The organism is Streptococcus sp. 2579, assembly GCF_013277195.1.
Lineage (GTDB): Bacteria > Bacillota > Bacilli > Lactobacillales > Streptococcaceae > Streptococcus.
Genome location: NZ_VMMM01000013.1, coordinates 56,219 through 97,862, shown reverse-complemented (window position 1 = coordinate 97,862; position 41,644 = coordinate 56,219). Strand labels below are relative to the sequence as shown.

34 protein-coding genes and 2 pseudogenes (1 of these 36 only partly in view) are annotated in these 41,644 nt (G+C 40.6%); 32 read left to right on the top strand and 4 right to left on the bottom strand.

All coding sequences use genetic code 11. The features are described 5' to 3' along the window. Positions 1–47: 47 nt before the first annotated feature. The 13 genes and pseudogenes from HT725_RS07515 (at position 48) to HT725_RS07455 (ending at position 18,270) form a co-directional block, all read left to right on the top strand. Positions 48–908, top strand: coding sequence for a YihY/virulence factor BrkB family protein (locus HT725_RS07515; protein ID WP_173253341.1), 861 nt, complete (start codon positions 48–50; stop codon positions 906–908). A gap of 198 nt (positions 909–1,106) precedes the next feature. Next, positions 1,107–1,817 carry a thiol-disulfide oxidoreductase-associated membrane protein CcdA2 gene (gene ccdA2 / locus HT725_RS07510; RefSeq protein WP_173253340.1) on the top strand — a complete coding sequence of 237 codons (711 nt, stop codon included), beginning with the start codon at positions 1,107–1,109 and terminating at the stop codon, positions 1,815–1,817. Between the two features lie 19 nt (positions 1,818–1,836). Then, a complete protein-coding gene (locus HT725_RS07505) occupies positions 1,837–2,403 on the top strand; it encodes a redoxin family protein (protein WP_173253339.1) in 567 nt (188 codons plus the stop codon). 10 nt (positions 2,404–2,413) lie between these two features. Then, positions 2,414–3,526, top strand: a complete 1,113-nt coding sequence (gene msrB, locus HT725_RS07500) for a peptide-methionine (R)-S-oxide reductase MsrB (protein WP_173253338.1) — start codon at positions 2,414–2,416, stop codon at positions 3,524–3,526. A gap of 70 nt (positions 3,527–3,596) precedes the next feature. Further along, complete coding sequence (locus HT725_RS07495; RefSeq protein WP_173217727.1) at positions 3,597–4,334, top strand: response regulator transcription factor; 738 nt, start codon at positions 3,597–3,599, stop codon at positions 4,332–4,334. Next, complete coding sequence (locus HT725_RS07490; protein WP_173253337.1) at positions 4,331–6,022, top strand: sensor histidine kinase; 1,692 nt, start codon at positions 4,331–4,333, stop codon at positions 6,020–6,022. The genes HT725_RS07495 and HT725_RS07490 overlap by 4 nt, the downstream gene beginning before the upstream one ends. A gap of 114 nt (positions 6,023–6,136) precedes the next feature. Beyond that, positions 6,137–6,700, top strand: coding sequence for a TIGR01440 family protein (locus HT725_RS07485; RefSeq protein ID WP_173253336.1), 564 nt, complete (start codon positions 6,137–6,139; stop codon positions 6,698–6,700). Positions 6,701–6,721: 21 nt separating this feature from the next. Continuing rightward, positions 6,722–13,621, top strand: a complete 6,900-nt coding sequence (locus HT725_RS07480) for a ZmpA/ZmpB/ZmpC family metallo-endopeptidase (RefSeq protein WP_173253335.1) — start codon at positions 6,722–6,724, stop codon at positions 13,619–13,621. A gap of 69 nt (positions 13,622–13,690) precedes the next feature. Next, positions 13,691–15,412 (top strand): aminodeoxychorismate synthase component I, encoded by a 1,722-nt coding sequence (gene pabB / locus HT725_RS07475; RefSeq protein WP_173253334.1) that lies wholly within the window; start codon positions 13,691–13,693, stop codon positions 15,410–15,412. Further along, positions 15,413–15,511, top strand: a pseudogene (locus HT725_RS07470) (alpha/beta hydrolase); the annotation flags it as partial. Between the two features lie 58 nt (positions 15,512–15,569). After that, positions 15,570–16,256, top strand: a pseudogene (locus HT725_RS10415) (N-acetylmuramoyl-L-alanine amidase family protein); the annotation flags it as partial. A gap of 116 nt (positions 16,257–16,372) precedes the next feature. Continuing rightward, complete coding sequence (locus HT725_RS07460; RefSeq protein ID WP_000078563.1) at positions 16,373–17,332, top strand: ROK family glucokinase; 960 nt, start codon at positions 16,373–16,375, stop codon at positions 17,330–17,332. A 98-nt stretch (positions 17,333–17,430) separates the two neighbouring features. Continuing rightward, positions 17,431–18,270 carry a thymidylate synthase gene (locus HT725_RS07455; RefSeq protein ID WP_173217716.1) on the top strand — a complete coding sequence of 280 codons (840 nt, stop codon included), beginning with the start codon at positions 17,431–17,433 and terminating at the stop codon, positions 18,268–18,270. 150 nt (positions 18,271–18,420) lie between these two features. Here HT725_RS07455 and HT725_RS07450 read toward each other — a convergent pair whose 3' ends face one another. Next, positions 18,421–18,591, bottom strand: coding sequence for a DUF3042 family protein (locus HT725_RS07450; protein ID WP_001051780.1), 171 nt, complete (start codon positions 18,589–18,591; stop codon positions 18,421–18,423). A gap of 120 nt (positions 18,592–18,711) precedes the next feature. Between HT725_RS07450 and miaA the strand changes: the two genes are divergently transcribed. Genes miaA through HT725_RS07425 form a run of 5 tightly spaced genes read left to right on the top strand, consistent with a single transcriptional unit; the run spans position 18,712 to position 23,163 of the window. Next, positions 18,712–19,596: a tRNA (adenosine(37)-N6)-dimethylallyltransferase MiaA gene (gene miaA / locus HT725_RS07445; protein WP_173217714.1), complete on the top strand. Its 885-nt coding sequence runs from the start codon at positions 18,712–18,714 to the stop codon at positions 19,594–19,596. Beyond that, entirely contained in the window at positions 19,589–20,827 is a 1,239-nt protein-coding gene (gene hflX, locus HT725_RS07440; protein WP_173217713.1) for a GTPase HflX, read from the top strand. Before miaA ends, hflX begins: the two co-directional genes overlap by 8 nt. Continuing rightward, positions 20,820–21,443 carry a cystathionine beta-lyase gene (locus HT725_RS07435; RefSeq protein ID WP_173217711.1) on the top strand — a complete coding sequence of 208 codons (624 nt, stop codon included), beginning with the start codon at positions 20,820–20,822 and terminating at the stop codon, positions 21,441–21,443. The genes hflX and HT725_RS07435 overlap by 8 nt, the downstream gene beginning before the upstream one ends. A 14-nt stretch (positions 21,444–21,457) precedes the next feature. Beyond that, entirely contained in the window at positions 21,458–22,387 is a 930-nt protein-coding gene (gene rnz, locus HT725_RS07430) for a ribonuclease Z (protein ID WP_000354331.1), read from the top strand. A gap of 20 nt (positions 22,388–22,407) precedes the next feature. Next, positions 22,408–23,163: an SDR family oxidoreductase gene (locus tag HT725_RS07425; RefSeq protein WP_173217709.1), complete on the top strand. Its 756-nt coding sequence runs from the start codon at positions 22,408–22,410 to the stop codon at positions 23,161–23,163. Between the two features lie 53 nt (positions 23,164–23,216). On the opposite strand, the gene HT725_RS07420 is transcribed toward HT725_RS07425, so the two are convergent. After that, entirely contained in the window at positions 23,217–24,125 is a 909-nt protein-coding gene (locus HT725_RS07420) for a LysR family transcriptional regulator (RefSeq protein ID WP_173217707.1), read from the bottom strand. Positions 24,126–24,227: 102 nt separating this feature from the next. Between HT725_RS07420 and HT725_RS07415 the strand changes: the two genes are divergently transcribed. The 3 genes from HT725_RS07415 (at position 24,228) to HT725_RS07405 (ending at position 25,137) form a co-directional block, all read left to right on the top strand. Then, positions 24,228–24,458, top strand: coding sequence for a YqgQ family protein (locus tag HT725_RS07415; RefSeq protein WP_001808324.1), 231 nt, complete (start codon positions 24,228–24,230; stop codon positions 24,456–24,458). Continuing rightward, entirely contained in the window at positions 24,458–24,838 is a 381-nt protein-coding gene (locus HT725_RS07410; RefSeq protein WP_173217705.1) for a rhodanese-like domain-containing protein, read from the top strand. The genes HT725_RS07415 and HT725_RS07410 overlap by 1 nt, the downstream gene beginning before the upstream one ends. A gap of 71 nt (positions 24,839–24,909) precedes the next feature. Next, a complete protein-coding gene (locus HT725_RS07405) occupies positions 24,910–25,137 on the top strand; it encodes a hypothetical protein (RefSeq protein WP_049524359.1) in 228 nt (75 codons plus the stop codon). Positions 25,138–25,176: 39 nt separating this feature from the next. On the opposite strand, the gene HT725_RS07400 is transcribed toward HT725_RS07405, so the two are convergent. Next, on the bottom strand, positions 25,177–25,902 hold the full coding sequence (locus tag HT725_RS07400; RefSeq protein WP_173217703.1) for a pseudouridine synthase: 726 nt from the start codon (positions 25,900–25,902) through the stop codon (positions 25,177–25,179). 161 nt (positions 25,903–26,063) lie between these two features. Here HT725_RS07400 and typA point away from each other — a divergent pair, with 161 nt between their 5' ends. The 10 genes from typA to lysS all read left to right on the top strand — a co-directional run bounded on the left by typA (position 26,064) and on the right by lysS (position 38,642). Beyond that, a complete protein-coding gene (gene typA / locus HT725_RS07395) occupies positions 26,064–27,905 on the top strand; it encodes a translational GTPase TypA (protein WP_000164111.1) in 1,842 nt (613 codons plus the stop codon). Between the two features lie 19 nt (positions 27,906–27,924). Further along, entirely contained in the window at positions 27,925–28,179 is a 255-nt protein-coding gene (locus tag HT725_RS07390; RefSeq protein ID WP_050253188.1) for a DUF3165 family protein, read from the top strand. Between the two features lie 453 nt (positions 28,180–28,632). Next, positions 28,633–30,654, top strand: coding sequence for a bacteriocin-associated integral membrane family protein (locus tag HT725_RS07385; RefSeq protein ID WP_173217701.1), 2,022 nt, complete (start codon positions 28,633–28,635; stop codon positions 30,652–30,654). Between the two features lies 1 nt (position 30,655). Next, positions 30,656–31,297, top strand: a complete 642-nt coding sequence (locus HT725_RS07380; protein ID WP_000571284.1) for an ABC transporter ATP-binding protein — start codon at positions 30,656–30,658, stop codon at positions 31,295–31,297. A gap of 239 nt (positions 31,298–31,536) precedes the next feature. Continuing rightward, positions 31,537–32,889 carry a UDP-N-acetylmuramoyl-L-alanine--D-glutamate ligase gene (gene murD / locus HT725_RS07375; protein WP_173217699.1) on the top strand — a complete coding sequence of 451 codons (1,353 nt, stop codon included), beginning with the start codon at positions 31,537–31,539 and terminating at the stop codon, positions 32,887–32,889. A gap of 1 nt (position 32,890) precedes the next feature. Beyond that, positions 32,891–33,949 carry a UDP-N-acetylglucosamine--N-acetylmuramyl-(pentapeptide) pyrophosphoryl-undecaprenol N-acetylglucosamine transferase gene (locus tag HT725_RS07370; protein ID WP_173217780.1) on the top strand — a complete coding sequence of 353 codons (1,059 nt, stop codon included), beginning with the start codon at positions 32,891–32,893 and terminating at the stop codon, positions 33,947–33,949. A 9-nt stretch (positions 33,950–33,958) separates the two neighbouring features. Continuing rightward, positions 33,959–35,179 (top strand): cell division protein FtsQ/DivIB, encoded by a 1,221-nt coding sequence (locus tag HT725_RS07365; RefSeq protein ID WP_173217697.1) that lies wholly within the window; start codon positions 33,959–33,961, stop codon positions 35,177–35,179. 232 nt (positions 35,180–35,411) lie between these two features. Beyond that, on the top strand, positions 35,412–36,113 hold the full coding sequence (gene pyrF, locus HT725_RS07360) for an orotidine-5'-phosphate decarboxylase (RefSeq protein WP_173217695.1): 702 nt from the start codon (positions 35,412–35,414) through the stop codon (positions 36,111–36,113). Between the two features lie 32 nt (positions 36,114–36,145). Continuing rightward, a complete protein-coding gene (gene pyrE, locus HT725_RS07355; RefSeq protein WP_173217693.1) occupies positions 36,146–36,778 on the top strand; it encodes an orotate phosphoribosyltransferase in 633 nt (210 codons plus the stop codon). Positions 36,779–37,151: 373 nt separating this feature from the next. Then, positions 37,152–38,642: a lysine--tRNA ligase gene (lysS, locus tag HT725_RS07350; RefSeq protein WP_088791010.1), complete on the top strand. Its 1,491-nt coding sequence runs from the start codon at positions 37,152–37,154 to the stop codon at positions 38,640–38,642. A 143-nt stretch (positions 38,643–38,785) separates the two neighbouring features. Here the strand turns inward: lysS and HT725_RS07345 are convergent, their stop codons facing one another. Beyond that, positions 38,786–40,042 (bottom strand): ISL3 family transposase, encoded by a 1,257-nt coding sequence (locus HT725_RS07345; protein ID WP_173253332.1) that lies wholly within the window; start codon positions 40,040–40,042, stop codon positions 38,786–38,788. A 718-nt stretch (positions 40,043–40,760) separates the two neighbouring features. Between HT725_RS07345 and lctO the strand changes: the two genes are divergently transcribed. Next, positions 40,761–41,644 carry the 5' portion of an L-lactate oxidase gene (lctO, locus tag HT725_RS07340; protein WP_088791092.1) on the top strand. It continues 253 nt past the right edge of the window, so the window shows 884 of its 1,137 coding nt (coding positions 1–884); the start codon lies at positions 40,761–40,763; its stop codon lies beyond the right edge, outside the window.

The window sequence follows — 41,644 nt, the reverse complement described above, 5'->3', positions numbered from 1 at the left end:
CTATTTGATTTTCATTGAGTATAAGATTATAAGTGAAGGAGTGTGACATGAAAAAGTGGTGGAAAGAGCTGATAGACAAGCCTTTATTAAAAGCTTTTTTACATTATTATCAAGCATCAGATAGTGAATTGACCAGTGTAGCAGTAGCCTACTATTGGTTGATTTCAATTTTCCCCCTGCTTTTGGTGGTGGTCAATATCCTGCCTTATTTTCAGATTCCTGTGGGAGAATTTCTGGACTTTATGAAAGACGTCCTGCCCCCAAGCCTCTATGAAGGTGTGGAAAAAATAGCCAGAGAAGTCTTGACCCAACCTTCAACAGGTTTATTGAGTTTTTCTGTTTTATCGGCGTTATGGAGTTTTTCAAAATCTATGAATTTCTTGCAAAAAGCTTTTAACAAGGCTTATGGCGTCGAAAAGAGTCGTGGACTTATTTCCCATCAGATGGTAAGTCTCCTAGTCAGTTTTGGTTTGCAGCTTCTCTTTGCGTTTGCCTTGTTTTTGAGCTTATTTGGGCAGATGATTTTGGATTTACTTGCTCATTATTGGACAAAAGATGGCATTATCTATCAGGCTTTACAAGGGTTGGCAGGTCCTCTGACTTACGCCCTCCTCTTTGCTATCTTGGTCATGCTTTATTATTTTCTTCCCAATCTATCTAACAGGAAAATTAGCTATACCCTACCAGGCAGTGCCTTTGTTCTCTTAGTGATTTTAGGTTTACTAACTCTGTTTTCTAGTTATCTCAATTACTATGTCCATCATTTGGTGGATGTCCGAATTTTAGGTTCTGTTCTTCTTGTTGTTATGATGTTTTGGTTTATCTTGATTGCTAAAATTGTTATCCTAGGCGCGGTGATCAATGCCAGTGTTCAGAGTTTGAAAGATCCGGCCTTTAAAAAAGACTAACTATTCATTCATTACAAAAGCGCATAGTATCAANNTTGATACTATGCGCTTTTGTGCTTTGACAGTTTTTTGTATAGTTTTTGTCCAAGATTTCTAAATCATCTGATTAAATTCCTATTTTCCCTTATCATTGTCCCTGTTTTTTCGAAAATGGAAGGAGTATAATAAATCTATCAATAAAATGATAGGAGGAACTTTATGGGTCATATTTTCTTTTTTCTAAGTGTTTTTCTTGCTGGAATTCTTTCCTTCTTTTCTCCTTGTATCTTACCCTTGTTACCGGTCTATGCAGGGGTGTTACTAGATGATAAGGATGGTGCTCAGGCTTCTAGTGGCAAATTTTCCATCTCAGTTACTAGTTTATTGCGAACGCTGGCCTTTATAGCAGGAATTTCCTTTATTTTTATCTTACTAGGTTATGGAGCTGGTTTTTTAGGCGATTTGCTTTATGCTTCTTGGTTCCAATATGTGACGGGTGCGGTTATCATTCTCTTAGGCTTGCACCAGATGGAGATTCTACACTTTAAGGGGCTTTATAAGGAAAAGAGGTTACAACTGCAAGGACAGGGGCAACATGGTAAGGGCTATAGTCAGGCATTTTTATTGGGTTTGACCTTTAGTTTTGCTTGGACACCTTGTGTGGGGCCGGTTCTGGGGTCTGTTTTAGCCTTGGCGGCTTCAGGTGGTTCAGGTGCTTGGCAGGGAGCGGGTCTCATGTTAATCTATACGCTGGGTCTAGCGCTACCATTCTTGCTCCTAGCTCTGGCCTCTAGTTATGTTTTGAAACATTTCCGAAAACTTCATCCCTATCTCGGAATCCTCAAAAAAGTGGGTGGGTTTCTCATTATTGTGATGGGACTCTTGGTTCTGTTTGGAAATGCTTCAATTTTAAGTCAATTATTTGAATAAAATGGAAAGGAATATCAGTATGAAAAAATGGCAAACATGTGTTCTTGGAGCAGGTTCGCTCCTTTGTTTGACGGCTTGTTCAGGCAAGTCCATGACTAGTGAACACCAAATGAAAGATGAAATGAAGATGGAGCAGACAGCTAGTACAACAAGCACGGCTAAAGGGAAAGAAGTGGCTGATTTTGAGTTAACTGGAGTAGATGGCAAGACCTACCGTTTGTCTGATTACAAGGGCAAGAAAGTCTATCTCAAATTCTGGGCTTCTTGGTGCTCCATCTGTCTGGCTAGTCTTCCAGATACGGATGAAATTGCTAAAGAAGCTGGCGACGACTATGTGGTCTTGACAGTAGTGTCACCAGGACATAAGGGAGAGCAATCTGAAGCGGACTTTAAGAACTGGTATAAGGGATTGGATTATAAAAATTTCCCAGTCCTAGTTGACCCATCAGGCAAACTTTTGGAAAGTTATGGAGTTCGCTCTTACCCAACTCAAGCCTTTATAGATGGTGAAGGAAAATTGGTCAAAACGCAACCAGGTTTTATGGAAAAAGATGCGATTTTGCAAACTTTGAAGGAATTAGCCTAGGAGGTGTCCTATGAATGATAAGTTAAAAATCATCTTGTTGCTAGGAGTATTTTTCCTAGCCATAACCGGTTTCTATTTTCTATTGATAAGAAATGCAGGGCAGACAGATGCCTCGCAAATTGAGAAAGCGGCAGTCAGCCAAGGAGGAAAAACAGTGAAAAAAACAGAAGTTAGTAAAGACGCAGACTTGCACGAAATTTATCTAGCTGGAGGTTGTTTCTGGGGAGTGGAGGAATACTTCTCCCGCGTTCCCGGAGTGACAGATGCCGTTTCAGGCTATGCAAACGGTAGAGGGGAAACAACCAAGTACGAATTGATCAACCAAACAGGTCATGCGGAGACTGTCCATGTTACCTATGATGCCAAGCAAATTTCCCTCAAGGAAATCCTGCTTCATTACTTCCGCATTATCAATCCAACCAGCAAAAATAAACAAGGAAATGATGTGGGAACCCAGTACCGTACTGGTGTTTATTACACAGATGACAAGGATTTAGAGGTGATTAACCAAGTCTTTGATGAGGTGGCTAAGAAATACGACCAACCTCTAGCAGTTGAAAAGGAAACCTTGAAGAATTTTGTCGTGGCAGAGGATTACCACCAAGACTATCTCAAGAAAAATCCAAATGGCTACTGCCATATCAATGTCAATCAGGCAGCCTATCCCGTCATCGATGCCAGCAAATATCCTAAGCCAAGTGATGAAGAATTGAAAAAGACCTTGTCACCTGAGGAGTATGCAGTTACCCAGAAAAATCAAACAGAAAGGGCTTTCTCAAACCGTTACTGGGATAAGTTTGAATCCGGTATCTATGTGGATGTAGCAACTGGCGAACCTCTCTTTTCATCAAAGGACAAGTTTGAGTCTGGTTGCGGATGGCCTAGTTTCACCCAACCCATCAGTCCAGATGTTGCTACTTACAAAGAAGATAAGTCTTACAATATGACACGCATGGAAGTGCGGAGCCGAGTTGGAGATTCTCACCTTGGCCATGTTTTTACGGACGGCCCACAGGACAAGGGTGGCTTGCGCTACTGTATTAATAGTCTCTCTATCCGCTTTATTCCTAAAGACCAAATGGAAGAAAAGGGCTACGCTTATTTACTAGATTATGTTGATTAAGAAGTCTTTCCTAAGCAGTTAGAGGAGAATTTTGCTATACTGATACTAGTAAGTGACAAAGGAGAGAAGCATGACCTATACAATCTTAATTGTAGAAGATGAATATCTGGTAAGACAAGGCTTGACCAAGCTGGTCAATGTAGCAGCCTACGATATGGAAATCATCGGTCAGGCTGAAAATGGAAGGCAGGCTTGGGAATTGATACAAAAGCAGGTGCCAGACATTATTTTAACCGATATCAATATGCCTCAGCTAAATGGCATCCAGTTGGCCAGTCTGGTACGAGAAACCTATCCTCAGGTGCATCTAGTTTTTTTGACAGGCTATGATGATTTTGATTATGCCTTGTCTGCTGTCAAACTCGGTGTGGATGACTACCTGCTTAAGCCCTTTTCTCGTCAGGATATTGAGGAAATGTTGGGGAAAATCAAGCAAAAGTTGGACAAGGAAGAGAAAGAAGAGCAGTTACAAGATTTATTGACCGATAAGTTTGAAGGAAACATGGCCCAGAAAATCCAGTCTCATCTGGCTGATAGTCAGTTTAGTTTAAAGTCTTTAGCCAGTGACTTGGGTTTTAGCCCTACTTATCTGAGCTCCTTGATTAAGAAAGAGTTGGGACTGCCTTTTCAGGATTATCTGGTGCGAGAACGTGTCAAACAAGCCAAGCTCTTGCTTTTAACTACAGATTTGAAGATTTATGAGATCGCAGAAAAGGTTGGCTTTGAAGATATGAACTATTTTACCCAACGTTTTAAACAAGTTGCGGGTGTGACACCTCGTCAGTTTAAGAAGGGGGAAGGTCGATGAAGCGTTCTTCTCTCCTAGTCAGAATGGTTATTTCCATCTTTCTGGTCTTTCTCATTCTCCTAGCTCTGGTTGGAACTTTCTACTATCAATCAAGTTCTTCAGCCATTGAGGCCACCATTGAGGGCAACAGCCAAACGACTATCAGTCAGACTAGCCACTTTATCCAGTCTTATATCAAAAAATTAGAAACCACCTCGACCAGTTTGACCCAGCAGACGGATGTCCTAGCCTATGCTGAGAATCCCAGTCCAGACAAGGTCAAGGGAATTCGAGATCTATTTTTGACTATCTTAAAGGTAGATCAGGACTTGAAAGCTGTTGTATTGGTCACCAAATCAGGTCAGGTCATTTCTACAGATGACAGTGTGCAGATGAAAACTTCCTCTGATATGATGGCTGAGGATTGGTACCAAAAGGCCATTCATCAGGGAGCCATGCCCGTTTTGACTCCAGCTCGTAAATCAGATAGTCAGTGGGTCATTTCTGTCACTCAAGAACTTTTTGATGCAAAGGGAGCCAATCTGGGCGTGCTTCGTTTGGATATTTCCTACGAAACTCTGGAAGCCTATCTCAACCAGCTTCAGTTGGGTCAGCAGGGATTTGCTTTCATTATCAATGAAAAACATGAATTTGTTTATCATCCTCAACACACAGTTTATAGTTCGTCTAGCGAAATGGAGGCCATGAAATCCTACATTGAGACGGGTCAGGGCTATACTTCTGGTCACAAATCCTACGTCAGTCAAGAAAAGATTGCAGGAACTGATTGGACGGTACTTGGCGTATCTTCGCTGGAGAAGTTAGATCAGGTTAGGAATCAACTCTTGTGGACCTTGCTTGGGGCTAGTATCACATCTCTTCTTGTCTGTCTCTGCTTGGTGTGGTTCAGTCTCAAACGCTGGATTGCTCCTTTAAGTGACTTAAGAGAAACCATGCTGGAAATTGCTTCTGGTGGTCAGAATCTTCGTGCCAAGGAAACTGGTGCCTATGAACTGAGAGAAGTGACTCGCCAATTTAATGCCATGTTGGATCGGATTGATCAGCTGATGGCAGATATTCGTAGCCAGGAAGAAACGACCCGTCAGTACCAACTTCAAGCCCTATCAAGTCAGATTAACCCTCATTTCCTCTATAACACCTTGGACACCATCATCTGGATGGCTGAATTTCAGGATAGTCAGCGTGTGGTTCAGGTGACCAAGTCCTTGGCAACCTATTTCCGCTTGGCACTCAATCAAGGCAAGGATTTGATTTGCCTGTCTGATGAAATCAATCATGTTCGCCAGTATCTCTTTATCCAGAAACAACGGTATGGAGATAAGCTGGAATACGAGATTGAGGAAAATCCTACCTTTGATCATCTAGTCTTGCCCAAGTTGGTGTTACAACCTCTGGTGGAAAATGCTCTTTACCATGGCATTAAGGAGAAGGAAGGTCAGGGACATATTAAACTTTCTGTCCAGAAACAGGATTCGGGCTTGGTCATCCGCATTGAGGATGATGGCGTTGGCTTCCAAGCTGCTGGCGATAGTAGTCAAAGTAACCTCAAACGTGGAGGAGTTGGTCTGCAAAATGTCGACCAACGGCTCAAACTTCATTTTGGAGAATATTACCAGATGAAGATTGATTCTAGGCCCCAAAAAGGGACGAAAGTGGAAATATACATAAATAGAATAGAAACTAGCTAACTCCCAGTCAATTCTGGGAGTTTTATGCGTAATTGGGCAAGCTTTCTAGGTTGTCTATCTTGCTAAAAACAAGAAAAAACGGTATGATAGATAGTGACAAAAGAGGTGGCAGAGATGAACGAGACACAGATTCAAAGAGAAACACGTCAGGTATTAGAAGATGTTTTAGAAAAGGCCAATTTGAAGCAGGGTGCCCTTTTTGTTTTAGGTCTATCTTCTAGTGAGGTGATAGGTGGTCAGATTGGGAAACAATCCAGTCAAGAGATTGGTGAGCTGATAGTGGAGACTATCTTGGGTATTCTAGGTAGTAGAGGTATCCATTTAGCAGTTCAAGGCTGTGAGCATGTCAATCGTGCCCTCGTTGTTGAACGTCAGGTGGCAGAGCAGTTTGGTCTGGAAATTGTCAATGTCCTTCCTACCCTTCATGCAGGAGGTTCAGGTCAGTTGGCAGCCTTCAAGTTTATGCAAGATCCAGTTGAGGTTGAATTTATCAAGGCTCATGCTGGATTGGATATCGGAGACACTGCAATTGGCATGCATGTTAAGCATGTTCAGGTTCCGATTCGTCCTCTTTTGAGAGAGATTGGTCATGCCCACGTAACGGCGCTGGCTAGTCGTCCAAAATTAGTCGGAGGTGCGCGTGCGCACTATCCGCGAGATTCTATTAGAAAGTCGTGAGAATGAATAAAGGAGATGAAAGTGTTTAAAAAAGACCGTTTTTCAATTCGTAAGATTAAGGGAGTTGTAGGTTCTGTATTTCTTGGAAGCCTTTTGATGGCTCCTTCTGTAGTGGACGCAGCCACCTATCACTATGTAGATAAAGAGGTTATTTCACAAGAAGCTAAAGATTTAATCCAGACAGGAAAGCCTGATGGAAATGAAGTTGTCTATGGTTTGGTATATCAAAAAGACCAGCTGCCACAAACAGGGACAGAAGCATCTGTTTTGACAGCTTTTGGTTTGCTGACTGTTGGGAGCTTGCTTTTAATCTACAAGAGAAAGAAAATTGCCAGCGTCTTTCTAGTTGGAGCTATGGGATTGGTAGTTCTTCCTAGTGCAGGAGCTGTAGACCCAGTTGCGACCCTAGCACCGGCTAGTCGAGAGGGTGTTGTTGAAATGGAGGGTTATCGCTATGTTGGTTATCTATCAGGTGACATCCTCAAAACGCTTGGCTTGGATACTGTTTTAGAAGAAGCCTCAGCTAAACCTGGAGAGGTGACTGTAGTCGAAGTTGAGAATCCCCAAGTAACAAGTAGTCAAGCACAACCTAGGGTAGAAACCCAAGCAGGAGTAGAGGAAGTTTCAGTAGAAGAAGCTCCTAAAATAGAAGAAGATCCAAAGGAAGAACCAAAATCGGAAGTAAAACCTACTGACGACACCCTTCCTAAAGTAGAAGAGGGGAAAGAAGATTCAGTAGAATCAGCTCCAGTTGAAGAAGTAAGTGGAGTAGTTGATTCAAAAACAGATGAACAAGCACCAGTCAAGCCAGAAAGTCAAGCACCAGTCAAGCCAGAAAGTCAACCATCAGATAAACAAGCTGAGGAGCCAAAAGTTGAACCACCAGTAGAACAAGCAAAAGTCCCAGAACAACCCGTGCAACCTACACAACCGGAGCAACCAAGGATACCAAAAGATTCATCACAACAAGAAGATCCTAAAGAGGATAAGGTATCGGAAGAGACACCGAAACAAGAAGATAAACAGCCAGAAGTAGTAAAAACAAAAGATGAGGCTGCTAATCAACCTGTTGAAGAACCAAAAGTTGAAACGCCTGCTGTAGAAAAACAAACGGAACCAGCTGAGGAATCAAAAGTTGAACAAGTAGGTGAACCAGTTGTACCAAGAGAAGACGAAACGGCACCAATAGCACCAGTCGAGCCAGAAAAGCAACCAGAAGCTTCTAAAGAAGAGAAGACTGCGGAAGAAACACCGAAACAAGAAGAGTCAACTCCAGATACCAAGGCTGAAGAAACTGTAGAACATCAGGACGAAACACCAAAAGTAGAACATAAAACAACTCCTGAAGAAGGTGTGCTAAATGTAATAGAGATTAAGCCTGAAGTTATAGTAACTAAAGAGTCTGTGCCTTTTAAGACAATTGAGCAAGACGATGAGAATCTCACTAAGGGAGAAACAAAAGTTATTCGAGAAGGTGTGGCAGGTGAACGCACTATTTTAACTGAAGTCACTACTATTGATGGAAAACAGTCTAGTAAAGTATTAGAGGATACAATAACAACCAAGCCAGTAGATGAAATAAAAGGTATTGGTACTAAAGAACCAGTTGATAAAAGTGAGTTAAAGAATCAAATTGATAAAGCTAGTTCAGTTTCTCCTACTGATTATTCTACAGCAAGTTATGGTGCATTGACTCCTGTTTTAGAAACTGCAAAAGGTGTCTATGCTTCAGAGTCTGTAAAACAGCCTGAGGTAAATAGCGAGACAGATAAACTTAAAACGGCTATCGATGCTCTAAGTGTCGATAAAACTGAGTTAAACAAAACTATCGCTGACGCAAAATCAAAAACTAAAGAGCACTACAGTGATGCATCTTGGGCAAACCTTCAAGATGTATTAGCTGAAGCTGAAAAAGTTACAAACAACCCAGCTGCTAAGCAAAGCGAAGTTGATCATGTTTATGAAAAACTTAAAGCTGCTGTCGCTGGTTTAACCACAGATAAGACCGAACTTGAAAAACAACTTCACCTTGCAAACGAAAAAACTCAAACTGACTACAGTGCTACATCTTGGAACGCTTTGGAAGAAGCGAAAACTGACGCTCAAACTGTAAAATACAACGACAAAGCTACTCAAGTTCAAATCGATGAAACTGCTAAAAAACTTAAAGCTGCTATTGATGCATTAAAAACTGATAAGACTGAACTGGAAAAACAACTTGCTGATGCTAACTCTAAGACAGAAGCTGATCATAGTCCTGCGACTTGGTCTGCATTAGAAGAAGCGAAAAAAACTGCTCAAGCCGTAGAAGATAACGCTACTGCTACTCAAACTCAAATCGATGAAGCCGCTAAGAACTTGAAAGCCGCTATTGATGCACTTAATGTTGATAAAACAAAATTACAAGAGCAAATAACAGTTGCTAATCAAAAACAAGAAACTGACTACAGTCCAAAAACTTGGAACAACTTCAAACAAGCCGAAATCAAAGCCAAAGAAATCAACGATCAAACTACTCCACTTCCTAAACAAAGTGAAATAGATGCGGCTACTAAAGCTCTTCAAGCCGCTATAAATGCTCTTGCCGTCGATAAGACTGCATTGCAAAATGCTATTAACACAGCTAACAGCAAACATAAAGAAGAATACACTACTCAAACATGGAAAGCTTTAGAAGATGCCCTTGTAGCAGCAAACCCTGTAAATTCAGATGAAGCTGCCACTCAAAGTAAAGTAGATGATGCTACTAGAAGATTACAAGAAGCTATCAAAAACTTAGTTCCATTGACTGAAAAACCAGTATTAAAATTTGTAAACACTGATAAGAAAGTATTAGAACGTGAAGCAATTGCTAAGTATTCTCTAGAAAACCAAAATAAAACAAAAATTAAATCAATTACAGCTACTCTGAAAAAAGGAGAAACAGTTGTTAGCACTGTAGAGCTTACAGGCGATGATGTAAATAATGAAACTATAGACGCAGCATTTAAAAACCTAGAGTATTACAAAGAATACACTCTATCTACAACTATGGTTTACGATAGAGGTAACGGTGATGTAACAGAAATCTTAGATAATCAACCAATCCAACTAGACCTTAAAAAAGTTGAGATTAAAGATATTAAAGAAACAAGATTGATGAAAGTGGATGAGAATGGAAATGAAACAGATAGTAGCCTTCTAGAAACTGTTCCAGAAAATCTAACGTCATATTATCTAAAAATTACCACTAATCATAATAAAGTAACAAGGCTTGCCATTACTAATATAGAGGAAGTAACTGAGGAGGAGACATCCCTATTTAAAGTTACTGCTTCAGCTCCTGATTTAATCCAACGTGATTCAAATAATAGCTTGAGTCAAACGTACACTTATTACATAGAGAAACCCAAAGCATCGCAAAATAACGTTTACTATAACTTCAAAGATTTAGTAGATGCTATGCAGAAAAATCCTAACGGTGAGTTTAAATTAGGAAAAAGTTTAGATGCACAGTATCTAGATGTTAGTAGTAAATCATATGTAACAGGTAATTTTAAGGGTACGCTCTCTAGTGATGGCGATAAGCACTATGCTATTTATAATTTGAAAAAGCCTTTATTTCATTTAATTGATAATGGTAAAGTGCAAAATATTAATTTTGAAAATGTGAATATCAATCTTCCGTCAGAAGATCATGTTTCTGTCATCAGTCATAAAATGCAAGGTGACCAGTCTCTTATTAAAGATGTTAAAGTAACGGGTAATATTACAGGTCGTAATCATGTGGCTGGATTTGTGAACTGGATAGAGCATGCTTCAAGACTTGAAAATATAGCTTTTATAGGTAATATCCATACAACTGGTAATGGTGCTAACTCCTATATGGGAGGTATTGCAGGCCGTATGTACGAAGGTATTATTGATAGAGCTTATGTCGATGCTAATCTTACAGGTAATCGTGTACGTGTTGGTGGAATTGTTGCCGTCATGGAACATAGAATAAATGGTGCTGGACGTGATAGATTTACAAAATTACGTAAGTCAGTTATGAAAGGTGTGATTAATTTATCAAACCCTGTTGAAGCTGGAGGTTTAATCAGTAAAAACTGGCCTTGGGGAAATGCTGATGACAATGTGAGTTACGCTAAGGTAGTAAAAGGTGAAATATTATATGGTTCTCCAGATATTAATGACAGTGATTTTGCATTTCCATATATTAAAAACAACTATAGTGTTTTAGGAGTTAGTGTCGGTAGTAAGTCATATACTTTATCCCATAATTTGAAAGAAATTTCCAAAGAAGATGCTGATAAACGTGTAGCTGGTTATGGCATTACTGCAAATTTGTTTGAGAGTGAAGAACTTCAAACAAATAGATTAAACAATATTGAAACTAAAGATAAAGAATATAAACTGATTCAAAACTACAAATCAGAATATGACCAAGCTTATAGAAATATTGCTAAACTTCAACCATTTTATAACAAAGACTGGATTGTAAATCAGGGTAATAAGTTAGAGCAAGATTCAAATCTTGTGAAGAAAGAAGTATTATCTGTTACAGGTATGAAGAATGGTCAATTTGTTACAGATTTATCTGATATTGATAAGATTATGATTCACTACGCTGATGGTATAAAGGAAGAAATGTCCGTGGCAGTCAATTCTGATTCTGGAGTAGCTCAAGTGAAAGAATATAATATAGTCGGTCAAAATATTGTTTACACACCAAACATGGTTGTTAAAGATCGTAGTGATCTGATGACTAAGGTTAAGGAAGCCTTGACTTCAGTAGAACTTCAGTCTGCGGGTGTCCGTTCGATCTTGGATAGACGTAATGACAGTAAAGATAAGAGTGCAAACACAGAGCAACGCCAAAATGGATATATTCGTGACTTCTATTTTGAGGAACATTTCCAAGAATTGAAGTCTAATATGGATACGATTGTCAAACATCTTGTGGAATCAGAAGATCATCAATTAAACATATCAGACGCAACTCAAAGAGCTCTTGTTAAGAAAGTTCAAGACAATAGCGCAAAAATTATGTTAGGTCTTGCTTACCTAAATCGATATTATGGTATCAATTTTGATGGTAAAACCATTAAAGACTTAATGATGTTTAAACCAGATTTTTATGGTAAAAATGTAGATGTCTTAGATAGACTGATTGAAATTGGTTCAAAAGAAAATACTTTAAAAGGTCATCGTACACATGATGCATTTAGAGAGGTATTGGCTAAGAACACGGTGTCTGGAAATCTTATTGACTTCTTACGATATAATATGAAGTTATTGACAGCCGACACAAATTTGAATGATTGGTTTATTCACTCCACTGAAGGTAAGGTTTATGTAGCAGAACGTCAGTCACGTGAAGAGGCTATTAAAACTGCTAAGTATCGTGCTTTTGACAATTTATCTCGCGGATACCATCAAAAGATGATTTTACCGCTCCTTAACCTTAAACAAACCCAAGCATTCTTGATATCGACCTACAATACTATATCATTTGGGACTGCTAATAAATACAATACCACACTGGATAAGTGGAAGGATAATATTAATTTGGCTGCAGACAGACAAATTAACTATCTTGATTTCTGGTATCGTTTAGCAACAGATGCGGTAAAAAATAAGCTTGTCAAAGATATTGTAACTCCAGTATGGGAAGGTTACCAAGTTTGGGGTCATAAATGGGGGCAATGGATGGATAAATATGGTAAGTTCGAAGATGGAACAGGCATTTATCCACCTACTCGTGAGCTTTATGGTCCTGTCGGTGAGCATTACGGTCCTAATGGAGCTGTTGCTGGGGCATATGCTACATATTATGATGACAAGAATGATACTCGAGCTAAAGTTGTATTTGTTATGTCTGATATGATTAGTGAATATGGTGCGTCTGCATTTACGCATGAGACTACTCATATAAATGACCGCGTAGCTTACTATGGAGGATACACGCATCGTGAAGGAACATTCTTAGAAGCCTTTGCTCAAGGCATGTTACAGTCCCCAGCAGAACATGGACACCAAGGTGAATACGGCGCACTTGGATTAAATATGGCATTTGAACGTTCAAATGATGGTAATCAATGGTACAACTATAACCCTAATAAGCTTCAATCACGAGAAGCTATTGATAAATATATGAAGAACTATAATGAAGCTCTGATGATGTTAGATTCTCTTGAAGCTGAAGCTGTCTTACCAAAATTACAAGGTAACAATGATAGCTGGTTCAAGAAAATGGATAAACAAATGCGTAAGGACGGACAACCTCACCAGTTTGACAAAATTCGCGATTTAAATGACACTGAGAAAGCACTTCAATTAAATAACATTAATGATTTAATTGATAATAATTTCATTACCAAACATGGTGCTCCTGGAAATAACACATACGATCCATCTGATTTTAGAACTGCTTATGTGAATATAAATATGATGACTGGTATCTATGGTGGTAATACCAGTGATGGTGCTCCTGGGGCTGCATCATTTAAACATAATGCATTTCGTATGTGGGGATATTTCGGATACGAAAATGGATTCATCGGATATGTTTCTAATAAATATAAATCCGAAGCCAATAAAGCAAGTCAAACTCTAAGTGATAAATTTATTATTGATAAAGTTTCTGGTGGTAAATTTAAAACTCTTGAAGACTGGAAAAAAACTTGGTATGAGGAAGTTCTTACAAAAGCTCAAAGAGGATTCACAGAAATTAATATTGACGGTGAAAACATCTCTTCATATAGTAGACTACAAGCATTATTCAATGCAGCTGTGACTAAAGATTTACAGGAGTTAAATGACCCTAAAATTAAAGACAAATATACAAATACTGTAAATCTTAAAGCTAAAGTGTACAAAGCATTACTTAAAAACACAGACGGTTTCTCTGGTGATCTATTTACTGCACCACAAGCATAGGGATGAATAAAATCGTAAAAAGGTAGATCAGCTTTGTCTGTATCTGCCTTTTTATGCTATACTTAAGCTATGCATAGAAAAACAGTGATTGATTTTAGGGCTTTGGGGGAGAGATACATCTTTACCCAGCCTATCAAAGAGTTAAAAACGAGAGATTTAGCGGAAGTAACAGCCTTGCTGGCACAAGTGGAAAGCTACCAAGAGCAGGGCTACTATGTGGTGGGGTATGTCAGCTATGAGGCTGCACCTGCTTTTGAGGAGAAATTAGCAGTTCATAAAGCTCCTTTACTGGCAGAGTATCTGCTATATTTTACCGTTCATGATAGGGTAGAAACATCCCCTATTCCTCTGATTTATGATGAGGTTGATTTGCCTTCAAATTGGCAGGAAGTAACGTCTGCAACAGACTATGAAAAGGCGATTGCCCAGATTCACTATCATTTGCGGCAGGGAGACACCTATCAGGTCAACTACACTGTCCAACTCAAGCAGGAGTTGTCTGCCAATCCTTTTGCTATCTACAATCGTATGGTGGTAGAGCAGGAGGCGGGCTACAATGCCTATGTGGAACATGACGAGATGGCAGTGATTTCCATGAGTCCAGAGCTCTTTTTTGAGCAGAATGACCGCGAGTTGACAACGCGCCCAATGAAGGGAACGACTCAGCGTGGGGTAACTGACCAAGAAGATCTTGAACAGGCTAGTTGGCTGGAGCAGGATCCCAAAAATCGCTCTGAAAACATGATGATTGTGGACCTCTTGCGCAACGATATGAATCGTATTTCTGAGGTGGGGAGTGAGCACGTGGAGCGTCTTTGCCAAGTAGAACAGTATTCAACGGTTTGGCAGATGACTTCGACCATCAAGAGTCAATTGCGAGAGGATGTGGACCTTGTTGAAATTTTTCGCTCTCTCTTTCCTTGTGGATCCATAACGGGCGCACCGAAAATTGCGACTATGGAAATCATTAAGGACTTGGAGCCACAACCGCGTGGAGTCTACTGCGGAACGATTGGTCTCTTGCTTCCAAATGGACGACGGATTTTCAATGTTGCTATCCGAACTATTCAACTGCATCAAGGGAAAGCCATCTATGGAGTTGGCGGAGGCATTACATGGGATAGCACTTGGGAATCTGAATACCGCGAGGTTCATCAAAAGGCTGCTGTTCTCTATCGGAAACAAGCTCGTTTCAAACTGATTACTACTGGAAAGATCAGCCAGAAGAACTTGTTGTTTGAAGAACAACATCTGGAAAGACTGAGAAAAGCTAGTCGATATTTTGCCTTTCCTTTTGATGCAGAAGACTTGGGACACAAGATTGAGGAAGAGTGTCAGGCTTGTGATGCTAATCAAGATTACCGCTTGCGTATTTCTCTAGACAAGTCTGGAGAGATAGAAGTAGATCGTCAAGTATTAACACCTCTTAGTCCAAGTTTTTGTCAGGCAAAACTTTGCCTTCAGGAAGCCAATTTGCAACAAGCCTTTACCTACTTTAAAACGACTCACCGACCGCATTTGAGCCTAGGGAAACAAGAGAAAATTTACCACAATAAGTCAGGAGAACTGCTTGAAACCTCTATAGGAAATTTGGTTCTGAAAATCGCTGGAAAACTCTACACACCGCCTATCAGACTTGGTATCTTGCCAGGAATTTACCGTCAGTATTTACTAGAAACAGGACAAGTAGAAGAGAAAGTCTTGACCTTGACAGACTTAGCCCAAGTTGAGGCTATATATGGCTGTAATGCAGTGAGAGGCTTGTATGAATTAAGCCTAGAGGAGAATTAGATGAAACTGATATTTTTGCATGGGTTAGGGCAGTCCGCAGAGTCTTGGAAAGAAGTTCGGAATCAATTGAAGGATAAGCCCACAGAGACTCTTGAATTGCTGAAATAAGTTTGATAAAATAATATTGAAATCGATAACATCGTTAGAGGAGAAAGAAATGAATAAACGTCTATTTTTAAAAATGAGTCTGGCTACCTTGCCAGTTTTAGCCTTGTTTTCACAACCTGTGTTAGCAGAGGAAAACATTCATTTTTCGAGTTGTAAGGAAGCTTGGGCGAATGGATACGCAGATATTCATGAGGGAGAGCCCGGTTATTCTGCCAAGTTAGACCGCGATCATGATGGTGTGGCTTGCGAATTGAAAAATGCTCCTAAGGGTGCCTTTAAAGCAAAACAATCAACTGCGGCTCAAAACAATACAAGTTCAGCAACAACAAGTGGCTGGGTTAAGCAGGATGGTACTTGGTATTACTTTGATGGAAATGGCAATCCAGTGAAAAATGCATGGCAGGGAAGCTATTACCTGAAAGCAGACGGGAAAATGGCCCAGAGCGAATGGATTTATGATTCATCCTATCAAGCTTGGTATTATTTGAAATCAGATGGTTCTTATGCAAAAAATGCATGGCAAGGGGCTTATTACCTTAAATCAAACGGTAAAATGGCACAAGGTGAGTGGGTTTATGACTCTTCTTATCAAGCTTGGTATTATTTGAAATCTGATGGTTCTTATGCTCGCAATGCATGGCAAGGCAATTACTATTTGAAATCAGATGGTAAAATGGCTAAAAATGAGCGAGTTGATGGAGGCCGTTACTATGTAGATGCCTCAGGTCTCTGGAAACCATAAATCAGATAAAATTCAGAAAGTTAATGCAAACCTTTGCATAAGTAAATGAATTTTGTTATACTAGTACTGTAAGCATTTTCAATTACTATACAATGAAAAAGGAGAATATGATGAGTCAAAAGATTATTGGGATTGACCTTGGTGGAACTTCTATCAAATTTGCAATCTTAACAACAGCAGGAGAAATCCAAGAAAAATGGTCTATCAAGACCAACATTTTGGATGAGGGAAGTCATATCGTTGATGATATGATTGAGTCTATTCAACATCGTTTGGACTTGCTTGGATTGGTAGCGGCGGACTTCCAAGGTATTGGAATGGGATCACCAGGTGTGGTTGACCGTGAAAAAGGGACTGTTATTGGTGCCTACAACTTGAACTGGAAAACCCTTCAACCAATTAAAGAAAAGATTGAAAAAGCCTTGGGTATTCCATTCTTCATCGATAATGATGCCAACGTAGCAGCTCTTGGTGAGCGCTGGATGGGTGCTGGTGATAACCAACCAGATGTTGTCTTTATGACACTCGGGACTGGTGTTGGTGGCGGTATCGTCGCAGAAGGCAAATTGCTTCACGGTGTTGCTGGTGCAGCAGGTGAGCTTGGCCACATCACTGTTGACTTTGACCAACCAATCGCATGTACTTGTGGTAAAAAAGGCTGTCTTGAGACAGTTGCTTCAGCAACAGGGATTGTCAATTTGACTCGTCGCTATGCTGATGAATACGAAGGCGATGCAGCTTTGAAACGCTTGATTGATAACGGAGAAGAAGTAACCGCTAAGACTGTTTTTGATCTCGCAAAAGAAGGAGACGACCTCGCCTTGATCGTTTATCGTAACTTCTCACGTTACTTGGGAATCGCTTGTGCTAACATTGGATCAATCCTAAACCCATCAACAATCGTTATCGGTGGTGGTGTATCAGCTGCGGGAGAATTCCTTCTACAAGGTGTTCAAAAAGTTTACGATGAAAATAGTTTCCCACAAGTACGCACATCAACAAAATTGGCTCTTGCAACTCTAGGAAATGACGCTGGAGTTATCGGAGCAGCATCACTTGTATTGCAATAAAATAATAAAAGAGGAAAAATGCTAACCTAGAGTTAGTAATGTTCCTCCTTTCTTTTTTTATGCTATACTAGTTAGGACAATAAATGAGGTGAGAGTAAATGACAAAAGCAGATACGATTTTTAAAGAAAATATTGAACGAATCCTCAAAGACGGTGTCTTTTCTGAGCAGGCCCGTCCCAAGTACAAGGATGGGACAGTTGCCAACTCCAAGTATGTAACGGGTGCATTTGCCGAGTATGACTTGGCCAAGGGGGAATTCCCCATCACAACCTTACGTCCTATCGCTATCAAATCCGCCATCAAGGAAGTGCTCTGGATCTACCAAGACCAGTCTAATAGCCTAGAAGTTCTCAATGACAAGTACAATGTTCACTATTGGAATGACTGGGAAGTTGGAGATACAGGAACCATTGGTGAGCGCTATGGTGCTGTTGTTAAGAAACACGACATCATCAATAAGATTCTCAAGCAGTTGGAAGCCAACCCTTGGAATCGCCGCAATATCATATCACTCTGGGATTACCAAGCTTTTGAGGAGACAGACGGCCTTCTTCCGTGCGCCTTTCAGACCATGTTTGATGTCCGCCGTGTAGATGGGGAAATCTATCTGGATGCAACCTTGACTCAGCGTTCGAATGACATGTTGGTGGCCCATCACATCAATGCGATGCAGTATGTGGCTCTTCAAATGATGATTGCCAAGCATTTTGGCTGGAAGGTTGGAAAGTTCTTCTACTTCATCAATAACCTCCATATCTATGACAATCAATTTGAACAAGCTCAGGAATTGCTCCGTCGTGAGCCGTCAAACTGTCAACCACGTTTGGTCTTGAATGTGCCAGATAAGACCAATTTCTTTGATATCAAAGCAGAAGATTTTGACTTGGTGGATTATGACCCTGTTAAGCCGCAGTTGAAGTTTGACCTAGCTATTTAATACTCTTCGAAAATCTCTTCAAACCACGTCAGCGTCGCTTCATCAACAACCTCAAAACCATGTTTTGAGCTGACTTCGTCNNATTTTCATTGAGTATAAAAGAATAGAAAAAAAGAAGTTGAGACAATGAATCCTAACTTCTTTTGTTTCTTAACGTGATACGCGGCGGCGAGCTGCTTTTTTACGGTTTTCTTCGATGAAAGCTGCTTTTTGCTCTTCTGGTTCGATTACTTTCTTTTTAAATGCGTATACTGCACCTGCAACGGCAGCGACAGTTCCTGCGACACCTGTTACAAGACCTTTAGCGAATCCTTTAGCCATGAGTCTTCCTCCTTTATATTCTCAATCAGTCAGCCTCCTCAAGAGGTCACATTTTTCTGACTGACCTTTTTGTGTTATAATAATAGTAACGAAAAAATGGGAATTTTTCAAGGAAAAAAGATGAAAACAAAAATAATTGTGATTGTTGGACCGACTGCAGTTGGAAAGACGGCTCTAGCCATTGAAGTGGCCAAGCGTTTTAATGGCGAAGTGGTTAGTGGAGATAGCCAGCAAGTCTATCAAGGACTTGATATTGGGACGGCTAAGGCTAGTCCAGAAGAGCAGGCAGCTGTTCCTCATCATTTAATCGATGTTAGAGAGGTAACCGAGTCTTACTCGGCTTTTGATTTTGTTTCAGAAGCTAAGATAGCTATTGAGGATATTCACAGCTGTGGCAAGCTAGCCATTATTGCTGGTGGAACTGGGCTTTATATCCAGAGCTTGCTTGAAGGTTACCACCTAGGTGGGGAGACTCCCCATGAGGAGATTTTGGCCTATCGGGCTAGTTTAGAGCCTTATACAGATGAGGAATTAGCTCATCTGGTGGAGCAAGCTGGCCTTGAGATTCCCCAGTTTAATCGTCGTCGTGCGATGCGTGCCTTGGAAATTGCCCATTTTGGTCAGGATTTGGAAAATCAAGAGACCTTGTATGAACCATTGATTATCTGCTTGGATGATGAACGTAGTCAACTTTATGAGCGTATCAATCGCCGAGTGGATTTGATGTTTGAGGCTGGGCTTTTGGATGAGGCCAAGTGGTTGTTTGATAATTATCCAGATGTGCAGGCTGCTAAGGGAATTGGCTATAAGGAACTCTTTCCATATTTCCGTGGAGAGCAGAACTTGGAGGAAGCTAGTGAGAGTCTCAAACAGGCGACCCGTCGTTTTGCCAAGCGTCAGCTGACCTGGTTCCGTAATCGCATGCAGGTCACCTTTTATCAGATTGGAGAGTCTGGTGTGCAAGACCGCATTTTAAGCCAGATAGAGGAGTTTTTAGATGATTGAAACGGAGAAAAAAGAGGAGCGGGTCCTGCTGATTGGTGTGGAATTGCAGGGCATGGACAATTTTGACCTTTCTATGGAAGAATTGGCCAGTCTAGCTAAGACAGCTGGGGCAATCGTTGTAGATAGCTACAGACAAAAACGTGAAAAATATGATTCTAAGACCTTCGTCGGCTCTGGTAAGTTGGAAGAGATTGCGCTTATGGTGGATGCAGAAGAAATCACCACTGTCATTGTCAACAACCGTCTGACGCCAAGGCAAAATGTCAATTTAGAAGAAGTTCTGGGTGTTAAGGTTATTGATCGTATGCAGTTGATTTTGGATATCTTTGCCATGCGAGCTCGAAGCCATGAAGGGAAGCTCCAAGTTCACCTAGCCCAGCTCAAATATCTCTTGCCTCGTTTGGTTGGTCAGGGAATTATGCTCAGCCGTCAGGCAGGGGGAATTGGTTCCCGTGGACCTGGTGAAAGCCAGCTGGAGCTGAACCGTCGTAGTGTTCGCAACCAAATCACGGATATCGAGCGCCAACTCAAGGTGGTTGAGAAAAATCGGGCGACTGTCAGAGAAAAACGTTTGGAGTCCAGCATCTTTAAGATTGGTTTGATTGGTTACACCAATGCTGGGAAATCAACCATCATGAACACCTTGACAAGTAAGACTCAGTATGAAGCGGACGAGCTATTTGCGACTCTGGATGCGACGACTAAGAGTATCCATCTGGGAGGCAATCTCCAAGTAACTTTGACAGATACCGTGGGATTTATCCAAGATTTGCCGACAGAGCTGGTATCCAGTTTTAAGTCAACCTTGGAAGAAAGCAAGCATGTGGATCTTCTGGTTCATGTTATCGATGCTAGCAATCCTTACCACGAGGAGCATGAAAAAACGGTCCTGTCTATCATGAAAGACTTGGACATGGAAGATATTCCTCGCCTGACCCTTTATAATAAAGCGGATTTGGTGGAGGACTTTACACCTACCCAAACACCTTATGCCCTCATTTCTGCCAAGTCTGAGGATAGTCGTGAGAATTTGCAGGCACTATTTTTAGAGAAAATCAAGGATATTTTTGAATCTTTTACTCTGCGCGTGCCTTTTTCAAAGTCCTACAAGATTCATGATTTAGAAAGTGTTGCGATTCTGGAAGAACGCGATTATCAAGAGGACGGCGAAGTGATTACAGGCTACATTTCTGAGAAAAATAAATGGAGGTTAGAAGAATTTTATGACTGATATTAAAACTTTGGCTCTAAAGTATGGAGGTTATACAAGTCTGGACAAGGTCTATCTGGATCAGCTTCTAGCTGGTAAAACAGAGCAGGAGCAGTTAACACTTATCACACCTCCGCCTAGCGTGGTCAATGCTTACTTTGCAGAACTTTATCAAAAAAAGAGTCCTCAAGCTGCAACCGATTATTTTGCGGAACTCAGTCAGGAACTGAATCTTTACAATACTGAGCCAAGTTTCACTCTAGAAAATAAGCCTTTTATTCGGCTTAATCTATCTGGTAAATCCTTTGGTTTTTGTTATGAGAGTGAGGGTCTGGGTCGGATTTTCTCTGAAAATGAAAAGGTAATCTCAGATGACTTGCTTTTTGAAATTGCGCAAATTTTCCCCCATCAACTGGTCTTTGAGGAGTCTGGCAAGATTTACATGAAGGCTGTTGGAGATGAGGAAGTTGTTAGCATGGAGAGTCTAACAGCTTTGACTGATTTGGAAAGCTTGGCTGATGGTCGCAAGCGTCTTAAAGGATACAGCCAAGAGGAGCTATTACAAGAAGCTACTGCTTTTTCTGGCAAGCGCTATTTCCGATCGGAAAACCGCACAGCCATGTTATATATTGATTAATTAGGAAGTATCGAATGGATATTCAATTTTTAGGAACGGGGGCTGGCCAGCCCTCTAAAGCCCGCAACGTTTCAAGTCTCGCCCTGAAACTTTTGGACGAGATTAACGAAGTCTGGCTCTTTGACTGTGGAGAAGGTACGCAAAATCGCATTCTGGAAACCACAATTAGACCACGTAAGGTCAGCAAAATCTTTATCACTCACTTGCATGGAGACCACATTTTTGGTCTGCCAGGTTTCCTTTCTAGCCGTGCCTTTCAGGCCAATGAAGAGCAGACAGATTTGGAAATCTATGGACCGCAAGGGATTAAGTCCTTTGTCTTAACCAGTCTTCGTGTGTCCGGTTCGCGCCTGCCTTACCGTATTCATTTTCATGAGTTTGACCAAGATTCTTTAGGAAAAATCCTTGAAACCGATAAATTCACGGTGTATGCAGAGGAGCTGGATCATACTATTTTCTGTGTTGGCTATCGTGTCATTCAAAAGGACTTGGAAGGAACGCTGGATGCTGAAAAACTCAAGGCGGCAGGTGTCCCATTTGGTCCACTTTTTGGAAAAATTAAAAACGGTCAGGACGTTGTTTTAGAAGACGGTACTGAAATCAAGGCAGCTGACTATATCTCAGCTCCACGTCCAGGTAAAATTATCACTATTTTAGGAGACACTCGAAAAACGGATGCCAGTGTGCGTCTAGCTGTCAATGCCGATGTCCTTGTCCATGAGTCCACTTATGGCAAGGGTGATGAAAAAATTGCTCGTAACCATGGCCACTCTACTAACATGCAAGCTGCGCAAGTAGCGGTAGAAGCAGGTGCTAAACGCCTCTTGCTCAACCATATTAGTGCCCGTTTCCTCTCAAAAGATATCAGCAAGCTCAAAAAAGACGCTGCTAGTGTCTTTGAAAATGTCCATGTGGTCAAAGATTTGGAAGAAGTGGAAATCTAGCAGTCACAGAAAGGAACAGTATGCCTACTATTCTCATTACCGGAGCTAGCGGTGGCCTAGCCCAAGAAATGGTCAAACTCCTGCCAGAAGACCAGCTCATCTTGCTTGGTAGAAATAAGGAAAAATTAGCCCAACTCTACGGAAACCATCCCCATGCAGAATTGATTGAAATCGATATTACCGATGATTCAGCCTTAGAAACTCTGGTAGCAGACCTCTATCTACGTTATGGCAAGATTGATGTTTTGATAAACAACGCTGGTTACGGGATTTTTGAGGAATTTGACCAGATTTCTGACCAAGATATTCATCAGATGTTCGAGGTCAATACCTTTGCCCTAATGAATCTGTCTCGTCGCCTTGCGGCTCGGATGAAGGAAAGCCGAAACGGCCATATCATCAATATCGTTAGCATGGCTGGTTTGATTGCTACTGGCAAGTCCAGTCTCTACTCAGCGACCAAGTTTGCGACCATTGGTTTTTCAAATGCGTTACGCCTCGAACTTATGTCATATGGAGTCTATGTGACAACAGTCAATCCAGGACCAATCCGTACAGGATTTTTTGACCAAGCCGACCCAGATGGAAGCTATCTCAAATCTGTTGACCGTTTCCTGCTAGAGCCAGATGCAGTGGCTAAAAAGATTGTCAAGATTATAGGAAAAAAGAAACGAGAACTTAATCTCCCGATTTTGTTGAACCTAGCCCATAAGTTTTATACTCTCTTTCCCAAGCTAGCTGATAAGTTGGCAGGGGAAACTTTTAATTATAAGTAAAAAGAACCAATATGCAGGTTGTTGCTAGCCTACATATTGGTTCTTATCATTTATCAACGATCAAACTGGACTTCTTCTAGTAGATAGTCGATAAAGCGTTCGCCCATCTTAGATAGGCTGGTTTTTTCATGCTGGATATAGACCAGCTCAATTGGATCATCAATATCAAGTGGGATAGAAACGATATTGTCTCCGTTGAGGTTGCTGTTCAAAATCCCTGTCGCAATAGTATAACCATCCAAACCAATCAAGAGATTAAAAAGGGTGGCACGGTCACTGACTACGATGGATTTCTTGTGATGCTCTTGAGAAAGAATTTCTTCTGAAAAGTAGAAGGAGTTGTGAGTTCCTTGGTCATAGCTGAGGTAAGGGAAATTCTCCAAATCAGACAGTTTGACCTTGTCTTTCTTTGCCAGAGGATTGGTCTTGCTGACAAAGATATGGGGCTGGGCTGTGAAGAGATGGTGAGCCAGCAGGTGGTTGTCATCCAGCATTTTGGTTAAAACATCACGGTTGTAGCTGTTTAAGAAGAGGACACCGACCTCACTACGGAAGTTCTTGACGTCGTCGATAATCTCCCAAGTCCGAGTTTCACGAAGGAAGAGCTCGTATTTCTCCATATCACTTTTCTTGAGCAGAGAGACAAAAGCGTTGACTACAAAGGCATAGTGCTGGGAGGAAACGCTAAAGAGTTCGCGGTGGGCGACAGGATTTTTATAGCGTTCTTCCAGAAGCTGAGTTTGCTCGACAACCTGACGGGCATAAGAGAGAAACTCCATCCCATCACGGGTCAAGGTGATACCCTTGGGATTGCGGATAAAGATTTCAATGCCCATTTCATTTTCCAAATCTCTCACGGCATTGGAAAGACTCGGTTGGGTGATAAAGAGCTGTTTGGCTGCCTCATTCATGGAGCCGGTTTCGACGATTTTGATAATATAGTGTAATTGTTGAATTCTCATGTTTTTATTGTACCACACTTGCGTCAGAATCGCCAAAGAAGATAGGAAAATCAGGAGCTTTGTGTAAGTCTCTTCTTGAAAAAAACACAAAATTTTGCTAGAATGAGTCTTATGAAAACATTCTATGATGTGCAGCAATTCCTCAAACGATTTGGTATTATTGTTTACATGGGAAAACGCTTATATGATATTGAGCTGATGAAGTTGGAACTCTCTCGGATTTACGATGCAGGGCTGATGGACAAACTGGATTATCTGGAAGCGGAAGCGGTTCTACGCAGAGAGCACAAGGTAGAATTGGATTATATTGAGAAAAATGGAGAAAAGAACTAATGGTTACTTGGATTTTGTGGGCACTTATACTAGCAATGTTGGCGTGGATGGGCTTTAACTATCTTCGTATTCGCCGTGCGGCTAAAATTGTAGACAATGAGGAGTTTGAAGCCTTGATTCGTACGGGTCAATTGATTGATTTGCGCGACCCAGCAGAATTCCACAGAAAACATATCCTTGGGGCCCGCAATATTCCTTCAAGTCAGTTGAAGACTAGTCTTGCAGCCCTTCGTAAGGATAAACCTGTCCTTCTCTACGAAAACCAACGTGCGCAACGTGTCACAAATGCGACCCTTTACTTGAAAAAACAAGGTTTTTCTGAGATTTATATCCTTTCTTATGGCTTGGATTCTTGGAAAGGGAAAGTGAAGACTAGTTAATATTCTGTAAAAAGTTGATATAGTCGGTCTAATATACTAAATTAATAATCATTTTAAGGAGTTTTTAAAAAATGCAAGAAAAGAAAAAACACTCTCTTGTTTTAGGTATCCTATCTATTGTGCTCGGTTTGCTATTTCCAATTGTAGGTCTGATTTTGGGGATCATAGGATTGGTCTTGGCTTTTTCATACCAAAAAGAATCTGGACTAGACTATAAAACAGAAAAAATTCTCAACATCGTAGGACTTGTGGTTTCTGTACTTAACTGGATTGTAGCCGTCGCAGTATTTTTTAGATAAGCAATAAACAAAAAGCTTTAAACATAAAGCTTTTTTCTTTTATCCACTTTTCTCTAAGTGATTTTTAATGATTTCCAATTCCTCTGGATTCAAAGGACGGTAATGGCCTTCTGTTAGTTCTGTGTCTAATGTAAAATCACCGAATTGAACTCGTTTGAGGGAGGTCACCTTAACACCACCCGAGAGGAACATTTTCTTGACCTGATGAAATTTCCCCTCTGAAATGGTGATGGAGGCTTGGCTGTGGGAAGGACTTGCTGATAGAATCTCTAATCTTGCAGGTTTACAGATAGTGCCATCTAAAAAGACAATTCCCTTTTGAAAGGCTTGGATATGGTCAGGCGTCAGAAGTCCATTAACCTCAACTCGATAAGTCTTATCGACATGATACTGGGGATGGAGGAGCTGAAAGCCCAAGGGACCGTTGTCAGTCAAGAGGAGGAGTCCTGTCGTATCTCGGTCCAGTCGGCCGACGGCATAGAGCTTGTCAGATTGGATGTCAGGCGGAAGGAGGTCCATGACGGTCGGAAGTTCCCTGTCTTTGTTGGCTGTAACGACACCAGCAGGCTTATGAAGCATAAGATAGGTGTGCTCATAACCTCGAATGATTTGGTCCTGAAAAAGGAGTTCTTGTAGTCCTGTATCAATATTTTGAGCTAGGGAGCGGGCTGGGCGACCATCGACTAGAATTTCCTCTTTGAGTAAGGCTTGTTTCATGGCCTTTCGGCTAACTTTTTCTTGAGCTAATAAATTATCTAAACGCATACTGTGCCTATCTTATCATAAGTCGCTTGCTTTGAAAAGGCTTGACGTGAAAAGAAAAACGGAGTGAAAACATTTACACTTGCTTGAATTATGTTATTTACTTGAAAATATGGTATAATCGTTCAGTTAGAAAATAAATTTTGAATATTATAGAGGAAATCATGACAAAATTAAGAGAAGATATCCGTAACATTGCGATTATCGCCCACGTTGACCACGGTAAAACAACCCTCGTTGATGAATTATTGAAACAATCAGAAACGCTTGATGCACGTACTGAATTGGCTGAGCGTGCTATGGACTCAAACGATATCGAAAAAGAGCGTGGAATTACCATCCTTGCTAAAAATACAGCCGTTGCCTACAACGGAACTCGTATCAACATCATGGACACACCAGGACACGCGGACTTCGGTGGAGAAGTTGAGCGTATCATGAAAATGGTTGACGGTGTTGTCTTGGTCGTAGATGCCTACGAAGGAACAATGCCACAAACTCGTTTCGTATTGAAAAAAGCTTTGGAACAAGACCTTGTCCCAATCGTGGTTGTCAATAAAATAGATAAACCATCAGCTCGTCCAGCTGAAGTAGTGGACGAAGTCTTGGAACTATTCATCGAGCTTGGGGCTGATGACGACCAGCTTGACTTCCCAGTGGTCTATGCTTCAGCGATCAACGGAACTTCTTCATTGTCAGATGATCCAGCTGACCAAGAAGCGACTATGGCGCCAATCTTTGACACAATTATCGACCACATCCCAGCTCCAGTAGATAACTCAGATGAGCCTTTGCAGTTCCAAGTGTCACTTTTGGACTACAACGACTTTGTTGGGCGTATCGGTATCGGTCGTGTCTTCCGTGGTACTGTTAAGGTTGGGGACCAAGTTACCCTTTCTAAACTTGACGGCACAACTAAAAACTTCCGTGTTACAAAACTTTTCGGTTTCTTTGGTTTGGAACGTCGTGAAATCCAAGAAGCAAAAGCAGGTGACTTGATTGCCGTTTCAGGTATGGAAGATATCTTTGTCGGTGAAACCATTACTCCGACAGATGCAGTCGAAGCTCTTCCAATCCTACACATCGATGAGCCAACTCTTCAAATGACTTTCTTGGTCAACAACTCACCATTTGCTGGTAAAGAAGGTAAATGGGTGACTTCTCGTAAGGTGGAAGAACGCTTGCAGGCAGAATTGCAAACAGACGTTTCCCTTCGTGTTGACCCAACTGATTCACCAGATAAATGGACTGTTTCAGGACGTGGAGAATTGCACTTGTCAATCCTTATCGAAACAATGCGTCGTGAGGGATATGAACTTCAAGTATCTCGTCCAGAAGTTATCGTAAAAGAAATCGATGGTGTTAAATGCGAACCATTTGAACGTGTTCAAATCGACACTCCAGAAGAATACCAAGGGTCTGTTATCCAAAGCCTTTCTGAACGTAAGGGTGAAATGTTGGATATGATTTCAACTGGTAATGGTCAAACTCGTTTGGTCTTCCTTGTTCCAGCGCGTGGTTTGATTGGATACTCAACTGAGTTCTTGTCAATGACTCGTGGTTACGGTATCATGAACCATACCTTTGACCAATACTTGCCATTGATTCCAGGTGAAATTGGTGGTCGTCACCGTGGTGCCCTTGTTTCTATCGATGCTGGTAAGGCTACAACATACTCCATCATGTCTATCGAAGAACGTGGTACGATCTTTGTCAACCCAGGTACTGAGGTTTATGAAGGAATGATCATCGGTGAAAACTCTCGTGAAAATGACTTGACAGTTAACATCACTAAGGCAAAACAAATGACTAACGTTCGTTCAGCTACTAAGGACCAAACAGCTGTTATCAAGACACCTCGTATCTTGACACTTGAAGAGTCTCTTGAGTTCTTGAACGACGATGAGTACATGGAAGTAACGCCTGAGTCTATCCGTTTGCGTAAACAAATCCTTAACAAAGCAGAGCGTGAGAAAGCTAACAAGAAGAAAAAATCAGCTGAATAAGAGCTAGAAAGAGAGAAAGATGGTCTATTTAGTCCTAGGGATTTTACTGCTCCTACTCTATGTATTTGCGACACCAGAAAGCATTAAAGGGACAGTCAATATCGTCGCTATGGTATGTATTTTAGTGGCACTCTTAATTTTGTTGGCTCTATCTTTTCTGAAAATTTTTCAATTACCAACAGAAATGTTCCTAGCAATAGCCATGTTAATCCTAGCTTACTTTAGTGTGAGAGACATCACACTCATGCCAGTCAAAAAAAGTAAAAGAAGATAAAAAGAGAGTTTCGGCTCTCTTTTTTTGGTAGGAATTTTACAATAGTTTGAATTGTTTTTTACTATAACATCATCTCTTTTGCTTGGATAATATGAATGGGAAAAACTGGAATAAAATTCGTTAATGACATCTATTTTTTAGGAAGTTGTAAAACTTCATTACTGATAATATCTTAGTAAAATATGTTGATAGATTAGATAGAAAGTGATATACTTAAGTTATAAGAAACCGATTTCAAAATAAGAAAGGATTAAATTTATACTCAATGAAAATNNCGAAGTCAGTCACATATATAATCCAAGGCGACGTTGACGCGGTTTGAAGAGATTTTTGAAGAGTATTGTTGTCTTGGTGCTCAGGGTGTGATGGATTAAACTAGGAAAATAATTCTAAGAATTTATAAAAGATAAAATCTTTTTCTATAGGGTTATTCTCTTATACAAGGAGTCTACTATGAAGAAACTATTCATATTATTATCAACTTTTTTTCTCAGCTTCTTCCTTGCTTGGATTATTGTCTTACGTGCGCCACAATATTTATATGCAAGCTATGATTCCGTTTCCTTACTTCGTGTCAAAAAAGAGGCTCAGGAACCGACTCGTGAGGTATTTGAACAGGAATTGGAGAATTTTGTAAACTCAGAACAGAGTTTAATAGCTAGAAGAATTGTAGAGCCGAGTAAGGATGGGACGACTCACTTTACTTATGCAACTTATGGTCAGGGAACTTTACCAAAAGAATTCCAAGAAGCTAGTCAAGAAAGTCGTGAACGTAGTGATCCGCTAAATAGTTATCTCCTTTTGTCAGGCTCCTTGACGAAAGAAAAGCTTGCCGATAAATTAGGAGATTTGGGTTATAAAGCAATTGCTGACCGAAAGACACCTCCCTATTCTCTTGCTTTTCGAATGTTACTAAATCCCCTTATTTTAATTAGTTTAGCAATATTTGGCTTATCTTTCTTTGCTTTAGTGATTATCACTCGGATTAAGGAAATGAGAGCAGCAGGTATAAAACTCTTTTCTGGTCAGACTCTCTTATCCATTATGGGGCATTCTTTATCTACTGATATTAAGTGGCTCCTTCTATCAGCCCTCCTTTCCTTCCTAGGTGGGGGAGTCGTTCTTTTTAGTCAAGGTTTGTTTTATCCTATCTTGTTAGCCACCTATGGTTTTGGGATTAGTTTCTATCTGTTGTTTTTATTGGGTATTTCAATTTTACTAATGCTTCTTTATCTAATGAGTTTGAGTTACAAAGCATTAGTTCCCGTTATTAAGGGAAGATTACCCCTCAAACGCTTGATGATTTTAACCCTATTGTGTCAGTTGGTTGCTGTCTTTACAGTGGGCTACGCTGTTAAGACAGGTTTGACGTCTTACCAACGATTGAAAGAACTTGAAATTTCAAAACAAGCATGGCATGACAGAGTAGACTATTATCAAATTTCTTTTGGCTTAGGTGACAGAGTAAATGATACAGAAAATCAGAATAAGTGGTATGCCTTTGCCAAGGAAGCAATCGAAGAAGAACAGGCTCTATTTGTAAAAGATAATCTCATTCATTTTGCAAATCCTCAAGGAAAAAATGAAAACGGAGAGACACTGGATACCTATAGTCCAGATGCTAATGTTCTCTATGTCAGTCCAAGTTATTTAGACAAGGAAAATGTGGCTGTAAATGATGAGACTAGACAGAAACTAGCTCATCTTCAAAAAGGGGAATTTGGACTCTTATTACCAGAATCTCTTCGTTCACAGGAAGCAGAACTTAAGAAAGTTTTTGAAGAACGTTTGAACTATTACGGAAAATCAAGTGAGGAGGCAAGTGCTCCTTTAGAGTATGAAATGAGAGCGATTGTTAGCTATCTTCCAACTGGAGAAAAGCGATTTGTTTATAATAACGGTGAAAGCCCAGTATCCATTCAGTACTTAACCGATCCGATTTTAGTTGTATTTACTCCAACATCTACAGGTGATAGTTTCATTTCAAAATATGTTTGGTCTATCAATGCTGGAAAACAACTCTTTATCAAAGGATATGAGAGTGGGCTAGAACTCTTGAAGAAAGCTGGAATTTATGAGCAAGTATCCTATCTTAAAGAAGGAAGAAGTGTTTATCTAACTCGTTATAATGAAGTGCAAACTGAAACAGCAACTTTAATCCTAGGAGCTATTGTGGGGATAGCTAGTTCCTTGTTACTCTTTTATTCTGTCAATCTTCTATATTTCGAGCAATTCCGTCGAGATATCTTGATTAAACGAATTTCAGGTTTACGATTTTTTGAAACACATGCTCAGTATATGGTTAGCCAATTTGCCAGTTTTGTATTTGGTGCTAGTTTCTTTATTTTAAGCAGTCGAGACTTGGTGATTGGCTTGCTCACTTTATTAGTCTTTCTAGCTAGTGCAGTTTTGACGCTTTACCGTCAAGCTCATAAAGAATCGCGTGTTTCTATGACAATTATGAAAGGAAAATAGGATGATTGAACTAAAGAATATATCTAAAAAATTTGGAAGCCGTCAGCTATTTTCAGATACGAATCTTCATTTTGAAGGTGGGAAAATTTATGCCTTAATTGGTACAAGTGGCTGTGGTAAGACAACACTCTTGAATATGATTGGACGATTAGAGCCATATGACAAAGGACAAATCATCTATGATGGCACTTCTCTTAAAGACATCAAGCCTTCTGTTTTCTTTAGAGATTACTTAGGATACCTATTTCAAGATTTTGGCTTAATTGAAAGCCAAACCGTCAAAGAGAATCTCAATCTGGGTTTAGTTGGTAAAAAGTTGAAAGAGAAAGAGAAAATCTCTTTGATGAAACAAGCTCTAAACCGTGTAAACCTCTCTTATTTGGATTTAAAGCAACCTATCTTTGAATTATCAGGAGGAGAAGCACAACGTGTTGCACTAGCGAAGATAATTTTAAAGGATCCACCTTTGATCCTGGCAGATGAACCAACCGCTTCGCTAGACCCCAAAAACTCTGAGGAATTACTTTCTATCCTAGAATCTTTAAAAAATCCGAATCGAACCATTATTATTGCGACCCACAATCCTCTGATTTGGGAGCAAGTGGATCAAGTTATTCGAGTTACCGATTTATCAAATAGATGATATGGTAAGATTCATACTCAATGAAAATCAAAAAGCAAACTAGGAAGCTAGCCGCAGGCTGCTCAAAGCACTGCTTTGAGGNNAAGTCAGTAACCATATATACGGCAAGGCGAAGCTGACGTGGTTTGAAGAGATTTTCGAAGAGTATCAGTTAGAAGAAAGAGTCACAAACACACTTTGTGGCTTTTTTATTTCCATAAAAATGGTAAAATAGTAGGAGTAGAAATGGAGTTTGAGACATGAAAGTAATAGATCAATTTAAAAATAAGAAAGTCCTTGTTTTAGGTTTGGCCAAGTCTGGTGAATCTGCAGCTCGTTTGTTGGACAAGCTAGGTGCCATTGTGACGGTAAATGATGGGAAGCCTTTTGAGGACAATCCAGCTGCCCAAAGTTTGTTGGAAGAAGGAATCAAGGTTATCACAGGTGGCCATCCTTTGGAACTTTTGGATGAAGAGTTTGCCCTTATGGTGAAAAATCCAGGTATTCCCTACAGCAATCCCATGATTGAAAAGGCTTTGGCCAAAGGTATCCCTGTTTTGACTGAGGTGGAATTGGCTTACTTGATTTCAGAAGCGCCCATTATCGGTATCACAGGTTCAAATGGAAAAACGACCACAACGACTATGATTGGGGACGTTTTGACTGCTGCTGGGCAACATGGTCTTTTATCAGGAAATATCGGCTATCCTGCCAGTCAGGTTGCTCAAACAGCGACAGACAAGGACACTCTTGTTATGGAACTTTCTTCTTTCCAACTCATGGGCGTTCAAGAATTCCATCCTGAGATTGCGGTTATTACCAACCTCATGCCAACTCATATCGACTACCACGGTTCTTTTGAGGAATATGTAGCAGCCAAGCGGAATATCCAGAACAAGATGACAGCAGCTGATTTCCTTGTTTTGAACTTTAACCAAGACTTGGCAAAAGAATTGGCAAGAAAAACACAAGCTACAGTTGTACCATTCTCAACACTTGAAAAGGTTGATGGAGCTTATTTGGAAGATGGTCAACTCTACTTCCGTGGGGAAGTGGTCATGGCAGCGAATGAAATCGGAGTTCCAGGTAGTCACAATGTGGAAAATGCCCTTGCGACTATTGCTGTAGCTAAGCTTCGTGGTGTAGATAACCAGATCATCAAAGAAACTCTTTCAGCCTTTGGTGGTGTCAAACACCGTCTCCAATTTGTGGATGAAATCAAGGGTGTCAAATTCTATAATGATAGTAAATCAACCAATATCTTGGCTACCCAAAAAGCCTTGTCAGGATTTGACAACAGCAAGGTCATCTTGATTGCAGGTGGTTTGGACCGTGGCAATGAGTTTGACGAATTGGTTCCAGACATTACTGGACTCAAGAAGATGGTCATTCTCGGTCAGTCTGCAGAACGTGTTAAACGGGCAGCAGACAAGGCTGGTGTGGCATATGTGGATGCGACTGACATTGCAGATGCGACCCGCAAATCCTATGAACTTGCGACTCAAGGAGATGTGGTTCTTCTCAGTCCTGCCAATGCCAGCTGGGATATGTATGCTAACTTTGAAGTACGTGGCGACCTCTTTATCGACACAGTAGCGGAGTTAAATGAATAATATGAAAAAAATTGTCTTTACAGGTGGGGGGACGGTGGGACACGTTACTCTCAACCTTTTGTTGATGCCCAAGTTCATCGAAGATGGATGGGAAGTCCACTATATCGGAGATAAACGTGGCATCGAACACCAAGAAATCCTCAAGTCGGGTCTAGATGTCACCTTCCATTCCATTGCGACTGGGAAATTGCGTCGTTATTTCTCTTGGCAAAATATGCTGGATATCTTTAAAGTTGGGTGGGGAATTGTCCAATCGCTCTTTATCATGTTACGAATTCGTCCACAGGCTCTTTTTTCAAAGGGGGGCTTTGTCTCAGTACCGCCTGTTATCGCTGCGCGTGTGTCAGGAGTGCCTGTCTTTATTCACGAATCTGACCTGTCTATGGGCTTGGCCAATAAAATCGCTTATAAATTTGCGACCAAGATGTATTCAACCTTTGAGCAAGCTTCAAGTTTGTCTAAGGTTGAGCATGTGGGAGCAGTGACCAAGGTTTCAGACCAAAAAAATCCAGAACCAGATGAATTGGTGGATATCCAAACCCACTTTAATCAAAAATTGCCAACTGTATTGTTTGTCGGTGGTTCTGCAGGCGCTCGTGTCTTTAACCAATTGGTGACAGACCATAAGAAAGAGCTGACAGAGCGCTACAATATTATCAATCTAACTGGAGATTCTAGCCTGAACGAGTTGAGCCAAAATCTTTTTCGTGTTGACTATGTGACCAATCTCTATCAACCTTTGATGGAATTGGCTGATATTGTTGTGACACGAGGTGGTGCCAATACGATTTTTGAGCTCTTGGCCATGGCAAAATTGCATGTTATTGTGCCGCTTGGTCGTGAAGCTAGTCGTGGAGACCAGATTGAGAACGCAGCTTACTTTGTTAAGAAAGGCTATGCAGAAGAGCTTCAAGAAAGTGATTTGACCTTGGATAGTTTGGAAGAGAAGCTGTCTCACTTACTAAGCCACAAGGAAGACTACCAAGCTAAGATGAAGGCTTCTAAGGAATTGAAATCTCTAGCAGATTTTTATCAATTGTTGAAAAAAGATTTATCATAAGGAAAGTAAATGTCAAAAGATAAGAAAAATGAGGGCAAAGAAATCCTCGAAGAATTTAAAGAGTTATCAGAATGGCAGAAACGAAACCAAGAATATCTAAAAAAGAAGGCTGAAGAAGAGGCGGCTCTAGCTGAGGAGAAAGAAAAGGAAAGACAAGCTCGAATGGGAGAAAAATCCGAGAAGTCAGAGGACAAGGAGGGCTCGGAGAGTGAAGCGGACCCAGAAGATGAAGAATCAGCTAAGGAAAAGTCTGAAGAAAAAGTAGAAGCCCCAGAGGGTGACAAAAAGGAAGAAGAGATAGAAGAATCAGGGTCTAAAGAGAAGGAGGAACAGGATAAAAATCTTGCTAAAAAGGCTCCAAAGGAAAAAGCAGCCAAAGCAAAGATTCCTGGCCTCCATATCTTGCGAGCTCTAACGATTTTATTTCCAAGTCTGCTTTTATTGATTGTCTCTGCCTACCTACTAAGTCCTTATGCGACCATGAAGGATATCCGTGTTGAGGGAACGATGCACACTACGGCTGATGATATCCGACAGGCTTCAGGCATTCAGGATTCGGATTATACGATTAACCTTCTGCTAGACAAGGCAAAATATGAAGAGCGGATCAAGTCTAATTATTGGGTTGAATCAGCTCAACTTGTCTATCAATTTCCAACCAAGTTTACTATCAAGGTTAAAGAATACGATATTGTGGCCTACTATGTTTCTGGTGAAAATCATTATCCTATTCTTTCCAGCGGTCAGCTTGAGACTAGTTCTGTGAGCTTGGTCAGTTTGCCAGAAACTTATATATCAGTTCTCTTTAATGATAGCGAACAAATCAAGGCTTTTGTCTCAGAACTTGCTCAAATTAGCCCAGAACTCAAGGCAGCTATCCAAAAGGTGGAACTAGCTCCCAGCAAGGTGACTTCCGATTTAATTCGATTGACCATGAATGATTCGGACGAAGTCTTGGTTCCCTTGTCTGAAATGAGCAAGAAATTGCCTTATTACAGCAAGATTAAGCCACAATTGTCAGAACCGAGTGTGATTGACATGGAAGCTGGAATTTACAGCTACACTGTAGCGGATAAATTAATTATGGAAGCTGAGGAAAAGGCCAAACAAGAGGCTAAGGAAGCCGAGAAAAAACAGGAAGAAGAACGTAAACGTTTAGAAGAAGAACAGAAAAAACAAGAGGAAGAGAGCAATCGAAACCAAACGACCCAGCGCTCATCGCGTCGCTAGGTTTACCTTTTCTTTCATAGCTCTTTAGTTGCCATGTTTTTACTTGACAAGTGCTAGTAGAAATAATAGAATAGTAAAAAACCTTTAAAGCAGTCCAGAGAGGCAGCTAAGGTTAGACGGTGAAAGGGTGGAGACTACCCATTTTTCGTGGAACCTTGCTGTTGGCAGGTTCCTTTTTTCGTGGCTTCTTGTGGCCAGACTCTCTCACTAGCAAAGGTAAAAGGAGAAACCTATGCGAGAACATCGTCCAGTCATTGCTCTTGATTTTCCTAGTTTTGAGGCGGTCAAGGAATTTTTAGCTCTTTTCCCAGCAGAAGAAAGCCTTTATCTCAAGGTAGGGATGGAGCTTTATTACGCAACGGGTCCTGAGATTGTATCTTACTTGAAAGGTCTGGGTCATAGTGTCTTTTTGGATCTCAAGCTTCATGACATTCCCAATACAGTCAAGTCAGCTATGAAGGTCTTGTCTCAGCTTGGTGTGGATATGACCAATGTTCATGCTGCTGGCGGTGTAGAGATGATGAAGGCTGCGCGTGAAGGTCTTGGAAGTCAAGCAAAATTGATAGCTGTAACGCAGCTCACATCAACGTCAGAAGCCCAGATGCAGGAGTTTCAAAATATCCAAACCAGTCTGCAAGAGTCTGTCATTCATTATGCTAAGAAGACAGCTGAAGCGGGATTAGATGGTGTCGTTTGCTCGGCTCAGGAAGTGGAAGTCATCAAGCAGGCTACCAATCCAGATTTTATCTGTCTGACACCAGGGATTCGTCCAGCTGGTGTTGCAGTTGGAGATCAAAAACGAGTCATGACACCTGCTAATGCCTATCAAATCGGTAGTGACTATATCGTAGTGGGACGTCCCATTACCCAAGCTGAGGATCCTGTTGCAGCTTATCATGCCATCAAGGATGAATGGACACAGGACTGGAATTAAAGAATAGATTATAAAAATAAAAGGAGAATACCATGACACTTGCTAAAGATATCGCTAGCCACCTCTTGAAAATTCAAGCCGTTTACCTCAAACCAGAGGAGCCTTTCACTTGGGCATCTGGTATCAAGTCGCCGATTTACACAGATAACCGTGTAAGTCTTGCCTATCCAGAAACTCGTACCCTAATTGAAAATGGCTTTGTGGAAGCTATCAAAGAAGCCTTTCCAGAGGTAGAAGTCATTGCAGGAACTGCAACAGCAGGGATTCCACACGGAGCTATTATTGCTGACAAGATGAATCTGCCATTTGCCTACATCCGTAGCAAACCAAAAGACCACGGTGCTGGTAATCAAATCGAAGGTCGCATAGCTCAAGGTCAAAAAATGGTAGTAGTTGAAGACCTTATTTCAACAGGTGGTTCTGTTCTTGAAGCAGTAGCAGCAGCCAAGCGAGAAGGAGCAGATGTACTTGGAGTTGTAGCGATTTTTAGTTACCAATTGCCAAAAGCAGATCAGAACTTCTCAGATGCAGGTGTCAAACTTGTGACGCTTTCTAACTACAGTGAACTCATCCATCTAGCCCAAGAAGAAGGCTATATCACACCAGAAGGACTCGATCTTCTAAAACGCTTTAAAGAAGACCAAGAAACTTGGCAAGAGGTGTAAAAAATCAAAAGACTAAAAGGTTAAAAATTATACTATTCTGTCATATCAGGTATATGGATGACAAGATTCAAGTTGTTAATGTTTTTTACGTCAATTGTTTCAGTTTTAGATTTGCTTAGCTTGCTCTTATATAAAAAGTAGCACACGTCATGAAAGTTACAAGGATTAAAGTATAATCCATAAACATGGTCAGATTTCCTTTTCTGAGATTTTGGAATTTCTTGCTTATCCCAGTCTTTTCAGTGATTTTAGCGCCAAGTTCTTTTTAGTTTTGAAAGATTATCCGTGAATTTCTTGGTTATTTATGATAAAATGGGAGTATCGCAAAAAATGACTCATCGTATTCAATTTTGAGTAAAACTAGGAGGATCCCATGTCTACAGAACATATGGAAGAACTAAATGACCAGCAGATCGTTCGCCGTGAAAAAATGGCTGCGCTCCGTGAACAAGGAATCGATCCCTTTGGAAAACGCTTTGAACGTACTGCAAATTCACAAGAATTAAAAGATAAATTTGCTGACCTCGATAAAGAACAATTACATGATAAAAACGAAACAGCTACTATCGCAGGACGCTTGGTAACCAAACGTGGTAAAGGTAAAGTAGGTTTTGCCCACCTTCAAGACCGTGAAGGTCAAATCCAGATCTACGTTCGTAAGGATGCTGTCGGTGAAGAAAACTACGAAATCTTCAAAAAAGCAGACCTTGGTGACTTCCTTGGTGTCGAAGGTGAAGTGATGCGTACGGATATGGGGGAACTCTCTATCAAGGCTACTCACATCACACACTTGTCTAAGGCTCTTCGTCCTCTACCAGAGAAATTCCATGGTTTGACAGACGTTGAAACAATTTACCGTAAACGTTACCTTGACTTGATTTCTAACCGTGAAAGCTTTGAACGCTTTGTCACTCGTTCAAAAATCATCTCTGAAATCCGTCGTTACCTTGACCAAAAAGGTTTCCTTGAAGTGGAAACACCTGTTCTTCATAACGAAGCCGGTGGTGCTTCTGCCCGTCCATTTATCACCCACCACAATGCCCAAAACATTGACATGGTACTTCGTATCGCGACTGAGCTTCACTTGAAACGCCTTATCGTGGGTGGTATGGAACGCGTCTATGAAATTGGCCGTATCTTCCGTAACGAAGGAATGGATGCTACTCACAACCCTGAATTTACTTCTATCGAAGTTTACCAAGCTTATGCAGACTTCCAAGACATCATGGACTTGACGGAAGGCATTATCCAACATGCTGCTAAAGCTGTTAAAGGTGATGGTCCAGTCAACTATCAAGGTACTGAAATCAAGATCAACGAACCATTTAAACGTGTTCACATGGTGGATGCTATCAAAGAAATTACTGGTGTCGATTTCTGGCAAGACATGACTTTGGAAGAAGCTAAAGCTATCGCTGCTGAGAAGAAAGTTCCAGTTGAGAAACACTACACTGAAGTTGGTCACATCATCAATGCCTTCTTTGAAGAGTTTGTTGAAGAAACCTTGATCCAACCAACCTTTGTCTATGGACATCCAGTAGCTGTATCTCCACTCGCGAAGAAAAATCCTGAAGACCAACGCTTTACTGACCGTTTCGAGCTCTTCATCATGACTAAGGAGTACGGTAATGCCTTTACTGAGCTCAACGACCCAATCGACCAACTTAGCCGTTTTGAAGCCCAAGCTAAAGCCAAAGAACTTGGTGATGATGAAGCGACAGGAATCGACTATGACTACATCGAGGCTCTTGAATACGGTATGCCACCAACAGGTGGTTTGGGAATCGGTATCGACCGTCTCTGCATGCTCCTCACTGATACAACTACTATCCGTGATGTATTGCTCTTCCCAACAATGAAATAAGCTCTTATCCTCTGGTACTTGCCAGGGGATTTTTTTGCCTCTTTGTCAACTGTAGTGGGTTGAAGAAAAGCTAAGCTCGAGAAAGGACAAATTTCGTCCTTTCTTTTTTGGCTCTTTGTCAACTGTAGTGGGTTGAAGAAAAGCTAAGCTCGAGAAAGGACAAATTTCGTCCTTTCTTTTTTGATATTCAGAGCGATAAAAATCCGTTTTTTGAAGTTTTCAAAGTTCCGAAATCCAAAGGCATTGCGCTTGATAAGTTTGATGAGATTATTGGTGGCTTCCAGTTTGGCGTTGGAATAGGGTAGTTGAAGGGCGTTGGCAATTTTCTCTTTATCCTTGAGGAAGGTTTTAAAGACAGTCTGAAAAAGAGGATGAACCTGCTTTAGATTGTCCTCAATGAGCCCGAAAAATTTATCCGGTTCCTTATTCTGAAAGTGAAAAAGCAAGAGTTGATAGAGATGGTAGTGATGTTTCAAGTCTTCTGAATAGCTCAAAAGCTTGTCTAGAATTTCTTTATTCGTCAAGTGCATGCGAAAAGTAGGGCGATAAAAACGTTTATAGCTGAGTTTCCGACTATCTTGTTGGATGAGTTTCCAGTAGCGTTTGATAGCCTTGTATTCATGGGATTTTCGATGAAACTGATTCATGATTTGGACACGCATACGACTCATAGCACGGCTCATGTGTTGGACAATATGGAAACGATCCAACACGATTTTAGCGTTTGGAAAAAGCTGTTTAGCCAAGTCATAGTAGGGGTTAAACATATCCATAGTAATGATTTTCACCTGACAACGAACGGCTCTATCGTAGCGCAGAAAGTGATTTCGGATGATAGCTTGTGTTCTACCCTCAAGAACAGTGATGATATTGAGCTTGTCAAAATCTTGCGTAATAAAGCTCATCTTTCCCTTTGTAAAGGCGTACTCGTCCCAGGACATAATCTCAGGGAGGTAAGAAAAATCAAACTTAAAACGGAAATCATTGAGCTTACGAATGACAGTTGAAGTTGAAATAGCCAGCTGATGAGCAATATCGGTCATAGAAGACTTTTCAATCAATTTTTGCGCAATTTTTTGGTTGATAATACGAGGGATTTGGTGATTTTTCTTGACGAGAGAGGTTTCGGCGACCATCATTTTTGAACAGTGATAGCACTTGAATCGACGCTTTCTAAGGAGAATTCTAGTAGGCATACCAGTCGTTTCAAGATAAGGAATTTTAGAAGGTTTTTGAAAATCATATTTCTTCATTTGACTTCCGCACTCAGGGCAAGATGGGGCCTCACAATCTAGTTTAGCAATGATTTCTTTGTGGGTATCCATATTAACAACATCCATAATTTGGATATTAGGGTCTTTAATGTCTAGTAATTTTGTGATAAAATGTAATTGTTCCATATGATTCTTTCTAATGATGGTTTTGTCGCTTTTCATTATAGATCTTATGGAACTTTTTTTCTACAACAAAATAGGCTCCATAATATCTATAGGGGATTTACCCACTACAAATATTATAGAGCCATTTTTTTGATGCAAAAAGAGACTGAATTTAAGGAGAAAATGAAGTATAGTGTATTGAAGTTGAAATAGTACACTTTGATTTCTAAGACATTGTTAGAAATTGGTTTAAATTCCCTAATCAATTTGCGCATGTTTTATTTCATTTTACGATAGTACGCTGAAACTTTTCAAAAAGTACTAGAAATTGACTTGGACTCCCCAATTGATTTGTTCAGATTCACTATAAATAAAAAATTAATAAGAGGGATAGGAAGTTAGCGTCAACTAGGATAGTATCTTGCTTAAACAGTATTATGGGACTGATATAAGTCCATAGGCTCTATTAGAGGATGTTCTGGTGTCTTATTCACTTGTTTTTTATAGCATTAGTAGATAGAATCAGCAAATAAAAAAGTAGTTCAAATGCCTGGCAGCAAAAAATCTCAACGATTCACTTAATATAGACTAAAGTTTAGAGTTTAAGGAAAGTAGGGATAGTATATTGTATGAAAAAATAAGATGGTTTTTAAGCAAAACTCTTGAAAATGATTGAAAAAAGAGTTATTATAGTTGTATAGTAAAAAGCAAACGCTTACTTAATCAAGGAGGACAGTTTATGTCATACAAAACAAGCAATGCAGAAGGTCATGTAGATTTCATCAATACCTATGATTTGGAGCCCATGGCGCAAAAAGTGATCCCTAAAGCAGCCTTTGGTTATATCGCCAGTGGAGCAGAGGATACTTTTACTTTACGGGAGAACATCCGTGCTTTTAACCACAAACTCATCGTTCCGCATACGCTTTGCAATGTAGAAAATCCAAGTACAGAGATTGAATTTGCAGGTGAAAAACTGTCTTCACCAATCATTATGGCGCCTGTTGCGGCTCATAAATTAGCTAATGAACAGGGTGAAGTGGCGACTGCGCGTGGTGTGCATGAGTTTGGTTCTCTTTATACAACTAGCTCATACTCTACTGTTGACCTTCCAGAGATTTCTGAAGCCCTTCAAGGGACACCTCACTGGTTCCAATTTTACTTTAGTAAGGATGACGGTATCAACCGCCATATCATGGACCGTGTGAAGGCTGAAGGTTATAAAGCGATTGTCTTGACGGCAGATGCTACTGTAGGGGGTAATCGTGAAGTGGATAAGCGTAATGGTTTTGTCTTCCCAGTTGGCATGCCGATTGTTGAAGAATACCTGCCAGAAGGTGCTGGTAAATCAATGGACTTTGTTTACAAATCAGCTAAACAACGCTTGTCTCCACGTGATGTAGAATTTATCGCTGAATACTCAGGACTTCCTGTGTATGTCAAGGGACCACAATGCCGTGAGGACGTTGAACGTTCGCTTGCTGCAGGAGCTTCTGGTATCTGGGTAACCAACCACGGTGGTCGTCAAATCGACGGTGGACCAGCTGCATTTGATTCACTTCAAGAAGTAGCAGAAGCAGTCGACAAACGCGTACCAATTGTCTTTGACTCAGGTGTTCGTCG

Bases quoted from the DNA above. Each gene is read 5' to 3' on its own strand.
- HT725_RS07405 (WP_049524359.1), top strand. From the start codon at position 24,910: ATGCAAGAAAAGAAAAAACACTCTCTTGTTTTAGGTATCCTATCTATT.
- HT725_RS07345 (WP_173253332.1), bottom strand. From the start codon at position 40,042: ATGGAACAATTACATTTTATCACAAAATTACTAGACATTAAAGACCCT.
- pyrF (WP_173217695.1), top strand. From the start codon at position 35,412: ATGCGAGAACATCGTCCAGTCATTGCTCTTGATTTTCCTAGTTTTGAG.
- HT725_RS07495 (WP_173217727.1), top strand. From the start codon at position 3,597: ATGACCTATACAATCTTAATTGTAGAAGATGAATATCTGGTAAGACAA.
- hflX (WP_173217713.1), top strand. From the start codon at position 19,589: ATGATTGAAACGGAGAAAAAAGAGGAGCGGGTCCTGCTGATTGGTGTG.
- HT725_RS07380 (WP_000571284.1), top strand. From the start codon at position 30,656: ATGATTGAACTAAAGAATATATCTAAAAAATTTGGAAGCCGTCAGCTA.
- HT725_RS07400 (WP_173217703.1), bottom strand. From the start codon at position 25,902: ATGCGTTTAGATAATTTATTAGCTCAAGAAAAAGTTAGCCGAAAGGCC.
- HT725_RS07505 (WP_173253339.1), top strand. From the start codon at position 1,837: ATGAAAAAATGGCAAACATGTGTTCTTGGAGCAGGTTCGCTCCTTTGT.
- typA (WP_000164111.1), top strand. From the start codon at position 26,064: ATGACAAAATTAAGAGAAGATATCCGTAACATTGCGATTATCGCCCAC.
- miaA (WP_173217714.1), top strand. From the start codon at position 18,712: ATGAAAACAAAAATAATTGTGATTGTTGGACCGACTGCAGTTGGAAAG.
- HT725_RS07450 (WP_001051780.1), bottom strand. From the start codon at position 18,591: ATGGCTAAAGGATTCGCTAAAGGTCTTGTAACAGGTGTCGCAGGAACT.
- pyrE (WP_173217693.1), top strand. From the start codon at position 36,146: ATGACACTTGCTAAAGATATCGCTAGCCACCTCTTGAAAATTCAAGCC.
- HT725_RS07425 (WP_173217709.1), top strand. From the start codon at position 22,408: ATGCCTACTATTCTCATTACCGGAGCTAGCGGTGGCCTAGCCCAAGAA.
- ccdA2 (WP_173253340.1), top strand. From the start codon at position 1,107: ATGGGTCATATTTTCTTTTTTCTAAGTGTTTTTCTTGCTGGAATTCTT.
- HT725_RS07410 (WP_173217705.1), top strand. From the start codon at position 24,458: ATGGTTACTTGGATTTTGTGGGCACTTATACTAGCAATGTTGGCGTGG.
- pabB (WP_173253334.1), top strand. From the start codon at position 13,691: ATGCATAGAAAAACAGTGATTGATTTTAGGGCTTTGGGGGAGAGATAC.
- HT725_RS07485 (WP_173253336.1), top strand. From the start codon at position 6,137: ATGAACGAGACACAGATTCAAAGAGAAACACGTCAGGTATTAGAAGAT.
- HT725_RS07420 (WP_173217707.1), bottom strand. From the start codon at position 24,125: ATGAGAATTCAACAATTACACTATATTATCAAAATCGTCGAAACCGGC.
- HT725_RS07370 (WP_173217780.1), top strand. From the start codon at position 32,891: ATGAAAAAAATTGTCTTTACAGGTGGGGGGACGGTGGGACACGTTACT.
- HT725_RS07415 (WP_001808324.1), top strand. From the start codon at position 24,228: ATGAGTCTTATGAAAACATTCTATGATGTGCAGCAATTCCTCAAACGA.
- HT725_RS07385 (WP_173217701.1), top strand. From the start codon at position 28,633: ATGAAGAAACTATTCATATTATTATCAACTTTTTTTCTCAGCTTCTTC.
- HT725_RS07460 (WP_000078563.1), top strand. From the start codon at position 16,373: ATGAGTCAAAAGATTATTGGGATTGACCTTGGTGGAACTTCTATCAAA.
- HT725_RS07390 (WP_050253188.1), top strand. From the start codon at position 27,925: ATGGTCTATTTAGTCCTAGGGATTTTACTGCTCCTACTCTATGTATTT.
- HT725_RS07435 (WP_173217711.1), top strand. From the start codon at position 20,820: ATGACTGATATTAAAACTTTGGCTCTAAAGTATGGAGGTTATACAAGT.
- murD (WP_173217699.1), top strand. From the start codon at position 31,537: ATGAAAGTAATAGATCAATTTAAAAATAAGAAAGTCCTTGTTTTAGGT.
- HT725_RS07490 (WP_173253337.1), top strand. From the start codon at position 4,331: ATGAAGCGTTCTTCTCTCCTAGTCAGAATGGTTATTTCCATCTTTCTG.
- HT725_RS07515 (WP_173253341.1), top strand. From the start codon at position 48: ATGAAAAAGTGGTGGAAAGAGCTGATAGACAAGCCTTTATTAAAAGCT.
- HT725_RS07455 (WP_173217716.1), top strand. From the start codon at position 17,431: ATGACAAAAGCAGATACGATTTTTAAAGAAAATATTGAACGAATCCTC.
- msrB (WP_173253338.1), top strand. From the start codon at position 2,414: ATGAATGATAAGTTAAAAATCATCTTGTTGCTAGGAGTATTTTTCCTA.
- rnz (WP_000354331.1), top strand. From the start codon at position 21,458: ATGGATATTCAATTTTTAGGAACGGGGGCTGGCCAGCCCTCTAAAGCC.
- lysS (WP_088791010.1), top strand. From the start codon at position 37,152: ATGTCTACAGAACATATGGAAGAACTAAATGACCAGCAGATCGTTCGC.
- HT725_RS07365 (WP_173217697.1), top strand. From the start codon at position 33,959: ATGTCAAAAGATAAGAAAAATGAGGGCAAAGAAATCCTCGAAGAATTT.